We start from the raw sequence: 55,622 nt of genomic DNA on the forward strand, positions 1-55,622 counted from the left end.
AGCCGGGGGTGGAGGTGGGGACGACGAAGCCGCGGATGCCCCCGTCGGTCTGGGCCCAGACCACGGCGACGTCGGCGATGGAGCCGTTGGTGATCCACATCTTGGAGCCGTTCAGGATCCAGTCGGATCCGTCTTTCTTCGCGTACGTCCGCATGTTGGCGGGGTCCGAGCCGTGGTCAGGCTCCGTCAGGCCGAAGCAGCCGATCGCCTCACCTGCGGACATCCGGGGCAGCCACTCATCCTTCTGCTCATCCGAGCCGTACTTCCAGATAGGGAACATGGCCAGAGATCCCTGGACGGACACGAAGGATCGCAGGCCCGAATCGCCCGCTTCCAGCTCCCTGCACGCCACCCCGTACGAGATCGCGTCCGTGCCCGCGCAGCCGTACCCCGTCAGGTGCATCCCCAGCAGCCCGAGGGCGCCCAGCTCGGGCGCCAGCTCGCGGGCGGGGAAGACGCCCTGCTCGAACCAATCGCCCACGTCAGGCAGGATGCGGTCGGAGACGAAGGACTCGACCGTGTCGCGGATCAGCCGCTGGTCGGCGTCGAGTCGGTCGTCCAGGCGCAGCAGGTCGTCCATCGCGGGTCCTCTCACGTAAGGGGCTACCAGGGTTCTACCAGGGGGAATCCTGATGTGCGAACACCCTGCCCACGGGCAGTCTTGAGTCATGAGCGAATACAGTGAGTACAACGTCAAGAAGCTCCGCCGGACCCACAAGGGCAGGATCGTCGCGGGCGTCTGCTCCGGCATCGGCGAGTACGTCGGCATCGACGCCAACCTGGTCCGGATCGGGCTGGCGATCGCCACCCTGTTCGGCGGCGTGGGCGTCGGCGTGTACGCGATCGGCTGGCTTCTCATGCCGGACGAGGGCACCGACACCTCGATCGTCCAGGACCTGCTCAACAAGCAGCAGAACCGTACGGACTGGAGCGGCGAGCAGAAGCCCCAGCAGTGATCAGGCGGTGGCCTCGGCGCGCACCTGCGCAGGCTTGTCACCCCGGGACTCGGTCCAGACCAGGGCGAGCACGGCGGCGCTGATCACGCCGGTGATCCCCGCCAGCGCGACCACCGGCTCAGGGCCGAGTCTCTCCGCCGCGAACCCGCCCGCCAAGATCCCGATCCCCTGTACGGCCATCAACCCCGACTGTACGAGGCCGAACGCCTGGGCGCGTCGTTCGGCCGGGACGCACTGGACGAAGGCGGCATTGGCGGCAAGCTGGTACGCCCCACCGATCCCCGACAGAACCCAGGCCGCGAGCACCACGGCCAGCGGCGGCCGCAACGCCGTCACGACGAGCGGCGCGCAGCTCAGCATGGCCATCCACCCCATGAGCCGCAATCGGCGCGGTGGGGATACGAATCTGCTGAAAAGGAACGCACCCACCACCGTTCCCATCGGCATGGCCGCCATCAGCAACCCGGTGATCACGGGGACCGGCAGCGTCCCCGTGTAGAGCTTCGCCGCGTAGGGGACGGCGAGGCCCTCAGGCAGGATGTAGAAGCCGCACAACCACGCGAACAGAACCAGCGTCCGCAGCTTCCGCGACCCGAAGACGAGCCTGGCCCCGGCCCTGGTCATCGTCCACATGGACGGCTTGGCGCCGTCGTCGCCGCTCGCGGCCGGACGGGGACGTACGCCAGAAATCAGGATCAACGCGGATCCCAGGAACGTCGCGGCGTCGAGCGCCAGCGCCCGATACGGGCCCATGGTCGCGATCACCGCTCCGCCGGCCGCGAAACCGAGCATCTGCACGGCCTGGTTCGTCATGTTCTGCAACGCGGAGCCGATGACGTACCGGTCGCCGTCGAGCACCTCGGGCAGCAGCGCGGCCCTGGCGGCCGAGAACGGCGCGCTGAGCAGCACCACGAAGAACACCAGCGCGCACAGCGCCCAGAACGGCATCCCCGGCAGCGCCATCACGCCGACGAGCGCCGCTCTGAGGAGGTCGCAGGTCAGCATGACGCCCCTGCGCGCGAACCTGTCCGCCAGCCCCGCCAGCAGCGGCCCGCCGACGATCGACGGGAGGTAGGTCAGCGCGTACACCGCCGCTGTGGCCAGCGGCGAGCGCGTGCGGTCATAGACGAGTACGGCTAGTGCCACCTGCGCGAGCTGGTCACCGAGGAGCGACAGGCCCTGGCCGTACCAGAGCGCCCGGAACTCCTTGATGGCGATGACTTCGCGATATGTGGCTTGTGGTGCTTCGGCACGGCGATGCCGTCCCGGCGGCCGTCCTGCCCGCTTGGCCCCCATTGGACTCCGCTGTGCCTGACTAACGGTGTTCGGTATGTCACCTAAGGTGCCCGATCATTGTCGCACCTCGCAACCGAAAGCAGCCAACCAAAAGCAAAGGGTTACCAGCCGAGCTCGTGCAGCCGGGCGTCGTCGATGCCGAAGTGGTGCCCGACCTCGTGGATGACCGTGATGCGCACCTCGTCGACGACGTCCTCTTCTGTATCGCAAATCTGGCATATCGGATTGCGGTAGATCTCAATACGGTCGGGCAGAACACCTGCGTACCAGTCGCCGCGTTCGGTGAGGGGGACACCGGTGTACAGGCCGAGCAGGCGGGGCTCTGGCGGATCATCCACAACCGTGACGACGACGTTACTCATGGCGCGCGTGAGATCTGAGGGGATCGTGTCCAATGCCTCGGCCACGAGTTCCTCGAACTTTTCCCGCGATACCTCAATCACCCTTGCCATTCTGCACGGTCGGTCAGGTAAGCAAGAAACGGTATGAAGTTCGTCCACAGGTCAAAGACAGTCATCCGGTCACGGGCGTCAAGGGTCGTGGCAGTGCTCCTCGTGGCCGCTGCCGGCGCCTGGCTGGGCATCTTCCTCAGCGGCACCGTACGCACCCAGGTCGGTCCGGTGGAGACGGGGATGTCCCTCCGCCCGGCGTGGAGCGGCGAGACGGTGGTGGACGCGAGCCCGCTGGGCACGCTCACGTTCCGCACCCACGACGCCCCGCTCAGGCTCCGCATCACGCTCGAGAACATCGATCAGGAACGTGCCAAAGCCCTCATAGAGGACCCCCGGCTGGCCGACCGCCTGCCGGGTCTCATTGAGGGCGATCTGATGGACGGCGTACGCGACCTGATCATCCGCTCGTTGCTCTGTGCGGGCGCGGGAGCGTTGATCGCAGTCCTGATGGTCTTCAGGCGCCCCAGAACGGCTCTGCTGGGCCTTCTGGCGGCTTCCGTGGCCCTTGCCGGGACGGGGGCGCTCGCGGCCGTCACGTTCCGCCCCAACTCGCTCGTCGAGCCGCGCTACTCGGGCCTCATCGCCGCCGCGCCGTCGCTCGTGGGCAGCGCGGAGTCGATAGTGACGCGATTCGAGTCGTACCGCTCGCAGCTCACCAAACTCGTCACGAACGTCTCCAAGCTCTACGAAACCGTCTCAACCCTCCCCATGTACGACGCCGACCCCAAGTCCATCCGAGTCCTGCACATCTCGGATATCCACATCAACCCCATCGCCTGGAACGTCATCCGGTCCCTGAAGGACCAGTTCGCCGTAAACCTGATCATCGACACGGGCGACATTTCAGACCATGGCACCAAGGCGGAGAACAAGTTCGTCGACGAGATCGGCCGCCTCGGCGTCCCGTACGTGTACGTACGCGGCAACCACGACTCCATGGCCACCCAGAGAGCGGTCGAGAAGCAGAAGAACGCCATAGTCCTGGACAACAAGACCCGATCAGTGGCCGGCCTGGACATCTACGGCCTCGGCGACCCCCGGTTCACCCCGGACAAATCCGTAACCGTCGCCTCGGACCCGGACGCTCTTGGCCAGTTCGCCCGCTCGCATCTCGCCCAGGTCAACAAGCCGGACGTGATCGCCGTACACGACCCGGACATCGGCAGGGGCTTCACCGGGGCCGCCCCCATGATCCTGGCCGGCCACACCCATGAGCGGAAGACGACCATGCTCCCTTCGGGCACCCGCATGCTCGTCCAGGGCTCGACCGGCGGCGCGGGCCTGCGCGCACTCGAACACGCCCAGCCCACCCCGGTCCAGGCCTCGGTCCTGTACTTCGACAAGGAGACCAAGCGCCTGCGGGCCTGGGACGACATCACGCTGGGCGGGCTGGGGGAGCAGTCGGTCTACATCCAGCGTCACGTGGAGCCCAACCCGCAACGTATGATTTCTCCAGTGCCGAGGAACGCCCCGTCGCCAACGGGACCGGTCACTGGCACTCCCAAACCGACCGCCGGTCAGCCGCTTTGGCATCAAGGGCTCTCGTCCCCTATGCTTCAGAGGTCTCCGACGGAAGACGGCAGGGAATCCTAAGCCCCCATCGTCTAGCGGCCTAGGACACCGCCCTTTCAAGGCGGCGGCACGGGTTCGAATCCCGTTGGGGGCACCGCGAGCGCCTAGCGCACCCGCAAAACGGATGGTCGAAGACCACCGAAGAGCTGGTAAGCTAAGCGAGCGCAAACAGCAAGAACCAGCAAGAAAAGCAAGGTCCTGTAGAGCAGTTTGGAGTGCTCGCCACCCTGTCAAGGTGGAGGTCGCGGGTTCAAGTCCCGTCAGGACCGCTCTGGGTCAGGTAGCTCAGTTGGTACGAGCGTCCGCCTGAAAAGCGGAAGGTCGGCAGTTCGACCCTGCCCCTGACCACCAGCTTGAACAGCAAGAACGCCCCGAACGGGTCATCGTTCGGGGCTTTTTGATTTCCACTGACACCAGAGTCCTTCAGAGATCAGGCGTCCACCGAACGGAGCCAACTCCACTCACCCAACTATTCGTCGGCAGATGGTGGAGCTGGTGCGTGCGCGAGCTCATGGCTCTGAGTCCCGATGCAGGATGATCCGCATGAGGACGACCAGGAACGGGACGGCGGCAGGCGCGTTAGGTGCGTTGCTGGACCGTTCGCTCATGCAGATGGTGGAGGCTTCGGCGGACGCCAGGACCTACGATCGGGAAACCATTCACAGGGTTTCCGACGTTTGGGACAACAACGCCATCCCCTTGTTCCATGCACTGGGCGCCCGTACATCATGGGGCCGGGACCGGCGGGCGCGTGCCGCCTTGGCGTGGATGGCCGCTCTCGGTCTCGAACGGCGGAAGTGGATGGTGGAGCAATCGGCGATCGCCGGATACGCATTGGAGCCGTTGTTGCCACCGCCGGTGGAGGACGACCATCACGACCGCAATAAACGGGGAGTCGTGAGGGCGCCTATGGCGGTGCTGACGACGGACGTCGCCGTGGGAATCGGCATCGACTATGACCTGGCCACCGCCGAGGTTCGCTCGCTCCTGCTGGAACGGATCGGCGGCACCCGATGGGCGGGCACTCTGACGGTGGCCGCCCGACGGCGGTATGCCGCTGAACGGCCGGCTGACGAAGTCGTTGAGCTATTGCTGTGGCTTGACGGGGTCACCGAAGCAAACTTCGACTTCCGCGACTCATCCGGGATCACCCTGGGCTGCGGGACAGGGCAGGTAGCGATCGGCATGGGGAAACGTGGAATCCTCCGCGCGGCTGGTGCCACGATCCTTCCGGACGATTCGGTATGGCACCTGTCCGTGGCCAGTCGTGCTCTTGATGAGCGAGCATTGGGTCGCGTCGAGGATCCTGCACCAGGCGATGCTGGAGATCCGAATGGTGCGCTTCGCCGACTACGCCGATCAGATTCCCGTCCGGTTTTTGTGCCGGGCCCTTTCCGGCGCGGGGAGTCCATTCTCGGCGCAGGCGCGCATTGCCGGGCGAGCCGGCGGGAGGAGGCATTCCGTCGGCTGGTGCCTGCGGAGGCTGAGCTGCGGCTGGCCAAATACGTGGCCGCGCACACTCGGTACGAACATCCACGCGTCGGCTCCGTTCTGATCCAGTTGGCCGTGCCGCCTCGACCGCATAGAGAGCGGGACGAATGCTGGAGCTTGCGTGGGCTGGAGTTCAAGAGCCCTCGTCATTTCCGGGTGAGTGACACCGCCTTCCACGGCGCCACTGATCCACGATTGGTAGGAGCCCCTGAGGCGGTTCGCTCCCTCAGCCTGAGCGGCGGCAATCTCACTGTTTTCGCCGATGGAGCTGGGACGTGGGGGGAGGGAACTGGCGAGGGGCAAGTGGGGGTAGGCGGCGTGTAGGCGCATTGTCCCTGCGCCTCGTGCCGTACAGCATTACCGCCTTGCTGATCCCCGTGCCAGCCGATCGGAAGATCACAACCTCATGCGCTGATCGACGGTCAGGCCTTGATGCGGGTGGGGTTATTGGGCAGAGTCGGCTGGTGTCCGCAGGATGATTGTCACCGCGAACCGATGGGGAGAGCTCGTGGTCGCAGCAGGGTGGCGGATCAGGGGTTTGCTGGTGGCACTCCTTGCCATTGTCGCCCTGGCCGGATGCTCCACGGGCACGACACTTCCGCAGGTCCCACGGTCGCAGCCGTCATGGCATCCTCTGGCCGGGGACGACTCGCGGGCCGCGGCCGACGATGTTTGCCCTAAAGGCAAGGGCCCGAGAGGGCTGGATTGCCGGTCGGTGGCTCCAGGATATGACACCTGCACGAAGCGCCATCAGGTGAAAGGCTCGGCCACGCTGTGCCAACAAGCCTTGATCGTCGCAATCGAATGCAGGTATGGAGAGCAGGCCATTTTTCACAGCGGGGAGGACTGTGCCGCATCGGGTGAATCCTATTTGGCGTGCCGTACGGGCAGCCCTCGCAGGTCTGACGAGGTGTGTGCCGCCGCCGAAAAGGCATTCTCGCGGTGTCCTGGGGACTTCGATCCGGCCAGCGACTTTGACTGCCTGAAGGCACGGGAAGCCTACTACGAGTGCCGGGCCGACGCTCGGGGTGACGGTCAGTTTTGTTCAACATACATCGTGGTTCTCGGCTCGTGTCGCACGCTGAGGGTGGACTGCGCTGACCTTCTCGACAAGTACCTTGTCTGCGCGAGCGAAGGTCTTTCTCCGAATGAGTGCGCGTTCGGGCTCAATATGAGAACGAATTGTTTGCGGGATCTCAAGGACGGTGTCTTCCAGCAGATCGCCACCTGCGACTCTTTGTGGCGTAACGCCATCAGAGACTGTGATGGCATGCGGGGGCTTGACGTAGACGGTCCTACGCCTTGTACAGGTGGTGCGAATTGGGATGCGGCGAGCTACTCGATCTGTGAAAAACAGGGCCCATCTTCCGAAACGGTCGGCGTGGCCTATCTGATGGACGGAGGGAGCTACCGGATGCCTATCTGCTGGGTGCCGGAGAATGAGAAGCATTCGGTGTCCGCTGCGGCCATGGACGCCGCCGGCGTACGGGGTGTTCGCGTCGAATACCGCCATGGAGAGACTCGCTTTGAGCCTCTGTGATCACTGGGGTCGCTACCCCGGGGATGAAGCCGCTTGGTTGCCATCTGCTCGCTCCCCGTAGTTCAGGAGCCGTGCTGACGCGGCGGCTGGGGGCGTTCTCGATACTTTGCTCTTGAGCTAAGTGTTGCGGCGGGCCATACTTAGCCGCATGGCACAGTATTCGGCGGAGATCGACGGCGTGTTCGTCGCCCTAGCCGACCCCACCCGGCGTGGCGTCATCCGGCGTCTCGGTCGCGGCCCGACGAGCGTGGGCGATCTCGCCCGCGAGTTCCCGATGACCCTTCCCTCCTTCATGAAGCATGTGCGGACGCTGGAGTCGAACGGCCTGATCCGCACGGTCAAGGTCGGCCGGGTGCGCACCTGCGTGCTCAACCGCGACCGTCTCGCAGTCGTCGAACACTGGCTCGCGGAGCAGCGCCGGATCTGGGAGGAGCGAACCGACCGGCTCGAACACCTCGTCACCGATCTGAAGGAGCAGCAATGAACCCCGATCTCGACCTGACCCTGGAACGGGTCATCCGCGCCCCCCGCGCGGTCGTGTGGAACGCGTGGACCGATCCGTCCCTCCTGGCCAAGTGGTGGATCCCGGCGCCGGCCTTGTGCCGGGTCGACCGGCTGGACGTCCGGCCCGGCGGCGCGTTCGTGACGCTGATGAGCGAGGACGGGGTGGAGTTCGTCCCGCAGGTCAACGCGAGCTTCCTCGTCGTCGACGAGCTGGAGCGGATCGTGTTCACGAACGCGATCGACGGCGACTGGCGACCGGCGAATCCCGCGCCGGTCCCCATGACGGCGGAGATCACGCTGAACGATCACCCGGACGGCACGGACTACCGGATCATCGTCCGGCACGGTGATCCGGCCGCCTGCGCCCGCCACGCGGAGCTCGGCTTCGCCGACGGCTGGGGCACGGTCACCAAGCAGCTCGCCGGGGTCGCGGAGAGCCGGGCGGCGCGATGAAGCTCACGCTCATGGAGTTCGTCACCCTCGACGGGGTCAGCCAGGGGCCCGGCTCTGCGGCCGAGGACACCAGCGACGGTTTCACCCGGGGCGGATGGCTCGTGCCCCACCTGGACGAGCTCTTCGTCCGGCGTACCTCTGAATGGTTGGATCTCGCCGACGGCCTGCTGTTCGGGCGGCGCACCTACGAGGCGTTCGCCCGGGACTGGCCCCAGATCACCGACCCGGACGACCCGTACACCAAGCGGATGAGCTCACTGCCGAAGTACGTCGTGACCAGCACCCTCACCGAGGGGAGCTGGCACCCGACGACCGTGCTCCGCGGCGACCCGATCCGGACCGTCGGGGAGCTCAAGGCGCGGCCAGGACGGGAGCTCCAGATCCACGGCAGTGCGCGACTCGGCAACGCCCTGCTGGCGGCGGGCCTGGTCGACACGCTCCGGCTTGTCGTCGCTCCCACCGTGATCGGCTCCGGGAGGCGGCTGCTCGACCACCCGAGCGGGCCGGTCGGCCTCCGGCTCGTCCGCCACGAAGTGACGGTGAACGGTTTGCTGCTGCTCGAGTACGAGACGGTCGATGCCGCCGCCGTGGGGGAGTACGAGGGCGTCACGGCCTTCGTCTAACTAGCGAAACCTCGTCTAACTAGCGAAACGTCGATGGGCCGGCAGGGCCGGGTGTTCCGCTGCACGCCAGTGGATCATGGGCGCGGCGCCGTTCTACCGTGGCCGATGGAACTTCATCGGCCACGACGTGGTCTCGGAGGCGGTGATCACGCCGGAGATGCTGGATCACTACCTCGCGCCGTTCGAGGGCGTCCCGGTGCTGTTCGTCGGGATCCGGTGTCCCCTGGAGGAAGTGGAGCGTCGGTGCCCCCGCTCGACGAGCCGGTCCATGCGCACGGTGGACACTTCCGTCCTCGGGCCGGCCGAGGTGGCCGAGCTGATCGTCGCCGCTCTGACCGGCCCGCCCGTGCCCCCGGCTTTCGACCGGCTGCGTACGCGTTTCCCCGATCAAGGATGAGGACGGCCCGGCCGCAGCTCCCGCCGATCAGCGCGGAGGTGGCAGCTGTCCCACCGGGGCGACGGTGTGCGAGCCGGCGCCGACGCATCGCCAGACCGGCCTGTGGTGCTCGAACGCCGGATGCGCCCCCAGATCGTGTACGGGGCAGACCGGCCAGGCGGCCCAGATCGTCTCCATGATCACTTCTTGGCCGGCCTCGGCGACGCTGGCCAGGGCTCCCACCGGATCGCCGCCCTCGCTCGGCCAGATCCCGTTGCCCTGGCAGGAGCCCCGGAACTCCACCCACGCGTGTCCGATGCTGTCCCAATCCGGGCGGACCAGCCGGAGCTCTCCGGTGAGCCCGGTGGCGCGTACGTCGCGCTCCAGAACCTCAAGGGCCTGCTCCAGCGTCCGCCACAGGCTCGGGTCGAGGGCGAAGGTGGGCTGGAAGTTGATGCCTTTGAGCAGGCGGCCGCCGAGTGCCGTCAGGTCGGTCGAAGCCAGCTGGGCCAGGGGGCGTTCGAGGATTTCCCTGGTGGCGGGGGTGCTGACCTCCAGCTCCTCCAGCAGGCAGGCGAGCTCGACGAGCGGTTCGGCGTCGAGGTGGCCGGCGCGGAGAGCCGTGTAGATCCGGCCGCCCAGCTCGCCGGCGAGCTGAGCGGCGGCGGGATCACCGCCCGCGTGGCGGCGGTTCATCGAGCGGTGGCGTCTCTGGACATGCCGACAGTGAAGCAGCCGCGCCGGCGGATCTCACCGGATTTTCCGCCGGTGGCGTCAGGCGTCCGATGGGTGGTCGAAGTCGATCCGCATGACCACGCGACGGAGGGTGGGATGGCTGACCTCCTTGAAGCCGGCGTCCGCGAAGATCTGGCGAGCCCCGACGTGCAGCTCGCCCCAGGTGACGTCCTTGCCGGGCTCGGTGATCATGGGGTAGCCCTCGATGGCGCGGGCGCCGCGCTCGCGGGCGAAGCCGATCGTGGCGGCGGCCAGGTGGTACGTGAGCCCGCGGCCCCGAAAGCCCTTCCTGACCACGAAACAGGTCGCCGCCCAGACCCCCTCGTCGCCCTTGTCCTCGTTCCGGCCGCTCCACGGGATGCGGGAGGTGCGCAGCTTGGGATAGGCGGTGCGCGGCTCGACCGACACCCAGCCCGCCGGCTCCCCGTCCACGTAGGCCACCAGGCCGCCGGCGTCGTCCTCCAGCTGTGCCTGGAGCATCGCGGTGCGCCGCTCCTGCGTGGAGTCGCGCCAGAAGCAGCCCTCGACCTTGAACCGCTGGCACAGGCACCGGCGCGCGTCGCCGCTGCTGAGGATCGCGGCGAGGTCATCCCACGAGGACTCGCCGGCGGGGACGACGGTCAGCTGTTCCGCCCGGATCGGATCCTTCAGCGCGGGCCCGCCGAGCATGGTGTCCTCCTTCATGCCGTGCATGTTAGGTTCCATTCCGGACGTTCTGCTGCCGGAATGGGGAGAGGATGCTGTGAAGTCCGATACGAGCCCCATGTCACGGGCCCTGCTGACCCTGGAGCTCGTTCAGGGCAGCCCGGGCATCACCGCGGAACGCCTCGCCGGCAAGCTCGGCGTCTCCGAGCGCGCCGCCCGCCGGTACGTCGGCATCCTGCGCGAGGCGGGCATCCCGATCGAGTCCGTACGCGGGCCCTACGGCGGCTACCGGGTCGGCCGCGGTCTGCGGCTGCCGCCCCTGATGTTCGGCACCGCCGAGGCCCTCGGCCTGGTCATGGCGGTGCTCGACGGCCACCACGACGCGGGCGACTCCGCCGATCCGGTCGGCAGCGCGCTCGGGAAGATCGTGCGGGCGCTCCCGGAGTCGGTGGCCGCCCAGGTCGAGGCCGTACGCAAAACCACGGCGCCCGCCCCCGACCGCGCCGCCGCCCGGCCCGACCCCGAGACCACGATCGCCCTGGTCCAGGCGTGCTCGAACCGGCGGCGCATCCGGCTCGGCTATCGCTCCGAGGCCGGGTCGGAGTGGGACATGGAGGTCGATCCGTGGGCGGTCGTCGTCCGCCACGGCCGCTGGTACCTGCTGTGCCGCTCTCACCGGGCGGACGCGCGGCGGGCGTACCGGATCGATCGGGTCCGGGGCGTCGAGGTGCTCGACGAGACCTTCAGCCCGCCCGCCGACCTCGACCCGGTCGCCGTGCTGGAGCAGCATCTCGCGGTCGGCTGGGAGTACGACACCGAGGTCGTCATCGACGCGCCGCTCGACGCCGTGGCGCGGTGCCTGCCCCGCACCCTCGGGGTGCTGGAGCCGCTCGACGCCGGGACCACCCGCCTGACCGGCAGCACCAGCAACCCGATCTGGTACGCCGAGCAGCTCGTGCCGATCCCGGCGCCGTACCGGATCGCAGGTTGCCGGGAGCTCCGGGAAGCCGCGCGGATGCTCGGGCGGCGGCTGCTGGCGGCGGCCGGGAGCCTACCTCTCTGAGCTGCCGATGTGACGTATGAGGCTGAATGCCATCATGGGGGGATGTTGCAGGCTGCCGGGCTGAACGAGGTGGAGGAGCAGGCGTACCGGTTACTCGTGCGGGCGGGCGAGGCGGAGGTGGCGGACCTCGCCGAGGAGCTGGGAATCACGACGGAGGCGGCGGCCACCGCGCTGGCGTCCATGCGGGACGTGGGCCTCGCACGCGAGGTGGGGGACGGCGGGGGCCGCAGGTTCGCGCCGGTCGCGCCGGAGGTCGCGCTCGGGCCCACGCTGGTACGCCGCCAGGAGTCGATCGACCGGGCCCGGCAGGCGGTGGAGCAGCTCACCGAGGAATACCGCGCCAACCTGCGCCGCGGCAGCGCCGATCGGCTGATCGAGGTCCTGCCGAGCCGGGCCGCGCTGCGCGAGCAGGTACGCCACCTCCAGGACAGCGCCCGCGAGGAGGTCATGTACTTCTGCCGGGCCGGACACGTGGTGATGCCGTCCACGGACAACACCGAGGAGCTGGAGGCGCTCGGTCGCGGGGTGAGCTACCGGGTCATCTACGAGCGGGCCCTGCTGGAGGAGCCCGGCATGGTGGCCAACGTGGCGTACGGCATCAAGCTGGGCGAGCAGGCACGGGCCGTCCGGTCGCTGCCGGTGCGGATGATGATCGCGGACCGCGCCACCGCGCTGCTGCCGCTGGTGCAGCACGCGGGCGGGATGACCGAGCCCACGGCGGCGCTGGTGCGGGGGAGCAGCCTGCTGGAGGCGCTGATCGCGTTGTTCGAGGCGCAGTGGGAGCGGGCCACGCCGATCAGGTCCCTGGAGGACGGGCAGGTCATCGACGCCTCTCCCGCCTGCCCGCTGGACGCGGACGAGCTGTATCTGCTGTCGCTGCTGGTCGCCGGCGTGCCGGAGAAGTCGATCGCCAGCCAGCTCGGGCTCAGCCTGCGTACGGTGCAGCGGCGCGTCTACCACCTGATGCGGCTCGCGGGCGCGCAGACCAGGATGCAACTCGCCTGGCATGCGGCCCGCGAGCGCTGGCTGTAGCCACCGCCGCTGGTGTCGGGACGAGCGGCAGCCGCCGCCACGTGGCCCCGTCGTCGTAGGACAGCTCCGCGGTCATCGACTTCGCGCCCCGCGCGGTGAAGCCCAGCGCGACGGGGAGCGTCCTGCGCACCTTCCCCTCCAGGTCGGCGGGCACGTCGTAGTCCACGCCGAGCAGCGGCAGCGGCTCGGTGCCCGCGGGCCTGACGGATCTGAAGGTCCACGCGCTGCGGGTGGCCGTGGCGTACTGCCACTCCGCCGAGGTCCGGGTCGTGGACAGCTCCATGCGGTACTCGGCGTCCTCCTGGACGGCCGGGAAGTCGCCGCGCAGGCTCTTGCGCTCCTCCAGCTGCTGCCCGTTCCGGTAGAAGCGGGCGGCGCTGGTGTCCTTGTCGCCGCTGCCGCCCGCGTAGCCGTAGTGCCCGTCGGCGTCCACGAACTCGGGGACCTGGACGGACAGGACGTCGCCCGTACGGGAGGAGGCGAGCGCGGCCGGGCGCACGACGGGGGCGAACCACCGCTCCTTGACGACCTGGCCCGCCCGGTACGTCGCGGGCGCGCCGGTCAGGCCGCCGCGCAGCCGGTTCATGGACTCCCAGGTGAGCATGTGCTGGACCACGTGCTGCCACTGCGTGTCGCCCGAGCTGACGTACTCGGCCCTGCGTAGCGGCGTGCGCACCACGCGTTGGGTCTCCATCTGCAGATCCAGATCGTACGTCTGCCACGGCCGCCAGCCGTAGCGCTGGTCCTTGCCGTGGCCCGAGCCGCCGGACTCCTGGTACCCGGAGTCGACCAGCGCGGTGTTGCGCCAGCTCACGTCGTGCACGATCCGCTCGGGCACGCGTCCGGCCGAGACCTGCATGACCTCGTACAGGTAGGGGGTCGCCCAGGCGCCCGTCACGTCGAGCACGGCGCCGCCGGCCCGGGTCCGGTCGAGCAGCACCTGGCCACGGTCATGCGTGATCATCAGCGTGGGCAGCGGCTCCCGGGTGCCCACGGGCGACCACGGCTGCCACATGGCCCGGCCGTCGGGACCGACCACGATCATCGCCGCCGCGCCGGCCGCGGCGAGCGCCTTCTGCTTGGCCGTCCAGTCGCCGAACGTCTTGCTGGTGACGACCACGGCCTTGCCCGCCGGGTCGCCCGCGCCGTCCTCGGCCAGCGGCCACCGCTTCCGGCCCTCGAACTCGGGAGACCTGATCGTGGGGCGGACCACCAGCGCGTCCCGGCCCCGCCTGGCCGTCACCCGGGGCGCGGCGAGCTGCCAGCGCGAGGCGAACTCGAAGGTGCCGTCGCTGACCGGCTCCGTGGGGGTGACCGCGAGGCCCTCGACCGACGGGAAGTTCATGGCGCCGAGGGAGATCTTGCGGGAGCCATAGGTTCGGTGGGTGAAATAGGTGGAGATGCCCTCCTGGGCTACCGGCTGGGAGGTCCTGATCTCGACGGGTACGGCGGTCCTGGCGTCGAGCACGACCTCCGCGTCCGCCGTGACCCGCAGCTCCGGGATGACGACGAGGGTGTCGACGGGGAGCTCGTCCTGGGTCTCACCCATGATCGCCTGCGTGTGGTACGTGCCTTCCGGCACCTCCACCGTCCAGCCCTCGTTCTCCCTGTTGATGAAGCCGTACACGTCGTCCCTGGCGGCGGCGCCGTACATGGCGATGAGCGGCACGCGGGCGGCGCCGCCGTCCCGCTCCACAGCGGTGAAGTGGATCTTGTGCATCTTGCCGCGCCTGGTCAGCGCGAGCGTGGTGTGCGCGACCGCCGCGCCGTCGGCCGTGGTCGCGGTGACGTAGCCGGCGTGCCGGCCGTGCGCCGGCTTGGCGAGGTCCACGCTGACCTGGAGGGTCGCGGCGGCTCCCGCGTCCACCGTGAGCGTGGTCGCGGACAGGCCGACCGCGCCCCCCGCGGGGGCGGCGCCGTCCAGGTTGGCCAGGGTGGGCGTGAGCGTCAGGGAGACGGGCCGGTCACTCGTGTTGGTGTAGGTGAGGGTCCCGCCGGGGGCGTCGGTGGCGCCGTCCTCGTGGACGCCCATGCTGAGCGACGCCGTGGCGGTGACGCCCTGCCGTACGGCTCGCGCCACGTCCAGCCGGCCGCCGCCCTGCTCGTACGGCGTCTGGCCGCCGATCGTCTTCGCGGTCGAGACCAGGGCGTCCTTGAGCTGCCCGGCCTGCCACTCCGGATGGCGCTGGGCCAGGATCGCCGCCGCGCCCGCCACGTGCGGGGTGGCCATGGACGTGCCGGAGAGCTTGGTGTGCAGGTCGTCAACGGGCGTTCCGAGACCCGTGCCCGCCGCGCGGGCGGCCGTGATGCCGACGCCCGGCGCGGTGATGTCCGGCTTGATCGCCTCGTCGAGGCGCGGGCCGCGGCTGGAGAAGGGGGCGAGGGCGTCGTTCGCGTCCACCGCGCCGACGGTCAGCGCGGAGGTGGCGGCGCCCGGCGAGCCGACGGTGTAGTCGCCGCCCTCGTTGCCCGCGGCGATGACGAACAGGCTGCCGGTCTTCTCCGTCAGCACGTCCACGGCGACGCTGAGCGGGTCGGTGCCGTCGGTGGGCCCGCCGCCGAGGCTCAGGTTGACGACGTCGGCGCCGCTCTCCTGGGCCGCCCACTCCATGCCCGCGAGCACCTGCGACTCCGTGCCGCTGCCGGTGGCGTCGAGCACCTTGCCGATAGCCAGGTCCGCGCCCGGTGCGACGCCCTTGCGCAGGCCGTTCGACGCCGCGCCGGTGCCCGCCACGGTGGCGGCGACGTGGGTGCCGTGCCCGTGCTCGTCCTTGACCGAGGGGTCGTCGGTGAAGTTGCGGGTCTCGACGATCTTGCCGGCCACGTCGGGATGGGCCGGGTCGATCCCGGTGTCCAGGACGGCGACCTTCACGCCCTTGCCGTCGTAGCCGTCCTGCCACGCCTGCGGCGCGCCCACCTGCGGGACGCTGTGCTCCAGCGACGCGGTGATGACCGTCCTCCGGCCCCTCGGCAGAGCCGCCGAGCGCCGTGGGGTCGAGCCGCCGTGGGGCCGTGAGGCCGTGAGGCCGACGGCCGTGGGGCGTCTAGTGGTACTTGTACAGTCGCGTCCCGATCCGACGGTTGTGGTCGAACACCGACGCCCGGTACATGCTGATCGCCAGGTCGCCGTGCTCGGCCTTGCCGCAGGTGTTCGCCCCGGCGAGCTGGTGGATCTCGAAGCGCGCCGTCGGGTCGCCGGCGACGAAGTACTCGGCGCGGGCCTGATACTCGTCGGCGCTCGTGTCACAGGCGAAGACGAACGACTTGGACTCGCCGAAGCACGTGAGAGCCGCGCCCTTCGTCGAGGTGCAGACCTCGGACCTGGCCCGCGCGCCGGCCGGGGTGACGCGGGTCTCCCGCTTGACCGGGTACTTGGCGATGTTGCGCACGGTCTTCCACCGGCCGTACTTGACCCGGCGGTTCCCCCGGTACACCGCGGCCCGGAAGGTCACGATCTTGCCGATCTCGCGGCTGCCGCGCACCTCGCCTTCCCTGGCCAGGTTGTGGATGACGTACTGGGTGCCCAGATAGCCGTTCAGGTAGTACTCGACCGCGGGATGGAGCTTGTCGCTCGCGGTGTCCTCGATCGTGATCCCCGGCCGGTCGCTGCCGTCGGGGCCCACGCACGCCTCGGCGCCCCTGATCCGGACGCACTCGGGTTCGTCGGCCGCGCCTGCGGCAGCGGTCCCGGCCGTCGTCTCCGGCGTCGCGGCGGGGACGGTGACTGCGGCGGGGACGGTGACTGCGGCGGGAATGGTGACCGCGGCGGGGACGGGGAGGGCGGCTGGGCGGGTGTCGACCTTCGCCGCCGCGCCGTCAGCGTTGAACACGACGGCTGTCATCACGACCGCCGCCAATAGCTTGCGACCTAACGCCACGCGAACCTCACCAACTTCAGGAGTCACAGTGTTGTTGCCTGAGTGTGACGCGCAAAATAGGAGAGAAGTTCTGAATAGTACAGATCGCAGTCAGAAGCCGTTCATCACCTGACGGCTTAGGCTTTTTGCTCATGCAGGACAAGGCTCTACTGACCATCGCCGCCCGCCTGGCCGAGGTGCCGGGCGTGGTCGCGGTCGCGCTGGGCGGCAGCCGGGCCCGTGGCACCCACCGCCCCGACTCCGACATCGACCTCGGCCTCTACTACCGGGGCCCGCTCGCGGTGGCCGACCTGCGCGCGCTCGCGCACGAGCTCACCGGAGCCGACACCGAGGTGACCGAGCCGGGCGGCTGGGGTCCGTGGGTGGACGGCGGCGGCTGGCTCGACGTGGACGGGTGGCGGGTGGACTGGATCTACCGGGAGCTCGGCCGGGTGCAGGCGATCTGGCGGGAGTGCGTGGCCGGGCATTACGAGACCGGCATCCAGGCGGGGCATCCGCTGGGGTTCTACTCGCACGCCTACGCGGGCGAGGTCGCGATGTGCCGGATCCTGGCCGACCCCACCGGCGAGCTGACGGCGCTGCGGGCGCAGGTCGCCGCGTACCCGCCGGCGCTGCGTGCGGCGCTGGTGCGCGGGCTGTGGGAGGCCGGCTTCGCGCTGCAGATCGCCCGGTACGGCGCGGCCGGCCGCGACCCCGCGTACACGGCCGGCTGCCTGTTCCGTGCGATCGGCGTCGCGTGCCACGCGCTGCACGCCGCCGACGGCGCCTGGCTGATCAACGAGAAGGGCATGGTCGCGGCGGCCGGCCGGCTGCCGTCGGCGCCCGACGGCTTCGCCGACCGGGCTCAGGCGCTGCTCGCGTCCGTCGGGCAGACCCCTGAGGAGATGGAACGAGCCATCGCCGGCGCCGAGCGGCTCATCGCCGAGGTGCGGACCGCCTGCGACTCAGCGCTTCGGGGTGAGACCGGCCAGTAGGAGGAGGAGCGCGCTCTGGGCCAGCATGCCGGGCGCGAGCGGCGGGGCGTTGCCGACCGACTTGGTGAGCGCGTACCACCATTGGGTGAGCGGGGAGAGCGTGTCCCAGGCCGGGTCGAACCCGCCGGAGCCGTGGTTGACGGAGACGTGCGTGAAGACGCCGTACACCGAGGCGAGCAGCACGACCACCGCGAGCACGCGGGCGGTGGTCAGGGCGCCACCGGAGTCGCGCAGGGCGAGCAGCACCAGCGCGACCGCGAGGAGCGCCAGCGCGACCCAGGGGATCAGCTGCACCGGGCTCTGCCAGTGGCGTTCGAAGGCCAGCTCGGACGCCGCGCCCAGGATGCCGATCGCGACCAGCACGAGGAGTCCGAGGCGCAGCGTCAAGGGGCCGTTCCGGGCGAGCCGCCGCCGGCCGGTCGGCTGCTCAAGGGTTTCAGGGGGCGTTGAGGTCATGCGGGACCACCGTCCGATGCGAGCGTTCAGTCGACTCCAAGGTTTCCGGCGAGCTTCAGAGAAACCTCAGTGGATTCTGAAGATCTGGTGAGAATGCGCGCCGATCAGGTGGTCGCGCTCCGGTGGTCGAGCACGGCCTCGAAGACCTCCGCCAGCTCGGCGGCGTCCTCGCCGGCATGGTGTGTGTGGGGGACCCGCTCAAGCCCCAGCCGGTGCTTGATGATCCCCTTACGGGTCTCGGCCCACTCGCAGCCGGTCAGCCCCATCCAATAGCTGCGCAGGTCGACGCCCGAGCCCGTCGCCCCGAACGGGCTCTTGCCGGTGAAGCGCATGAAGTACCAGTGCACGAACATCCCGTCCCACACGGCGGGCGCGGCGAGGAAGACCGGGCGGCCGATCGTCCGCAGGTGGCCGATCCAGCGCGCGGCCGCCGCCATCGCCTGCTCGGGGGCGGGCGCCTCGCGGCGCAGCCGCTCGCGGTCGAGCCCCGAGACGGCCAGCGCCGCGGGCACGAAGTCGTCGGAGATCGGCCGCAGCTCCGTGTAGAACGTCAGGTCCGCCCGCCCCGCGACGGCCATGCCCAGGGAGATCATGCTGTACGGGCCGGGGATGGGCCCGTCTGCCTCCACGTCGACGGCGACGTACAGCTCGGGGAGTCGGGACACGGCCGCAAGGATAGGGGGAAGTCCCGCGCCGGCACCAGGCATTTCAGCCATGGGCCCGCCGGCCCGGGCGCGAGCCGGCGGGGTCACTCGCTGAGGTTCCTCATGCACCACATCTGCACGACATTCGCACACCACCCTGCTGGATCGGCGCGGTTGTGTGCGGTGTGCTCGAAGGGGCGGGGCAAAGGCCGCAAGGCGCCGATAACTGTCGAAAAGGTCTGGCGGGCTGGATCGCGCACGGTCAGGATGGCGATGAGACAGGGGCGGGAGGTGCCGCGCGTGGGGGACTGGATCAACGAGCCGATCGTGGACCCGGCGATTCCCGGCCGGGACCGGTGGCGCCTGTCCGGGGCGACGCCGCTGCTCGGCCGCCCGGACCCCGAGCCGTCGCGCTGGGTGCGGCTCCTGTTCGGGAGCTTCTCGGCCGTCGCCGCGGTGAGCGCGCCCGTGCTCGCCGTGCTGGCCTTCGAGAGTGGCCACGAGACGGCCGGGATCGCGGCCGTGTTCGTCTTCCTCCTCGCGGTCCTCTTCTCCGGCGTCGCGGGCAGCGGCAGGCACGAGCGGCTGACCCGCCGCTACGCCGGCCGCTACGTCGTCCCCGCGACCCTCGACCCCACCGGCCTCAGCCTGCTGACCAGGGCACGGCAGGCGATCGAGGACGTGTCCGCCTCCCGGGTGCACCGGCTGGGCCTGCTCGACGCCATCGCCAACGACGTGGTGCTGCCCGGCCGGCTGTGGGACGTCGCCCGCCTCCTGCGTACCCAGGCGGCGCTGCGCGCCGAGCAGGCCGAGGCGATGAAGGAGCTGATGACGCCCGAGCTCGCGGCCGTGCTCGAACCGCAGCGGCAGGCCCTGGAGCGCTCGGTGGCGGCCGTCACCGAGCGCGTGTGGGAGCTGGAGGTGTACGCGAGCCGGGTCCGGGCGGCCGACTCGGCGCTGCGCGCCCACGAGCTGCAGAAGAGCAACGATCGCTATCGGGACCTGCTGGCGCAGACCGGCGACGCCGAGGGGCTGCGGGAGCTGACCGACCAGGCCGACGTCCTCACCGAGAGCCTGCGCGAGGCCATCGAGGCGGGCCAGAGCCTGGAGTCGGCCCCGAAACCGGCACCGATACCGGCACCGAAACCGAGCGACTGAGCCGAGTGACTGAGCCGAATGACTGAGCCGAGCGACTGGGCCGAGCGACTGAGCCGCCGGCGTGATCGGCGCGGTCCGCCGCACCGATCATCCGGTCGTCACATGTTGATCATGTGTCCGGCGAGGCCGTGGACGGCTTCCTTGACCGCTTCGCCGAGCGTCGGGTGCGCGTGGACGTTGCGCGCCACCTCGTGCACGGTCAGGTCCCACTGCTGGGCCAGCGTCAGCTCGGGCAGCAGCTCGGTGACCTCGGGGCCGATCAGGTGGGCGCCGAGCAGCTCACCGTGCGTGTTGTCACTGATGATCTTGACGAACCCGGCGGTGTCGCCGAGGCCGTGGGCCTTGCCGTTGGCCGTGAAGGGGAACTTCGCCACCTTCACGTCATAGCCCAGGTCGCGCGCCTGCGCCTCGGTGTAGCCGAAGCTCGCCACCTGCGGCTGGCAGTAGGTGGCCCGGGGGATCATCACGTAGTCGAGCTCCATGGTCTCCGCGTCGCCGATCGTCTCGGCGGCGATGATCCCCATGGACTCCGCGGCGTGGGCCAGCATCAGCTTGGCGGTGACGTCGCCGATGGCGAAGATGTGCGGCACGTTCGTCCGGCAGCGGCCGTCGACCGCGATGGCGCCGCGGTCGGTCAGCGCCACGCCGGTCTTCTCCAGGCCGTAGCCGTCGACCCGCGGCTGGAAGCCGATCGCCTGCATGACCTTGTCGGCCTCGAGCACCTGCGTCTGGTCGCCCTTGGTGACCGTGACCTTGACGGAGGAGCCGGTGTCGTCGATGCCGTCCACGCGGGTCGAGGTCAGCACCTCGATGCCGAGGCGCTTGTAGCGCTTGGCCAGCTCGGCGGAGACCTCTTCGTCCTCCAGCGGCACGACCCGGTCGAGGAACTCGACGATCGTCACCTTGACGCCGTAGTTGTGCAGCACGTACGCGAACTCCACGCCGATCGCGCCCGCGCCCGCGATGATGATGCTCCGGGGCAGCTCCTCCGTCAGGATCTGCTCCTCGTACGTCACCACCCGCTCGGACAACTGCGTGCCGGGGATCAGCCGGGTGGTGGCCCCGGCGGCGATGATGCAGTGGGAGAACGTGATCGTCTCGTCGTTGACCTGGATCGTGTTCGCGTCCAGGAACGTCCCGCGGCCGTCGTACTCCGTGATGGCGTTCTTCTTCATCAGGTAGTGAACGCCCTTGACCCGCCCGTCGGCCACCTTGCGGCTGCGCGAGAAGGCCGCGCCGTAGTCGAAGCTCACCTCGCCGGTGATGCCGAAGGTCTTGGCCTCGTTGTGGAAGATGTGCGCCAGCTCGGCGTTGCGCAGCAGCGCCTTGGACGGGATGCAGCCCACGTTCAGGCAGACGCCACCCCAGTACTTCTCCTCGATGACCGCGGTGCGCAGCCCGAGCTGGGCGGCGCGGACCGCGGCCGTGTATCCTCCCGGACCCGCGCCGAGAACGACGACGTCATAGTGAGTGCTCATGAGTCGGACCATACCGTCCGGCCGCCGCTGCCCCCGAACCTACACCTCCACCTTGTACGGCAGGTCGAGCTCATCAGCGCAAACCCCGCGGATCCCCCAGTTGACCTTGGGCATCTCGATGATGGTGATCTCCACGTCTTGGGGGTCGTATCCGGATTTCCGGTAGATCTCCCGGATCAGGGCCCGCTTGGCGTCGTCGCTGCGGCCGGTGAAGCAGACGATCTCGATGATCAGGTAGCCCGGGCCCCGCTGCGGAGCCACGAAGTCGTCCTCGTCCAGGAGCAGGAACCGGTGGAACCGCTTGTCCTCCGGCAGCCCCCACGCCTCGACCAGGCAGGATTGGAGCAGGTCGGAGACCTCTTTCTGGCGCCCCGCCCACACGTCCCTGCGCCCGTACACCTTCACCTGTGCCATGCCCGCCAATATAGGACGTCAAGATAGAAGGCGTGATCCGCATACTTCTGGCCGACGACGAGGCCATGATCCGGGCCGGTGTCCGGGCGATCCTGGCCTCCGACCCGTCGCTGGAGGTGGTGGCCGAGGCGGGCGACGGCAGGCAGGCCGTCGACCTGGCCATCGGGCACCGGCCCGACGTGGCGCTGCTCGACATCCGCATGCCCAGGCTCGACGGCCTGGGGGCGGCGGCCGAGCTGCGCAGGGTCGCGCCGGACACGGCCGTGGTGATGCTGACCACATTCGGGGAGGACGACTACATCGCCAAGGCGCTCGACGTCGGGGCCAGCGGGTTCCTGCTCAAGTCCGGCGACCCGCGCGAGCTGATCGCGGGGATCCACGCGGTGGCCGGCGGGGCCGCCTACCTCTCGCCCACGGTCGCCCAGCGGGTCATCGCCCAGCTCTCCGGCGGCCGGATGGCCAAGGGCGCGCGGGCCCGCGACCGGATAGAGAGGCTCACCGAGCGCGAGCGGGAGGTCCTGGGCCTGGTCGGCGCCGGGATGTCCAACGCGGAGATCGCGCGGGAGATGCACATCGTGGAGGGCACGGTGAAGGCGTACGTGAGCGCCATCCTCACCCGGCTCGGCGTACGCAACCGCGTACAGGCCGCGATCATCGCCTACGAGGCCGGGTTGGTAGCCTGACCCGTGATGTATCGCCTCGTGTTCATGCAGGTCTTGCGACGTTTCGACGCCGAGGCCGTGCACCATCTGACCGTGAGCGCCCTCGCGCTCCTCTCGCGGCTGCCGCTGCTCAAGCGGCTGCTGCATCGGGCGCTCGCGCCGCACGACCCGGCGCTGCGGGTCAGCGCGTTCGGCGTGCACTTCCCAGGGCCGCTCGGGCTGGCCGCCGGCTTCGACAAGGACGCCGCCTGCGCCGAGGGCATCGCCGCGCTCGGCTTCGGCTTCGTCGAGGTCGGCACCATCACCGCGCACGCCCAGCCGGGCAACCCGCGCCCGCGCCTGTTCAGGCAGGTGGGGGAGCGGGCGGTGATCAACAGGATGGGCTTCAACAACGCCGGCGCCGTGGCCGCCGCCCGCAGGCTGCGCCGCACCCGCAGCCTGCCCGTCGTGGTCGGGGTGAACATCGGCAAGACCAAGGTCGTGCCCGAGTCCGAGGCCGTGGCCGACTACGTGGCCGGCGCCAGGACGCTCGCGCCGCTGGCCGACTACCTGGTGGTCAACGTCAGCTCGCCCAACACCCCCGGGCTGCGCAACCTCCAGGCGGTCTCACTCCTGCGGCCGCTGCTCACCGCGGTCAAGGAGGTCGCCGACGGCACGCCCCGGCGCACGCCGCTGCTGGTCAAGATCGCGCCCGACCTCGCGGACGAGGACGTGGACGCGGTCGCCGACCTCGCGGTCGAGCTGGGCCTCGACGGCATCATCGCCACCAACACCACGATCAGGCACAAGGGCGAGACCGGCGGGCTGTCGGGCCGGCCGCTCAAGTCCCGCTCGCTGGAGGTGCTGCGCCGCCTGCGGGCCAAGACCGGCGACCGGCTCACGCTGGTGTCGGCGGGCGGGGTGGAGGACGTCGACGACGTCTGGGAGCGCATCCTCGCGGGCGCGACGCTGGTGCAGGGCTACACCGGCTGGATCTACGGTGGCCCGCTGTGGGCCGCGCGCATCCACCGCCAGCTGGCCCGCCGCGTACGCCGCCACGGCCTCAAGTCGGTCGCCGAGGCCGTCGGCCGCACCGCCTGATCCAGGGCCCCGGCGCCGGGTCGCCGGCGAGCGGCCCGCCCGCTGACGCTCACACGCTCGGTCTGGTCGACTCCGCGCTGTGTGTCATGGCGTCGATGCGGTCCATGACGTCCCTGACCTGGACGCCGCTCGGCCGGTGCGGGCGCCGCCGCTGCCAGGGGTGGGGCCCGGCGAGCGGCCGATATTCCACGCCGATCGCGTCCAGCCGCCCCAGATGCTCCCGCAGCCGCCCGGTGAAGTCGGGGGCGGCCGCGCCGGACCAGGCCACCTCGGCGAGCGCGCAGGCCCGCGGCCACAGGCGGTAGTCCACCGTGCGCGCGTCCGGCACGCGTTCGGTCCAGAGCTGCGCCTGGACACCGATCACGCGCTCGCGCTCCTCCTCGGCCCAGTCCGCCGGCGCGGGCGCGAACGCGGCCACGTCCGCCACCGTGGTCGCGTCGCCGATGGCCATCGGCTCGTCGGCCGAGGCCGCCTCCGCGTAGTCGAAGTACAGCGGGAACACCGGCGTCGCGATCACGTCGTGCCCCGCGGCGGCGGCCCGGCGGCCCACGCCCATGCCGCGCCACGGCATCACCAGCGTGTCCTGCCGCAGCCCGCCGCTGACGAACGCCTCGTCCCACACCACGGCCCTGGAGCCGCGCTCGGCCAGCGCGTCCGCGAGCCGGCGCAGGAACCACGCCTGCAGGTCGTTCGTGGTGGCCAGGCCGAGCGAGTCACGGTAGGCGTTGATCTCCGCCGACTCCGCCCAGTGGTCGAGCACCACCTCGTCGCCGCCGATGTGCACGTACGGGGTCTCGCCCAGCGCCCCGATCACCTCGTCGAAGATCGTGGTCAGGAACTCGACGGTCGGCGGCAGCGGCGACAGGATCGCGGGGGAGATGCCCCACCGGTCCAGCACGTCGTAGCGCTCCCCGGTCGCCCCGAGCGCCGGGTAGGCGGCCAGGATCGCCGACGCGTGCCCGGGCACGTCGATCTCGGGGACGACCGTGACGCAGCGGGAGCGGGCGTAGGCGCCGATCTCCGCCAGGTCCGCGAGCGAGTAGTAGCCGCCGTGCGGCAGGTCGTCGTAGGCGTCCGGCTCCTTGTAGTAGTTGGTCGCCGTCCGCGGCCGGTGGGAGGAGACCTCGTGCAGCAGCGGATAGGCCCTGCTCTCCACCCGCCAGCCCTGGTCGTCCACCAGATGGAGGTGCAGGCGGTTTAGCTTGTGCATCGCCATGAGGTCGATCAGGCGCAGGACCTCCCGCTTGGGGAAGAAGTGCCGCGCCACGTCCAGGTGCAGCCCACGCCAGGCGAACCGGGGCGCGTCCTCGATCCGTACTCCGGGAAGGGGCCAGGCCGCGCCGGTGGAGAACCGGTAGGAGGCGTCGGGCAGCAACTGGTGCAGCGACTGCGCCGCGTAGAACGCCCCCGCCCGCCCGCCGGCCACGATCTCGGCGCCCCGCGAGCCGGTCGTCAAACGGTAGGCCTCAGGGCCGAGCGCGGGATCCCGGCGCACGTCGATGTCGCCGGAGTCGCCGGGACGCAGGTCGAGCGTGGGCAGCGCGAGGCGTACGGCGTCGGCCAGATCGCCGGACACCGTCGCGCCCGAGGTCAGCTCACAAGAGCCGGAAAGATCATTGAGCAGCGCAGGGCGAGGAATCATGGTTTGAGATAGTGCTGCAATCCGTTCGCCAGCGCCACCGCGATCTTCTGCCGGAACTTGGGGTCCTGGAACTTGGCCGCCTCTGCGGCGTTGCGCATGTTGCCGGACTCCAGGAACACCTTCGGCACCGTCGACAGGTTGAGCCCGCCGAGGTCGTTGCGGTAGTCGAGCGCCTTGGTGCCGATGTAGGTGGAGTAGGGCAGGCCCGTGCCCTTGGCGTAGGAGTCGCGGATGGCGATCCCCAGCTTGCTGGAGGCGCCCACGACCTTGTCGACCGGCCCGTTGATCTTCTTGGGCATGATCACGTGGAAGCCGTGGTTGGCCGGTGCGGAGCCGTCGGCGTGCACGGAGATGGCGGCGTCGGCGCGGGCCTTGTTGCCGATCGCGGCCCGCTGGGTGATGCAGGGCCCGACGCTGTCGTTGTCGGACCTGGTCAGCTTCACCTTGGCGCCGCGGCGTTCGAGGATCTTGACCAGGCGCTTGGAGACGTCCCAGGTGAAGGCGGCCTCGGTGTAGCCGTTGTTCGTGGACGTGCCGGTCGTGTCGCAGGCCTTCCACTGGGTCAGCACGTTGACCTTGCGGTTGATGGCCTTCGGGTTGCGGAAGTTGCCGCCGTTGTGGCCGGGGTCGATGACGATGACCTTGCCGTCGAGCGGCTTGGCCTCCGGCGGGGCCTGCTGCGCGGGTGTGCCGGCCGTAGAGGCCTGCGCCGCCGCGGTCGCGGGGGCGGCCTGACCTGCCGCGGCGCCACCGGAGCCGGCGCCGCCGCACGCGGAGGCGATCAGGCCGCAAACGGCGAGGACTGAGGCTGGTAGAGCACGCATGCCGTCCAACCTACGGCAAAGCAGGAGCTCAAGCCCGTCTTATGCCAAGTACGGCGCGTGCGCCGCGCCGTACGCCCTCACCTGGCTCGCGGGCCCCTCACCAGACGTGCTCGCCGACCTCCTGCCGTTCGAGCAGGGCGGCCAGCTCCCGCGCGTCCTCGGCGTCGAGCCCGAGAACGACGCGGGGGCGGCCCCATGGATGATCGAGCGAGTGGGCGACATAGCTGGCGACGGACTCCGCGCCGCCGTCGATGCCCCGTCCCCTGTTCGCTCGCCAGTGCCCCCAGGCGCGCTCTAGCTCGGCCGCGGCGCGCTGGGCGCAGGACACCAATTCCGGATCACGCATGACTGTTCCCCCCGGATCAGATCGTGACCGGACCGAACCGGCCACAATTAGCATGACCCTGACGAGTAAACCGCCGTGAGGCCGCGCCGCCTCACGGCTTGACTCAGGTTTGGCGCTCTCTTAGGCCGGACCCGTGCTCCGTCGCACGATCAGCTCCGGGCGGACCTCCCGCAGGCGCGCGACCTTGGCAGGATCCCCGATCCGGTCGCTGAGCAGCGCGGCGGCCGACCTGCCCATGGCGCGGCGAGGCTGGTCGACAGAGGTCAGCGAGATGTGGCGAGAGGCCGACAGATGCGTGTTGTCGTAGCCGATCACCGAGAGGTCCTCCGGCACGCGCAGGTCCAGCTCGGCGGCGGCGGACAGCACGCCCAGCGCCACCGCGTCGTTGGCCGCGAAGATCGCAGTCGGCCTCGGGTCGCGGGTCAGCAGCGCGAGCGCGGCCTCTCTGCCGCCGTCCTCTGTCGACTCGGCGGCCTCGACCATGATGTACGGCGCCAGCGAGTGCCTGCGCATCGCCACGAGGTAACCCTCGCAGCGTGAGGACCTGGCGCCCTCGATGTGCGCGATCCGCTTGTGGCCGAGCTCGACCAGATGGTCGATGGCCAGGCGGGCGCCGAGCTGGTCGTCGTCGACCACGATGTCGACTCCGTCGAGCTCGATGTCACGTTCCCCTACGACGACGGTCGGGGTGTAGGCGGTGGCCTCGATCAGCGTCTCGCTGGTCGGTGCGATGCCCAGCAGGACCAGCCCGTCGACTCTGAGCTCGAGGAAGGCCTCCACGGCCTCGTCCTCGAACGCCGGGTCCCACTGGCTGTTCCCGATCAGCATGCGCAGCCCGTCGCCGTGCAGGCTCTCCTGCAGACCGTCGAGGAACTCGGCGTAGAACGGATTGTGCAGGTCGGCGACGAGCGCGCCCACCAGGTGTGTACGACCTTCGACCAGGCTCCTCGCGACCGCGTTCGGCCGGTAGCCGAGCTCGCGGGCCGCCTGGAGCACGGCCTGGCGCCGGTGCTCACTCACGTGCGGGGAACCGCGTAGCACGAGTGAGACCAGCGATTTCGAGACGCCGGCTCGCTCGGCGACGTTGCGGATGGTGGGTCTGGGCCGAGGCAGTGCGTCTACCTCTCTGAGCTCAGCGATGGTTGAAGTGTTGACGGGCGGTCCTGACATGTGTCTCCCCCGCGATGCGGAAATGGGCACCTGTCTCACCAAACGATCGAGTCCGCCGCAGGGTACGGGTTACTAACTGATCAACTGAGTCCATCCCGCGATAAGGGGGATATTGACTGGATCGTCACACGTCAGCCCCGGGCACACCGTCGGATACTGTGCAGGTGTGACACCCGGGAAGTCAGCCGAGACGGCACGGCCGGCACGGCGCAGGCTCAGTGTGGACCGACGTCGCGAGGAGCTGATGGCAGCCGCTCTGGAGCTGTTCAGCACACGCGACGCGGAAGATGTCTCGATCGATGACGTGGCCTCGGCGGCCGGCGCCTCGCGGGCCCTGGTCTACCACTACTTCGGTGGCAAGCAGGAGCTCTACGTGGCCGCGCTGAGGAGCGCGGCGGAGCAGCTGGAGTCCCGGCTGCGGCCGCACGAGGGCGGCAGGCCGCTCGACGAGCTGGCCTCCGGGCTCAGGCGGTACTTCGACTTCGTCGAGGAGCACGCGGCCGGTTTCGCCGCATTACTGCGCGGCGGCCCGGCCAACAGGGCGGGCGAGGTCGGCGAGATCGTCGAAGGCGTCCGCCAGCGGCTCTTCCGCCTCATCCAGCGGCAGATGCGCGTGGAGGATCCGAGCCCGGTGCTGCGCACGACCCTGCGGTCGTGGATCGCCTCCGTGGAGACGGCGGGCCTCGACTGGCTGGAGCATCGAGACGTGGAACGATCGACGCTCGAGAAGATGCTCGTCGACCACATGGTGGCGCTGCTGGGCGTGGCCGCGTCCTATGACCCCGACGTGGCCAGGCTGCTGGAGCAGCTCGCGTAGCGAGGCTCAGCGAAGGGGAAGGATGGCGCCGGGCGGGCGGCGCCAACTTTCCCTCACGACATCACGTCGTCACAAGTGGTGGACCGGGCCCCAGTGCGCCTGGTCCACCCTTCAACCCCCCTGAGGTCGGTGACGACCCCTCCGACTACTCCGAGCGCTGCTGCGGAATCCCCGCGAGCAGTGCCCGGACCTCGGTCTCCCGGTAACGCCGATGACCGCCGAGGGTACGAATCGACGTCAACTTGCCCGCCTTGGCCCACCGCGTAACGGTCTTGGGGTCGACCCTGAACATGGTCGCGACCTCAGCGGGCGTGAGCAGTGGCTCGGCCTCGGGTGTACGAGCTGACATTTGTGCGGCCTCTCCTCCGTGTGGACCGGCTTAGCGATCCTGTGACTGCCTTTGCGCGTGTCACGGATGTCCCCCTATGGCGCAGAGCGTGCGGCTTTTCTGAGCCATATGCGGCATCACCCGATGTGACCATACCGCCACGCAGAGCGATTGGCGAGCCCTTCTTTGACCCAACTGCCCGCCCCCATGGCGATGTCACGCTCGGTGATTCTAGCGACACGGTTCGTGGTATCGCAGTGAAAACGGCAAACTACTCAGTTCGCAGAAGAGAGCAGCCGCGAGTCGTGACCTACTCATGCAGGTCAGACGGCCGTATTGGGGTTCAGTTGGCAGATTCCAACTGTTGCATTGACTTCCACCGGAGGATCACCCTCTGGTACATGGCGTAGGCAAGTTCTTCTTGACCCGTGTCCAGCCCCGTCAGAGAGGCCGCGAGCTCCGCCACGGACTGGTCCGCCTGCAACGCGTCGTCGTTCATGAGGTGCACGAGACCGCCGTAGTCGAGCTCCACCAGCGAGTGCGGGTGGAACTCCTCCAGCCACCTCGCGATGTCCTCCACGTCGAAGTTGGACGACACGTCGCCCAGGTGCCTGCGCAGGACGTTGAGCGCACGCGCCGCCCGCCTCCTGGCCTGGGCCATGGAGGTGACATAGATGAGGTTGCGCCCGGTAGCCGTCGTCACGTCCTGTCCTGGGGCGGAGGAGCCGAGCACCAGCCAGCGCTCGTTCCCATCAAACGGCACGAACCACGATGGCGGCACATGCCACGCCGTGGTGCGAATGTGCGTACGCAACGCGGACGAACCGGCCTTCCGCTTGAACTTGTCGAAGTCGTCGGCGGTCTGCTCCGCGATGGCCTTGGGCACGAGGTGGTCCATCACCTTCACGGGAGTGGTGCCACGCAGCCTTGAGAAGGCCAGCCACGAGCGAAGACGGCTCTGCCAGGGACACACGTACAACCGGTCCTCAACACGCCGGAGATAGGCGTTGGGGCTCTCCTGGGCGGGAACGGGTTGAGGGGGCATGCCGAGCAGGCGCATGACGGACTCGCCGTGCTCCGCATTGAGCGCGTTCGCGCGGCGCGGGCGGTCACGGGAGTCGGCGTAGTCGGCCCACACCTTGCGCTCGGACTCGGCGAACGCGGTCAGTGGCTCATAGACGCGGAGGTAGGCGGCATAGGGCAGCACGGAGGCATCGTGTCACGAAGAGCACCTGCATGCACCGTTGTGGCTTACTACGCTGTGAGGTGATCTCCGCCGCAATGGAGCGGTGGACCGGACAGGGAGTCACTACCGTGACCGACGTCTTCGGAGCGTCCCACAAGGACGTCCACGAGCAGGTCGTGTTCTGCGCCGACGAGCAGAGCGGCCTGCGTGCCATCATCGCCATCCACAACACGGCGCTGGGGCCGGCCCTCGGAGGGACCCGGTTCTATCCGTACGAGAGCGAGCAGGCGGCCCTGGCCGACGTGCTCAACCTGGCCAAGGGCATGGCCTACAAGAACGCGCTGGCCGGACTCGACCTGGGCGGCGGCAAGGCCGTCATCCTCGGCGACCCGGCGCGTGACAAGAGCGAGGCGCTGCTGCGCGCCTACGGCAGGTTCGTGCAGTCGCTGGGCGGGCGCTACATCACCGCCTGCGACGTGGGCACCTACAGCGAGGACATGGACATCGTCGGCCGCGAGTCACGCTTCGTGACGGGCCGCACGCTGGCCAACGGCGGGGCGGGCGACTCGTCCATCCTGACGGCCTTCGGGGTGTTCCAGGGCATGCGCGCCTCGGCCGAGCGCGTCTTCGGCACGCCGTCGCTGCACGGCAGGAGAGTCGGCGTCGAAGGCGTCGGCAAGGTGGGCCACCGCCTGGTCGGCCTCCTGCGCGAAGACGGCGCCGAGGTCGTGATCTGCGACGTCGACCCCCGGGCGGTTGAACGCGTACGCGTGCGCCATCCGGAGGTGGACGTGGTGGCCGACGCCCGGGCGCTGGCTTCGGCCGACATCGACGTGTTCGCCCCCTGTGCCCTGGGCGGGGCCCTGGACGACACGGCGGCGGCCACGCTCAAGGCGAAGATCGTCTGCGGCGCGGCCAACAACCAGCTCGCCCACACCGGGGTGGAGAAGCAGCTCGCCGAGCGCGGGATCCTGTACGCGCCCGACTACGTGGTCAATTCGGGAGGTGTGATCCAGGTGGCCGATGAGATCGGCGGTTTCGACATGGAACGAGCCAGATCCAAGGCGGCCCAGATCTACGACACGACTCTGAAGATCTTCGCGATCGCCGCCGACGAGGGCGTTCCTCCGGCGGTCGCAGCGGATAGGCTGGCCGAGCGCAGAATGTCGGAAGTCGGGCGGATTCGGGCCATTTGGCTAGGCCACTGACGCCCCACGCCCATACGACGTACCGAGCTGGGCACAAAACAGGTACGGTAATAGGCGAACGATAGGCTGACGCCCAAAAATCAGGCGGCGTCAGTGTGTGGTGCGTTAGCGACGAGGGGTCGGGGACGACCCCACACGAGGGGGTCGAGCCAATGGGGCGCGGCCGAGCAAAGGCCAAGCAGGTCAAGGTTGCTCGCCAGCTGAAGTACAACAGCGGTGGCACGGATCTTGAACGTCTTCGCGACGAACTCGGGGTCGGAGACCCCAGCCGCAGTGACGACGACGCCGACGACCTCAACGATGAGCTGGCGGATCGCTATGCGGATTACGCCGATGACTATGGCACGGGAGACGACGACGACGGCCGCACTGGCGGCGGTCGCTAGCCGCTCTCCTGGTTGATGTGGCCGAGGGCCCGGTGCCTGCGCCGGATCCTCGCTCACGTTCGTCGGGCCCCACGGGCGACCGTGGGGCTTTCGTCACGTGGCGGCCCTTTTCAGGACGTCACGCGACGGCTTCTCCTGGTGCGTCACGTGGCAGCCGTTCCAGGAAGGCCGAGATGACCGGCGCGATCTCGGGCAGTTTCTCCTCCAGCGCGAAGTGTCCCGTGTCCCACACGTGCACCTCCGCCTCCGGCACGTCCCGCGTGTAGGCGTGCGCGCCGGGCTCCAGGAAGATCGCATCCCCTCGCCCCCACAGCACCAGCGTGGGCGGCCGGTGCTCGCGCAGCCACTCCTGCCAGGCGGGATAGAGCTCCAGGTTGGACCTGTAGTCCAGGGCGAGTGCGAGCTGCGCCTCCTTGCGGCCGGGCAGGTCGAGGAAGTGCTGGTCGAGCGTCCAGCCGTCGGGCGCGATCAGCGACGGGTCGGTGGCGCCCGTCTCGTACTGGCCGCGCGTGACCGGCAGCGTGAACAGGTCGTGCAGGTCCTCGGCCCGCGCGTGGACGGTCTGCCAGGCGGTCTCGGAGAGCCCTTCGGTGTAGGCGTTGGCGTTCTGGACGATCAGCGCGGAGATCCACTCGGGGTGCCGCCGCGCCAGCCGGAACCCGACCGGGCCGCCGAAGTCGAAGGCGTACAGCACGAACCGCCCGAGCCCGGCCCGCTCCACGAATCCCCCGATGACGTCGGCGAGCCGCTCGAAGGAGTAGCGGAAGCCGTCGGGCGTCCGCGTGTGCCCGAACCCTGGATAGTCCGGCGCGATCAGCCGGTGGCGGTCGCCCAGGGTCTCCATGAGCCGCCGGTACTGGTGCGAGGCCGACGGGAACCCGTGCAGCAGCAGCACCGGCACCCCGTCCGCCGGCCCGGTCTCCCGGTAGAAGACCTGCACCCCCTCGACGTCCATGAACCCGTGCCTGATCTCCATCGCCACATCCCTTTCAGCGGAAAAGATGCATTAGTTATAGCGAAACGCACCTAATGCGTCAACAACTGGATGTACCGTTAGGTCCATGGAGTTACTGACGGGAGAGCCCCTCGCGCTGGATCTGGTCAACACGCGCGCCAACACCCCTTCGGGGGCCGAATACGACGCGCTCGCCACGTCCGGCACGTTCCAATCCTGGCTGGCGAAGCAGTCGGGCCGCCTCGCCGCGCCCGGGCGCCCGCTCACCCGCGCCGACCTGGCGGCGCTCCGCGAGCTGCGCGGCCACGTGGAGTCGGCCCTGGACGCGGTACGCCAGGCCGTGCCCGCGCCCGCTGAGGCGATCGCCGCGCTCAACGAGGCGCTGAAAGCCGCGCCGTCCTACTCCTACCTGGAGGCCAGGGGCGCGGTCCTGGCCGGCGGCACCCGCAGGGACGGCAGCGATCTGGACCGCCTGCGCACCCAGCTCGCCGAAGCAGCCCTGGCCCTGCTCACGGACCCGGGCGTGGGCAAGGTGCGCCAGTGCGAGGCGCCGCAGTGCCGGATGCTCTTCCTGCCGGCGCACCCGAGGCGCCGCTGGTGCTCACCCGAGCTCTGCGGCAACCGGATCCGCGTGGCGCGCTACTACCAGCGCCACAAGCCGACCGCCTGACCGCCCGGGGTCACCGGTAGCGGGCCTCGCCGTCACCCGGGACGACCTCGCCCAGCACCCACGCGTCCAGCCCCCGGCCGGCCAGCAGCCGGATCGCCTCGTCGGCCGACTCGGGCGCCACCAGGGCCACCATCCCGACCCCGAGGTTGAACGTGCGGTCCATGTCCCGCTGGGCGATCTCGCCGTGGCCCGCCAGCACCCCGAAGATCGCGGGCGGGGTCCAGGACGAGCGGTCCAGCAGCGCGTCCAGGTGGCCGGGCAGCGACCTGGACAGGTTGCCCTCCAGCCCGCCGCCGGTGACGTGCGCGTAGGCGTGCACCTCGACCTTGCGGGCCAGCTCCAGGCAGTCGAGCGAGTAGATGCGCGTGGGCTCCAGCAGCTCCTCGCCCAGCGGCCGCCCCAGCTCGGGCAGCACGGCGTCGAGGGACAGCGAGGACTCGCGCAGCACGTGCCGCACCAGCGAGTAGCCGTTGGAGTGGATCCCCGAGGACGCCAGGCCCAGCACCACGTCACCGGCCGCCACCTTGGACGGCCCGAGCATGTCGGCGGCCTCCACGACGCCCGTGCCGGCGCCGGCCAGATCGTATTCGTCCGGCCCCATGGCCCCGGGGTGCTCGGCAGTCTCGCCGCCCACCAGCGCGGCCCCGGCCAGGCGGCAGCCCTCGGCGACCCCGCCGACGATCTCGGCGATGCGCTCGGGGACGACCTTGCCGCAGGCGATGTAGTCGGTCATGAACAGCGGCTCGGCGCCGCACACCACGAGGTCGTCGAGGACCATGCCGACCAGGTCGATGCCGATCGTGTCGTGCTTGCCGTACTGCTGGGCGATCATGACCTTGGTGCCGACGCCGTCGGTGGAGGAGGCGAGCAGCGGCCGCTGGTAGCGCAGCAGGGCCGAGGCGTCGAACAGGCCGGCGAACCCGCTGACGTCGTCCACCACCTCGGGCCTGCGGGAGCGCGCCACCTTGTCCTTCATCAGGGCGACGGCGCGTTCGCCGGCCTCGATGTCCACACCGGCGGCCTCGTAGGTGTTGCGATTGCTCACGCCTTGGTCTCCAACACGAACTTGCCGACGTTGTCCTGGTCGATCGGGATGGGGTAGGTGCCGGTGAAACAGGCCCTGCAGAGCTTGTCGCCCGGGATGGTGGTGGCCTTGGTGAGGCCCTCCAGGGAGATGTAGCCGAGCGAGTCGGCGCCCAGCGAGGCCCTGATCTCCTCGACCGTCAGCGAGCCCGCGATCAGCTCCGCCCTGGTGGCGAAGTCGATGCCGTAGAAGCACGGCCAGGCCACGGGCGGCGAGGAGATGCGTACGTGCACCTCGCGCGCTCCCGCCTCGCGCAGCATCTTGACGATGGCGCGCTGCGTGTTGCCGCGCACGATCGAGTCGTCCACCACGACCAGGCGCTTGCCCTGCACGACCTCCCGCAGGGGGTTGAGCTTGAGCCGGATGCCGAGCTGGCGGATCGTCTGCGAGGGCTGGATGAACGTGCGGCCCACGTAGGAGTTCTTCACCAGGCCCTGGCCGTAGGGGATCCCGCTCTCCTCGGCGTAGCCGACGGCGGCGGGGGTGCCCGACTCGGGCGTCGGGATGACCAGGTCGGCCTCCACGGGGTGCTCGCGGGCCAGCACCCGGCCGACCTCGACCCTGGTGACCTGCACGCCGCGCCCCGCGATGGTGGTGTCGGGGCGGGCGAGGTAGACGTACTCGAACAGGCAGCCCTTCGGCTCCGCCAGCGCGAACCTGCGCGACCTGACGCCGCGCTCGTCGATGGTGAGCAGCTCGCCCGGCTCGATCTCGCGGACGAACGTGGCGCCCACGATGTCGAGCGCGGCCGTCTCCGAGGCCACCACCCAGCCGCGCTCCAGGCGGCCGAGGACCATCGGGCGGATGCCCTGCGGGTCACGGGCGGCGTAGAGCGTCTTCTCGTCCATGAAGACCAGCGAATAGGCGCCCTTGACCTGCGGCAGCAGCTCCGCGGCCGAGTCTTCGATGGAGCGGGTGCGGTCCTGGGCGAGGAGCGTGGTGAGCACCTCGGTGTCGGTGGTCGCCCTGGTGGAGCCCGGAGCCAGGCGCTGGGCCAGCTCCGGAGTGTTGATCAGATTGCCGTTGTGGGCCAGTGCGAGACCGCCGACGTCGGTGGAGCTGAGCGTCGGCTGAGCGTTCTCCCACACACTCGACCCGGTCGTGGAGTAGCGGCAGTGCCCGACGGCCAGGTGGCCGCGCAGGGTGCCGAGCACGGACTCGTCGAAGACCTGGGCGACCAGACCCATGTCCTTGTAGACGAGGATGCGGCTCCCCTCGCTGACCGCGATGCCCGCGGACTCCTGGCCGCGGTGCTGCAACGCGTACAGCCCGTAGTAGGTGAGTTTGGAAACTTCCTCGCCTGGGGCCCAGACGCCGAAGACGCCACAGGCGTCTTTAGGTGCGCGGTCGTGGGGGTCCAGATCATGGCCGAGCCGGCCGTCGCCCTTCAGCACATGCCTCAGTCTAGGTCGAGGGCTTCCGTGCTCGCGCACCCGGGTGCGAGATCAGAGGGCGTGGGCTGACCTGCCCGCATTGGAGCCGTCGCGGATGATCTCTCCGGTGAGGTTGCGGTTGGCCCCCGAACCGAGGAAGACGATCAGCGCCGCCATGTCGTCCGCCGTCGAGAGCCGGCGGGTGGGCGTGCGGGCGGCGAGCCCGTCCAGGACCTCCTGCGGGATCGGGCGTTGCGCGCCCGTGATGGTGAGCCCGGCCACCGCCACGTTGACCAGGATGCCGTCCTTGCCCGCCTCCCACGCCAGGGCGCGGGCCATCCCGTGCAGGGCCATCTTGGCGGTCCCGTACGGCCCGGGCCCCGGCACGCCCTCCTCGGCGATCCCCGAGGAGACGAACACGATCCGCCCCCATCCCGCGCGCCGCATCCCGGGCAGCACGGCCTGGACCAGCAGGGCGTTGCCGACCACGTTGGCGTGCATGGCGGCCGACCACTCGGCGGCCGGCACCTCCTCGAACGCGACGCTGCCCGGCATGACCTCCCCCCAGCGCACGGCGTTGGCCACGAGCGCGTCCACCGGCCCCGCCTGGGCCGCGGCGGGCGCGATGGTCGAGTGGTCCGACAGATCCAGGTGCACGGCCGCCGCCTCGCCGCCCGCCTCCTCGATCCGCTTGACGATCTCGGCCGCGCGGTCCGCGCCCGTGTTGTAGGTGATCGTGACGCGGGCGCCGGTGGCGGCGTACGCGAGCGCGGTCGCGGCGCCTATGCCCGACGAGCCGCCGGTGATCAGCACGTGCATGGGTTTCACTCCTTGATTAGCCGACTAATTAGCCAGCTAACTTGAGGGGCGGCCTTGAGCGCAAGCCGTTTTCGCTTGTAGTGAAAAGGGGCGGCTCAGCGGGGGATGGCCCGCACCAGGCGGGCGAGCAGGTCGCGTTCGGCGGCGTCGAAGCCGCTCACGAGGTCCTCGTCCATCTTGGCCCAGATCGCCTCGACCGGCTCGCGCAGCGCCTTGCCGGTCTCGGTGAGGTGGACGCGGCCCACGCGCGGCCGGTCGGGGTCGGGGGCGCGGTAGACGATGCCCGCCCGTTCCAGGCGCTGCAGCGTCTTGGTGACGGTCGGCGGCTCCACGCCCAGCCTGGCGATGAGCTCGCCCTGGGTGAGGCCGTCCTCCTTCCAGAGCTGGTTGAGCAGCAGCTCCTGCCCGACGTGCAGGCCGAGCGGGACCAGCGCCGCGGCCAGCTGGTTGCGGTGCGTCTTGACCACCTTGATCAGCGCGTACGTCAGGGTCTCGTCCAGCATGCACTCATCTTGCCCGCCGCCTGCCGCTTTGGCGCATGGTGACCCAAGGATGGAGCCGCTCTTACCGTGTCGCGTGGTTTGGCCGACGGCTTCCGCGAAAGGGTGAAGTATCCGGCATGCCGACCCATCGGGAGACGCAGACGTGACCACACCTGGGAACCCGGACGAGCCCCGATCGGGGCAGGATCCGCGCCGGGGCCGTCCAGAAGAGGGCGAGCCCGGCCCCACGCCACCGCAGCACACGCCCGAATGGTGGAGCGAGGGCATGCTGGAGGAGGACCCGCTAGAGGGCCGTGAGGGCCGCGAGGGCCGGCCGCCCGGGTCGGGCGGCGAGGGCCCGCCGCCCGACGAGTCCGAGTCCCGCTGGGAGTCGCAGGGCGGATCCTCGGGCGGGCCGCGGGGCGGGTCCTCGGGCGAGCCGCAGGGCGGGCCCCAGGAAGAGCCGCGGAGGGACGGGGAGGAGCCGATCGAGCCCGCCCCGCCCGTGGTGCCGCGTCCCGACGTGCCGCCGATCCACGAGCCCAGGCCGACCGGCAAGCCCACCCATCCGGACCTGCCCAGCTCACCGGAGACCCCACAGCCGACAGGTGGCGACGCGGAGGCGACCCAGGTGTTCCCGATTCCCGGCGCCACCCCGTCGTACCCCGGCTGGGAGGGCACGCCGTCCGAGGACGAGCCGCCGGCCCGGCCGACCCCGTCCCGCTACGAGCAGGGCGACCAGCCCAGCTTCGCGCCGCCGGGAGCGAGCGCCCCAGGGGGGACGCCGCCTCCGGAGCGGGGCCCCGGCGTCCCGCCCGCAGAAGAGACCCGGCCCATGGAACGACCCGCGGAACAACCCGGCGAGCGGACCCTGCCGGGCCCGGGAGCACCGCCTCCGAGCGGCTGGGGCTCGCGGACGCCCCAGGGCGGCGAGGGGGAGCCGGCCACGCCGCACCGGGGCGAACCCGCGCCGCCGTACCCGGGCGGCCCCAGCACGCCGTACCACGGCACGCCCCCGTCCCCGCAGGACCAGGAGCCGGCCGTCCCGGGCACGACGCCCTCCAGCCCGTATGGCGGCCCGCCCGGATACAGCCCGCCGCCGCACACCGGCGGCCCCTACGGAGGCCCGTACCAGCCCGCCGCCGCGCCGGGCAGCGGCCTGGCCACGGCCTCACTGGTCCTCGGCGTGGCCAGCCCCTTCCTGGTCTTCGTCTGCTTCACCGGCGTGATCACCGCCATCCTGTCGATCGTCTTCGGCTGCGTCGCGCTCGCCAAGCACGTGGGCAAGGGCCGCGCCATAGCCGGCATCGTGATCAGCGCGCTCGCGCTGATCCTCTTCGCGATCGTGGCCATCTGGTTCTGGAACGTGGTCCAGGAATGCGCCCACCTGCCCGGCCAGCTCGCCGACCGCTGCTTCGAGTCGAAGTTCCCCTGGATGGGCCGCCGCGGCTAGAGCGGCAGGTGATCTGACAGATCGGCACGGGCGCCGCTCGCGTGGACGGCGCCCTTCGCCATGGCCTCGCCCCAGGTCAACCGGCCGAGCGCCAGCTCGATCCAGGTGCGCCCGTCCATCTCGACCACGTTCGGCGGGGTGCCGCGGGTGTGGCGGGGCCCGGCGACGGCCTGTACGGCCGCGTAAGGCGGCACCCGCACCTCCACCGTACGGCCGGGCGCCGCGGTGGCGAGCCGGTCGAGCAGGTGGCGCACGGCCTGCCTGGCCGCGTCGCGCTCCGGCTTGAGCCCGCGGTCGTACGCGGACAGCACGGCCGCCACGAGCGCGTCGGGCAGGGCCGAGTCAGGTCCGTCGTAAGAGGGCTCGTCGAGCGCGACGAGCTGGCCGTCGAGCGCCGACCTCAGTTTTTCCCGGTCCATCTTGCGTGCTGCCACCTCACCATTGTCTCCCGGGAAGCGTTCATCGAGACGGAGGTCGTCGTTCACCTTTCGTTTCGACGGCGACCGTAGCGTCCCCGCCGTACAACCGCGCACATTTATGGAGGACCTGTGGCGAACCCCAACGCGGGACGGCGGCTGCTTCCGCTGCTTTCCACCCCGCACAAAGGTGGCCGATCCGCGCTGACCTGTCAGTTCCGCTGCGGCAACGCGTGCGCGCATGACGTGGCCAACACCACCGGCAACGCCTACTTCGGCGACGTGGTGAAGGAGGCGGTCTCCCGCCGCGGCGTGCTGCGCGCGGGCGCGCTCGGCGCTCTGGTGGCGGGTGCCGGCGTGGCGGGGGCGATGCCGGCACTGGCGGACGAGCCGGCGGCCGCGGGCGCCGAGGCCAGGAACGGCGGCGGCGACATCCGGTTCACCGCGGTGCCGCCGAACAAGGACGACGCGTTGCGCATCCCCGACGGCTACAGCTCCTCTGTGGTCGTGCGCTGGGGCGACCCGGTGCTGCCCGACGCGCCGGCGTTCGACTTCGACAACCAAAGCGCCGACGCCCAGAACAAGCAGTTCGGCTACAACTGCGACTACGTCACGGTCCTCCCGCTGGGCCGCGACCGGGCCCTGATGTGGGTGAACCACGAGTACACCGACGAGAGCCTGATGTTCCGCGGCTACACCGGTGGCGCGGCGGCCACCGAGGAGCAGATCAAGATCGCGCTGGCCGCGCACGGCGGCTCGGTCGTGGAGATCGAGCGGGCCGGCCGCACCGGCGAGTGGAAGCTGGTCACCAAGGGACGCCGCCGCTACAACCGGCGCGTCACCGCTCAGACCACCATGAAGTTCAGCGGGCCCGCCGCGGGCCACGACCTGCTCAAGACGGCGGCCGACCCGCAGGGCCGCACGCCCGTCGGCATGCTGAACAACTGCTCCGGCGGCACCACCCCGTGGGCGACCGTGCTGACCGCCGAGGAGAACTTCGACCAGTACTTCGTCAACGGCGACAAGGTGCCGGACGCGCAGAAGCCGTACATCTCCCGCTACACGATCACGACCGGCACCCCGTCGAGCAGCCGCAGGTTCGACCGCGTCGAGGAGCGCTTCGACCTGGCCAAGCACCCGAACGAGGCCAACAGGTTCGGGTGGATCGTGGAGATCGACCCGTTCGACCCCGACGGCACGCCGATCAAGCGCACCGCGCTCGGCCGCTTCAAGCACGAGGCCGCCACCACGACGCTGGCGCGCGACGGCCGCCTGGTCGTGTACATGGGTGACGACTCGCGCTTCGAGTACATCTACAAGTTCGTCTCGAAGAACCGCTACATCCCCGGATTCGACCGGCACAACCGGGCGCTGCTCGACGAGGGCACCCTGTACGTGGCCAAGTTCACCGGCGACAGCCCGGCCGCCGAGATCGACGGGTCGGGCAAGCTGCCCTCCGACGGCCTGTTCGACGGCTCCGGCGAGTGGATCCCGCTGGTCTCGGGCGACAAGTCGTACGTGGACGGCATGACCGCCGCCGAGGTCCTCGTCTACACCCGCACGGCCGCCGACAAGGTGGGCGCCACCAAGATGGACCGCCCCGAGGACATGGAGCGCAACCCGGTCACCGGCGGCGTGTACGTGGCCCTGACCAACAACACCAACCGCACCGCGGCCCAGGTGGACGAGGCCAACCCGCGCCCGTCGAACAAGCACGGCCACGTCCTGGAGATCGTCGAGCGGCGCGACGACGCGGGCGAGAGGACGTTCGCCTGGTCGCTCCCGCTGGTCTGCGGCGACCCGGCCGACCCCGGCACCTACTTCGCCGGTTACGACAAGACCAAGGTCTCGCCGATCTCGTGCCCGGACAACGTGACGTTCGACCGTGACGGCAACCTGTGGATCTCCACCGACGGCAACCAGCTCGGCAGCAACGACGGCATGTTCGTGATGCCCGTACGCGGCAAGGAGCGCGGCCACCTGCGCCAGTTCCTCACGGTCCCGGTCGGGGCCGAGACCTGCGGCCCGCTGGTCAGCCAGGACCAGCTCAGCGTGTTCGTCGCGGTGCAGCACCCGGGCGAGACCGACGGCGCCACTCCTGACAACCCCTCCAGCCACTGGCCCGACGGCGACCAGCCGCGCCCGTCGGTCGCGGTGGTCTGGCACGGCAAGGGCAAGAAGGTCGGCGCTTGACCTCAAGTTAACTTGAGGCAATAGCGTTCCGTGCCATGAGCATGGAAATGACCGCCTGGCACCAGCTGTACTCGATGAACAACCGGCCGGAGCGTCGCCCGCTGTCCAGGGTGACGCTCCGGCGCATCGGCGCCTTCGCCCGGCCGCACCGCCGCAGGCTGGCGTTCTTCATGCTGCTCAGCGTGGTGCTGGCGGGCCTGGCGGTGGCCTCTCCGCTGCTCGCCGGCCGGGTGGTCGACGCCATCTTCAAGGCGGAGCCGCTGGACGTGGTGGTCGGGGTGGCGGTGCTGATCGCGGGCCTGGCGATCGCCGAGGCGGGGATCGGGCTGCTGAACCGCTGGCTGTCGGCGGGGCTCGGCGAGAGCCTGATCCTCGACCTGCGCACGGCCGTCTTCGACCACGTGCAGAAGATGCCGATCGCGTTCTTCACCAGGACCCGCACGGGCGCGCTGGTCAGCCGGCTCAACAACGACGTGATCGGGGCGCAGCGGGCGTTCACCGACACCCTGTCGGGCGTGGTCGGGAACGTCGTGACGCTCGTGCTCACGCTCATCGCGATGATCAGCATCTCCTGGCCGATCACGCTGCTCGCGCTGCTGCTGCTGCCGGTGTTCGTGCTGCCGGCCCGCCGGATGGGCACGCGGATCGCCAGGCTGCGGCGCGAGGCGGCCGACCACAACGCGGCCATGGGCACCCAGATGACCGAGCGCTTCTCCGCGCCCGGCGCGACGCTGGTGAAGCTGTTCGGCCGGCCCGCGCACGAGTCGGCCGAGTTCGCGAGCAGGGCCCGGCGGGTGCGTGACATCGGGGTGCGCTCCGCCATGACCCAGTCGGCCTTCGTCACCGCCCTGACCCTGGTCTCGGCGCTGGCCCTGGCCCTCGTGTACGGGCTCGGCGGCTTCTACGCGCTGCGCGCCGAGCTCGCGCCCGGCTCGCTGGTCGCCATGGCCATGCTGCTCACCCGCCTGTACGCCCCCCTCACCGCCCTGGCCAGCGCCAGGATGGACGTGATGAGCGCGATCGTCAGCTTCGAGCGCGTCTTCGAGGTGCTCGACCTGGAGCCGCTCATCAAGGAGCGCCCCGGCGCCCGCGAGGTCCCCGACGGCCCGGTGTCGGTCGAGTTCGACGACGTGCGCTTCGCCTACCCCTCGGCCGACAAGGTCTCGCTCGCCTCGCTGGAGGAGGTCGCCACCCTCGACTCGCGCGGCGGCGAAGAGGTGCTGCACGGCGTCTCGTTCACCGCCGAGCCAGGCCAGATGGTGGCGCTGGTCGGCTCGTCGGGCGCGGGCAAGTCCACGATCGCCCAGCTCCTGCCGCGGCTGTACGACGCCGACTCGGGCGCCGTCCGGATCGGTGGCGTGGACGTGCGCGACCTGACCGCCGACTCGATCCGCGACACGCTCGGCATGGTCACCCAGGACGGCCACCTGTTCCACGAGTCGATCCGGGCGAACCTGCTGCTGGCCAGGCCGGAGGCGAGCGAGGCGGAGATCTGGGACGCGCTCACCAGGGCCCGGCTGGCCAACCTGATCGAGTCGCTGCCCGACGGGCTCGACACCGTGGTGGGCGAGCGGGGCTACCGGCTGTCCGGCGGCGAGCGCCAGCGGCTGACGATCGCCAGGCTGCTGCTGGCCAGGCCGCGCGTGGTGATCCTGGACGAGGCCACCGCCGCACTCGACTCCACCTCCGAGGCGGCGGTCCAGGCGGCGCTCGGCGAGGCGCTGGAAGGCCGGACCGCCGTGGTGATCGCCCACCGGCTGTCCACGATCCGCGCCGCCGACCTCATCCTCGTGATCGAGGACGGGCAGGTGGCCGAGCGCGGGACGCACGCCGACCTGCTCGCCGCGGGCGGGCGCTACGAGGAGCTGTACCGCACTCAGTTCGAGGACCCCACGGTCTCGGGCGTGGCCGCCTGAACCTCTTCGGGGGCGCGGCTCGTCCGCAGCGAGTAGAGCGCGACCGGGATCGCCGCGACCACCACGACCGCCGCGATGACCAGCGTGAACTGGTAGGCGTCGAGGAAGGCGAGCAGCGGCGCCCGGTCGCTGCCGCTCTGCCTGGAGCTCAGGATCGCCCCGAGCACCGTGATGCCGAGCAGCCCGAACACCTCGCGTGACACGTTCAGCATGCCCGAGGCCACGCCCGTCCGGCCCTTGGGCATCCCGCTGAGCACCGCGGCCGTCAGCGGCACGAGCAGGCCGCCGCCCAGGCCGTACAGCAGGAACCAGGGGGCCACGTCCGCGTAGTCGCCGTCGGCGCCCACGCCGGAGATCAGGTAGATCGCCGTCCCCATGAGCGCCATCCCGAGCGCGACCGTGCGGCCGATGCCGATCGCCGCGCTGACCCGCTGGGACAGGATGGCGATCACGCCCATGACCAGCGCCATCGGCACGAACGCCGCGCCCGCCTCGGTGGGGGAGAAGCCGAGCACGTTCTGCAGCCAGAGCGCGCTGAAGAAGTAGATGCCGAACACGCCGAACGACCAGATCCCGCTGGTGAGCAGCCCGCCGGTGAAGACCCTGGACCTGAACAGCGACACCACGATCATCGGCTCCGCGGCCCGCGACTCGACCAGCACGAACGCCACGCCGGCCGCCGCGAACACGCCGAACGCGGTCAGGATCTCCGGCGAGGTCCACCCCGCGGTGCCGCCTTCGATGAGCGCGTAGGTCAGGGCGAACAGGGCCACCGCCGAGGTCGCCAGGCCGGGCAGGTCGAGGCTGCGCCGTACCCGGGTGAGGTCGGGCCTGATCGCCCAGAGCGCGAGGCCGACGGTCACCACCCCGAGCGGGACGTTGATCAGGTAGATCCAGCCCCAGTGCAGGTTCTCGCTGATGAAGCCCCCCGCGAAGGGCCCGAGCGCCATGGACAGCGCCCCCGCGGCGCTCCAGATGCCGACGGCCCTGCCGCGTTCACCGGGCTCGGGGAAGATCTGGCTGATCAGCGCCAGCGCGGTCGGCGTGAGCAGGGCCGCGCCGACCCCCTGCACGGCTCGCGCCGCGATCAGCATCGTGCCGCTGGTGGCCAGCCCCGCGGCCAGCGAGGACACCGTGAAGACGGCCAGCCCGCCGAGAAAGACCCGCCGCGCCCCGAACACGTCCGCCAGCCGGCCGCCGGCCAGCATGAGCCCGGCGAAGACCAGGATGTACGAGCTCACGATCCACTCCAGGCCGGAGATCGTCAGCCCGAGCTCCCGCTGGATCGTCGGCAACGCGACGTTGCCCACGTTGTTGTCGAGATACGTCATGAAGGTGCCCAACGTCACCGCACCCAGTGCCCACCACCGCACGATGTTCCTCCTATACGCCGTACTTGTACGACGTATAGTGGAACTTGTACGGCGTATAGTTGTCAACTGTGATGGGAAAACTGACCGCGCAGGCGATCGCGGAGCGGGCCCTGGAGATCGGCGACGCCGAAGGGCTCGACGCCGTGACGATCCGCCGCCTGGCCACGGACCTCGGCGTGACCCCGATGGCCCTCTACTGGCACTACAAGAACAAGGAGCAGCTGCTGCTCGGCATGGCGGACCACCTGATCGGCGGCTTCGCGCCGGGGCCCGCCGACGAGCGCCCCTGGCTGGAGCAGCTGCGCGACCTCACCGAGGGCCTGATCAGGACGCTGCGCACGCACCCCTGCGCGAAGAACGTGATCGAGCAGATCGACCCGGTCGCGGTGCCGAACTTCCTGGACGTCTGGGACCGCGCGCTCGGCCTGGCCCGCTCCGGCGGGTTCACCCCCGAGGAGAGCTGCCTGCTGACCAAATACCTGCTGCAGAGCGCGATCGCCATCGCCGACGCGCCGGTGCACTTCGAGGCCGGCAAGTCCACCGAGGAGGTCGCCCAGCGGGTCAGGAGCAAGCAGTTCGGCCTGCAGTCGCTGCCCGTCGAGAAGTATCCCCACCTCGTGGAGATGGCCGGCCCGATGGCGGGCGGGCTGGCCCCGGACGTGTACGACACGTTCGGCGTCGATCTCGTCCTCAGCGGCATAGAGGCGCTGGCGGCCAGGCGATAAAGTGCCGATCATGCCTTTCGAGCTGATCTGCGAGATCGAACCTCCGACCAAGCCCGATCTGAAGCACGTCAGGCACCAGATCGGCACCATGAGCAAGATCGCCCACTCGTTCCTCATCCCCGACAACCACATCGGCCGCGCGACGGTGTCGAGCGTGGCCGTGGCGCACGAGGTCGAGGCCATGGGCGGGCGCGGCATCGCCTGCCTCAACTCCCGCGACCGCAACCTGCTCGGCTTCCGCCGCGACCTGCTGACGGCCGCCGCGTATGGGGTGGACCAGTTCCTGTTCGTCTACGGCGACAAGCCCACGGTCGGCAGCAGGACGAGCGAGCTCACCGTCCGCTCGATGATCGAGGAGGCCAGGGCGTTCTCGCCGGACCTCCGCCTCGGCGCCGCCGCCGGCCTGCGCGCGCTGCCGGCCTGGAAGCGTACCGCCGACTTCCTGTTCGCCCAGGTCAGCTTCTCGGTGGAGGCCCAGCTCCGCTGGCGCGAGTCCCACCCGGTGGACCTGCCCGTCTACGCGGGCGTCATGGTGCTGGCCAGCGAGCGTCACGCGCGCACCCTGGCGGCCTCGATCCCGGACATCGACCTGCCGGAGGACCTGATCGACCGGGTCGCCACGGACCGCATGGCGGGCGTCGAGGCGGCCTGCGAGCAGGTGCTCGCCCTGCGGGACTCGGGCGCCTTCGCCGGCGTCCACCTGGTCCCGGTCTCCCGCTACCGCGACGTGGAGTCCAGGCTGGCCGCCGCGCTCGGATGAGACCCCGTCACCGAGGTCGTGGGCGGGCGAGCGCGGCCAGGAGGGCGCCGGTCAGGGCGACCGCGAAGAGCACCGCGTACGCCCGCTCGAACCCGGCCATCAGCTGCCCCACCGCCACCGGCGACAGCGTGGACAGCGTGCCCGCGTACACCTGGGCCCGCAGCTGAGGCCCGACCGAGCTGGTCAGGACGCTGAGCGACAGGCCGACGCTGATCACGATGCCGACGTTCATGATCATGACGCGGAAGCCGTTGACCACCCCCAGGCTCCCGGCCGGCAGCGCCCGCATGACCTGCGTGGTGTTGCCCGTCAGGAACGTGCCGCTGCCGCAGCCCGCCACGAACAGGCCGATCCCGATCACCCAGTACGGCGTCGCGGGATCGGCCGTCAGCATCAGCGTCCCGAGCCCCGCCGCGCTCATCGCCGCGCCCCCGATCGACAGCGCGTACGGCGACACCCTGCGCCCCAGCAGCCCCGTGATCGGCGAGGCCAGCCCGATCCCGACGGGCACCGGCAGCACGCTCAGCCCCGCCTCGAACGCGTCCACCCCCCGGGCGGCCTGGAAGTAGAGCGCCACCACCAGGATCAGCGCCGAGCGCGCCAGCGCGTTGCAGAAGGAGGCCGCGTTCGCGTACGCCAGCAGCCGCCCCCCGAACAGCCGCAGGTCCAGGACCGGATTGGCGGATCGCCGCTCGGCCAGCACGATCAGCGGCAGCAGCACCACGAAGACGGCCGTCCCCGTGAGCACGACCGGGCTCGACAGCCCGCCGGAGCCCGCCTCCGACAGCGCCAGGAGCGCCGCCGACAGCGCCGCGAACACCAGCACGTTGCCCAGCGCGTCCACCGGCTCCTTCGGCCGCCTGGGCATCTTGCGTAAGATCGCCGCGCCCACGCCGAGCGCGAGCAGGCCGGCGGGCACGTTCACCCAGAAGATCCACTGCCAGCCGGCGGTCTCCGCGATCAGGCCGCCCAGCGTCGGCCCGGCCAGCTGCGCCACCGACAGGGTGCCGATGTAGACGCCCATGCCCTGGCTGAGCCGCTCGGGCGGGAACGCGTCCGTGATGATCACCGTGCCGTTCGCCAGGATCATCGCCGCGCCGATCGCCTGCATCACGCGCATCGCGATCAGGAACCACACGTCCGGCGACAGCCCGGCCAGCAGCGAGGCCGCCGTGAACAGGGCGAACCCCGTCAGATACACTTCCCGCCGGCCCAGCAGGTCGGCCATCCGGCCGAAGAACACCAGGCTCGCGGTGTTGACCAGCAGGAACGACAGCAGGATCCAGCCCGACTCCAGCGCGCCGGCGTGGAAGTGGCGCACGACCGTGGGCAGCGCGACGTTGAGCGTGCTGCCCGCGATGCCGATGAGGACGAGACCGAGGCTGGTGACCGCGCACACCTGCCAGGCGTAGCGCAGGCGGCTGTCGTCAGGGGAGGTGACCGCGACCATGCCTCCCACTATGACGTACGACGTACGTCCGTTTTGTCCCAGGGGTCACCTGGCTCTCTTGCGTAACCCCTCGATGTCATGGATCACCACGCGGCGCCTGCCGGTCTCGATGAGGCCGCGGTCGCGCAGCGTGCGCAACGCCTTGCTGACGGCCTCGCGGGAGGCCCCCGTCCATCCCGCCAGCTCGTCCTGCGACAGGGGCAGCGCGACGCGTACGCCGCTGTTGGTCTTCTCGCCGTACCGTTCGGCCAGCTCCAGCAGCCGGGTCGCCACCCTGCCCGTGGTGTCGAACGCGCCGTACTCGATCCGCTTGCGGTCGGAGTCGCGCAGCCGCAGGCTGACGAGCTGCATGAGCAGCACGGCGATGCGCCCGTGATTCTCCAGGAACGTGGGGAAGTCCCGCACCACGATGCCCGAGATCGGCTCCAGGGCGGTCACGGTGGCCGAGCGCGGGGACCCGTCGATGGCCGACAGCTCGCCGAGCAGCCCGCCGGGGCCGCGGACGGCCAGCACCACCTCGGTGCCGCCGCTCGTGTGCGAGGAGACCTTGACCCGGCCCTCCATCAGCACGAGCACCCAGTCGGACGTGTCGCCCTCGCTTATTACGGTCGTGCCGCGATCCCAGCGCCGCGGCCGCCCGGCCGCGCGCAGCGCCGCGGCGTCCTCTTCGGTGAGCATGGACAGGAACTCACCTGGGTCTGGATCCATGCGCCCGATTATGTCGGTACGGGCATCCGTCATCTATGGCATTTCGGTCAGAACATAGGCCGCCACGAGCTCTTCCTTGCCCTTGAGGCTCAACCGGCCCAGAGGATTCACCGTCACGCCCTGCCCCAGCTGCTTGAGCGTCGTCTCGCCGATCACCACCGTGCCCGGCTCGGCGACGCCCTGGAGCCGCGCGGCCACGTTCACGCAGTCGCCCATCGCGTTGAAGCCGCGCAACTCGGGGCTGCCGATGTTGCCGACCAGGGCGGGACCCGTGTTGACGCCCACTCTGAACGTCGGCCACTCGACGTCGTCCACCCGCTTCCAGGCCATCTCCTCGGCCACCTCGGAGGCGGCCCGCTGCATGTCGAGCGCGGCCCGGCAGGCGGCCTTGGCGTGCCCGGCCTGCGCGGCGGGCGCGTTGAACAGCGCCAGCAGCGCGTCGCCGACGAACTGCACGATCGTGCCGCCGTTGTTCAGGATGCAGGGAACGGCGGCCGTGTGATAGCGGTTGAGCATCTCGACGATCTCGCCGGGCGTGACCCGCTCCGAGAACGTCGTGAAGCCCTTGAGGTCGGCGAAGAGCGCGGTCAGCTCCCTGAGCTCGCCGCCGAGCGCCGCCTGCCCCGGGTCGGCGAGCAGGGCGTGCGCCACGTCGGGCGACATGTACTGGTGGAACAGGGTGTGCAGCTCCTGGTAGAGGCGGGCGTTCTCCAGCGAGATGGACAGCTGGCCGGCCAGCGTGGCGGCGAGGGCCTCGTCCTGGTTCGTCCGGCCGACGGGCACTTCCAGGACGCCCGCGAGCCGGCCCTTGACGGTCAGGGGGAAGGCGAGCAGGTGGTCGCGCCGGACCGGGTTGCCGTCGGGGAACTCGTACTCGCGGGAGCCGATCTCCGTCCGGCCGTCGGCGACCAGGCCGATCTTGACGTCGCCGTACGCCTGCCGGACCCGCTCCAGCGAGGTGGCCAGCAGCTCGTTCTCGGGCAGGCCGATCCTGGTCTGCGCGCTCACCGCCACCAGGGCGCCGAGACGCTCGGACAGCTCCCGTTCGTTGGCCAGCGCCTCGCCCGCCCGGTCGAGCACCGCCGCCTGGCCCTCGTTGAGCCGGAACTTGCCCGACAGCCGGGTCGCGGCCAGCGGCTCGCCGCGCCTAACGTGCTCGACCATCTCCTCCAGCGCCTGGTCGTAGTCCCGCTGGATCCTGGCCACGGTGGCCGCCAGTGTCACCGAGTCGAACAGGCCCGCGCTCGACCCCTCCCGCCTGAACTGCAGGTAGGCGCTGTAGGCCACGAACACGAAGGCCAGGGTGAGCAGCAGGTGCCATTCCCACCATGACAGGTGCCAGTTGTGCTGCGACATCCCCGCGATCATGGCCTCGGCCAGCAGCGCGTAGGCCGTGATCAGGCTGATCAGCATGGCCGACGGCCGCTTGCGGTGCAGCAGGAACATCATCACGCTGGCCGCGCCGTACAGCAGGACGCCGGGGACGGAGGCCCATGCCAGCCAGTTGACCGGGGTGACCAGGGGCGGCTCGCTGAGTGGCGTCAGCCCGGGGATCAGCGAGACGAACCCCCACAGGATCATGAAGCCGAACAGCGCGCCGCGGACGAAGTGCTGCGAGCCCAGCACGGACTTCGCCGCCCGCTCGCCCAGCGGCAGCGCGGAGGCGAACGCGAAGGCGGCCGCGATCGAGAGCCCCACCTGCTGGCCCAGGTCGAAGCCCAGGGAGCCGAGCGGCAGGATGACCTGCGGCGTGGCCAGCCCGTGCAGGAAGAAGAAGCCGGCGCTGCTCAGGAAGACCATGGAGACCAGGAACAGCCGCGCGTCCTGGCGCCGCCGTGAGGCGTCGCTGATCAGCACGCTGAGCGCCACGTTGACGGCGGCGACCGTGATGATCAGAACCGCGTGGCTCGGGTTGTCATGCCACTCGACGTTGAATTTCGGCTCGGCGAGCAGCACCCACAGGCCGAGCAGCGGCAGGGCCAGGTGGATGCCCCAGACCACCCCTCGGACGGGTTGCGTGGCCGGAGGGAGGTAGGAGGGAGCGGAACCCTGGGTTGGCACAGACCGATTATCCCCGGGAGATCGCTGTCGCCAATGCGTCGTTTTACTCACCTAAGTCGCCGACAATCGGTCAATCTGGTCAGTAACCCTCCGTTTTGTGATCGATACGTTATGTAGTTTCTGTCATCCCTTGGAACGTTTGAAACGTGAATCTCATGCACAACATGAGCATCACTCGTTCGTTGGAAGGAAAACCGTGGCTATCAAGGTTCGCGCCGGGCGCACGCTCACTCTCGCGGCTGTCGGAGCGCTGGCCGCCTCGCTTCTCACCGTCGGCGGCGTCGCCACTGCCTCGTCGGCCGCCGCGGAGGTGCACGCCTGCGTCCACAAGAAGACGCGGTACGCCCGCATCGTCAACCCGGCGACGAAGTGCAGGAAGACGGAGGAGCGCATCCTGATCGGCGGCGGTGGCACGTCCACCACGACCGTGCAGACCGGCCAGCAGGGCGCGCAGGGCCCGCAGGGCAAGCCGGGCCCGCAGGGTCCGAAGGGCGACACGGGCGCCACCGGCCCGCAGGGCAAGGACGGCCTGCCCGGTAAGCCCGGTCAGGACGGCAAGGACGGCCTCCCGGGCAAGCCCGGCCAGGACGGCAAGGACGGCCTCCCGGGCAAGCCCGGCCAGGACGGCAAGAACGGCCTGCCCGGCAAGGACGGCGAGGACGGCCGCCCCGGCCGGCCCGGTCAGGACGGCAAGCCGGGCCTGCCCGGCCCCAAGGGCGACACCGGTCCCGCCGGCCCGCAGGGCAAGCAGGGCGTGACGGGTCCGCAGGGCCCCAAGGGCGAGGACGGCAAGGACGGCAAGGACGGCAAGGACGGCACGGGCGCGACGTACACGACCTACACCAGGCAGGAGTCCATCAGCTCGACCGGCTCGAAGTCGGTCTCCTGCGGCCAGGGCGGCATGGTGACCGGCGGCGGCTTCTCCTTCGGCACGCTCAAGAACGCCGTCGTCATGGGCAGCGCTCCTGACGGAAACGGCTGGACCGTCTCCGTGGCCAAGGACGACAACGGCTACAACACCTACTCCTCCACCGACACGTCGAAGACCGAGGAGTCGAAGACCACGACCACCACCAGCGGCAACCACGCGAGCGTCAGTGGCACCGTCTACGTGGTCTGCATGAAGAAGGCCTGACGAGGAAAGGGCCGGCACGGGCATCCGTACCGGCCCTGACCAGGGAACCTCAGCCGAACAGGGCGGGAAGCGCAGCCGAGTGCGTTTCCCGCAGCTCCTCCACGGAGACCTCGAACACGTCCTCGACCACGAGCGAGGCGCCGCCCGTCACCCCGAGCCCGTAGCACGGCACCTCGTGCCGCCCGCACAGCGAGGCGAACTCCTCGTAAGCCTCCGGCCGGACGGCGACCAGCGCCCGCGAGGCCGACTCGGCGAACAGGTCCGTGAACGGCTCACCGCTGAGCGCCACCGACGCCCCGACGCCCCGCGCCAGGCAGGACTCGGCCAGCGCGACGGCCAGCCCGCCGTCCGACAGGTCGTGGGAGCCTTCGAGCAGCCCCCGGCGCGCCGCCTCCACCAGCACGGTGGCCAGCGCCCGCTCCGCCTCCAGGTCCGCCTGCGGCGGCAGCCCGCCCAGGTGGCGGTGCGCGACGTGCGCCCACTCAGAGCCGCCGAACTCCTCGCGCGTGTCGCCGAGCAGCACGACCCGCAGCCCCTCCGCCACGAACCCGGTCGGCACCCGCTTGGCCACGTCCTCGATGACGCCGAGCACGCCTATGACCGGCGTGGGGTGGATGGCCGTCGATCCGGTCTGGTTGTAGAAGGAGACGTTGCCGCCGGTCACCGGCACGCCCAGCGTCTTGCAGGCGTCGGCCAGGCCGCGCACGGCCTCGGCGAACTGCCACATGACCTCGGGGTCCTCGGGCGAGCCGAAGTTGAGGCAGTTGGTCACGGCCAGCGGTTCGGCGCCGGTCACGGCCACGTTCCGGTACGCCTCGGCCAGCGCGAGCTGCGCCCCCGCGTACGGGTCGAGCTTGGCGTAGCGGCCGTTGCCGTCGGTGGCCAGCGCGATGCCCCGGGTCGTCGGCTCGGCGTTCGCGCCGTCAGCGCCCGCTTCGGCACTGGCCGGCATGACCTCGGAGATGCGCAGCATGCCCGCGTCGGCCGGCTGGGCCAGCACGGTGTTGGAGCGCACGTAACGGTCGTACTGGGAGGTCACCCACTCCTTGGAGGCCAGGTTGGGCGAGCCGAGCAGCTTGAGCAGGGTCTCGCGCAGGTCCGTGGGGCGTTCGAGCCGGTCGGGGGTGTCGGCGTTGAGCGCGGCCTGCCCCGAGGGCTCGTGGAAGGGACGCTCGTAGACGGGCCCGTCGTCGGCGGCGGTGCCCGGCGGGATGTCCACGATGACCTGGCCGTCCCAGGTCATGACCAGGCGGCCGGTGTCGGTGACCTCGCCGATGACCGTGGCGGGCACGTCCCACTTCTCGCAGATCGCCATGAAGGCGGCGATGTCGTCGGGGCGGACGACGGCCATCATCCGCTCCTGCGACTCGCTCATGAGGATCTCCTCGGGCCTGAGCGAGGGGTCGCGGAGCGGGACCAGGTTGAGGTCGACGCTCATGCCGCCGGTGCCCTTGGCGGCCAGCTCGGTCGTGGCGCACGAGACGCCGGCCGCGCCGAGGTCCTGGATGCCGACGACCACGTCGGCCGCGTACAGCTCCAGGCAGCACTCGATGAGCAGCTTCTCCATGAACGGGTCGCCCACCTGCACGGCGGGCCGCTTGGCCTGCGACTCGTCCTCGAACGTGGCGCTGGCCAGCACCGACGCGCCGCCGATGCCGTCGGGCCCGGTGGACGCGCCGAACAGCACGACCTTGTTGCCGGGGCCGGGCGCGGTGGCCAGCTTGATCTGGTCCTTGCGCAGCAGGCCGACGCACAGGGCGTTGACCAGAGGGTTGCCGATGTAGCAGGGGTCGAAGACGACCTCGCCGCCGATGTTCGGCAGGCCCAGGCAGTTTCCGTAGTGGCTGATGCCCTCGACCACGCCGGGCAGCACCCTGCGGGTGTCGACGGCGTCGGCGCCGCCGAAGCGCAGCGCGTCCATGACCGCGATCGGGCGCGCGCCCATCGACATGATGTCGCGGACGATCCCGCCGACGCCGGTGGCGGCGCCCTGGTGCGGCTCGACGTAGGACGGGTGGTTGTGCGACTCGATCTTGAACGTGGCCGCCCAGCCGTCGCCGATGTCCACCACGCCGGCGTTCTCGCCCATGCCCACCAGCAGCGCCTCCGACTTGGGAGCCTTGGTGGCGAACTGTTTGAGATGCACCTTGGACGACTTGTACGAGCAGTGCTCCGACCACATGACGCTGTAGATGGCCAGCTCGGAGCCGGTGGGACGGCGGCCGAGGATCTCCTTGACCCGGTCGTACTCGTCCTGCTTCATCCCCAGCTCGGCGAAGGGCATCGGCTCCTCGGGAGTCTCGGCCGCCCGCTTCACACTGTCGGTCATGCGTTCACCAGCTTCTTGAGAACGGAGGTGAAGAAGCCGAGGCCGTCGGTGCTCGGCGCGCCGACCAGCTCCTCGACCGCGTGCTCGGGGTGCGGCATGAGACCGACCACGTTGCCCGCCTCGTTGCGGATGCCCGCGATGTCGTTGAGCGAGCCGTTGGGGTTGCCGAGGTAGCGCACGACCACCTGGCCGTTGGCCTCAAGGGCGGCCAGGGTGTCCTCGGCGGCGACGTAGCGTCCCTCACCGTGCTTGATGGGCAGCACGATCTCCTGGCCGGCCGTGAAGGAGCCGGTCCAGGCGGTGTCCGTCTGCTCGATCCGGACCCGCTGATCGCGGCAGACGTAGTGGAGCGAGCCGTTGCGGGTCAGCGCGCCCGGCAGCAGGTGCGCCTCGCACAGGATCTGGAAGCCGTTGCACGTGCCGAGCACGGGCAGCCCCGCCCTGGCGGCCGGGATGAGCTCCTCCATCAGCGGCGCGAACCGCGAGATGGCACCGCAGCGCAGGTAGTCGCCGTAGGAGAAGCCGCCGGGCAGGAACACGGCGTCGACCCCCTTCAGGTCGTGGTCGGCGTGCCACAGCGGAACCGCCTGTGCGCCCACGAGGCCCACGGCTCTGGCGGCGTCCTGGTCGTCGAGAGTTCCTGGAAACGTGACTACGCCCACACGGGCAGCGCTCATGACAGTCGTCCCCTCCGGAGAATGCGCGCGCACGCGCCACCGTCTCTTCGGGGCGGACGGCGGTCTGCGGCGGTCACTTCAGGTTATCGGGTGCGGCCACATGTTCCGCATCGGCTCGCGTGTGAGCCGTAAGCCCAGGTCAGACGGTGGCGAGCTGGCGGGGACGGGCCTCGGCCTCGTCGTCCCAGGCGAGCAGCTTGCGCAGGTGGACCGTGGTGCCGCGGCCGGGCGTGATGCCGAAGGAGATCTCGTCGACCACGGAACGCATGATCAGCAGGCCGCGGCCGTTCTCGGTGTCGGGCGGAGGAAAGCAGGGTGGCATCGTCGGCGGGCCGTCGCCGTTGTCGGCGACGCGTACGTCGCAGTGGCCGTAGCCGATCGCCGCCATCACTTCGTAGCGGTTGGCGGGTCCGCCGTGACGCACCGCGTTGGAGCACGCCTCGGAGACAGCGAGCAGCATGTCGGCGATGCACGCCTCGCTCACGTTGAGCGAACGCATGGCGTCGCCTAGCACCCGCCTGACCATCGGTATGCCGATCGCATCCCGAGGCAGCGCCAACGAGAACTCAATATCCACCGGACTCCTCCGGGCTCCGGAATGTCACCTGGAGTAGGTTTCCCTGTGAAATCGGGGCTAACCGCAAAATCACGTTGTTGTTATTTAGTGTTGGCAAGCCCGTGGCATTGTGGCACGTCGGAACCCCGCTTTAACCGGTCAGGGGTAAATCGGGGGAGCAAATGTGCCTTCTACCCCTCAACCCGGACGCTGTAGTTCTCGATCACCGTGTTGGCCAGCAGCGTCTCGGCCATCTTGCGTACCTCTTCCAGCGCCGCTTCGTCGGCCGGTCCATCGAGCTCGACCTCGAAACGCTTGCCCTGCCGTACGGCCGAGACGCCGGAGAAACCGAGCCTGGGCAGCGCCCTGGCTATCGCCTGACCCTGGGGGTCGAGGATCTCGGGCTTCAGCATGACGTCTACGATGACGCGCGCCACTGCATTCCTCCTGGGAGCGGTGGGTGATTGGGAAGGACAGCCTACCGGCGTGTGTGGCTGCCGACACAACGGGAACGGGGAGGGCATGGGGCTTGCGCGGAGGGCTGTGACGTCTGCCACCATGGCCTCAAATGCGTACGAACCACCATCACATGGTTTGTCGCACCCAAGGCCGGCCAGAGTGGCAACCCCATCGACACGCCGGCCCCGATCGCACAGGAGTGGCACGTGACAGTCGACGCCTCTCGTGGTGCAGACGCACCCCCGGAGCTCGTTCAGTTGCTCACCCCCGAGGGAGAGCGGGTCGAGCACCCCGACTACGACATCGACCTGACCCCGGAGGAGATCCGGTCGCTCTATCGCGACCTGGTGCTCGTCCGGCGCATCGACCTGGAGGCCGTGGCGCTGCAGCGCCAGGGCGAGCTGGGCATCTGGGCCTCGCTGCTCGGCCAGGAGGCCGCGCAGATCGGCTCGGGCCGCGCGCTGACCGACTCGGACATGGCCTTCCCCACCTACCGCGAGCACGGCGTGGCGTGGTGCCGTGACGTGGACCCGGTGAAGCTGCTCGGCCTGTTCAGAGGCGTCAACCACGGCGGGTGGGACCCTCAGGAGCACAATTTCCACCTCTACACGATCGTGATCGGCAGCCAGACGCTCCACG

The 55,622-nt window shown here is 70.1% G+C and carries 56 protein-coding genes and 3 tRNA genes (1 of these 59 running past the window's edge); 28 read left to right on the plus strand and 31 right to left on the minus strand.

What is annotated here, in order from left to right; translation table 11 throughout:
* On the minus strand, positions 1 to 580 hold a 580-nt coding region (locus tag ETD85_RS16005; protein WP_206058338.1), incomplete at its 3' end, for an acyl-CoA dehydrogenase family protein.
* A gap of 88 nt (positions 581 to 668) precedes the next feature.
* Between ETD85_RS16005 and ETD85_RS16010 the strand changes: the two genes are divergently transcribed.
* Positions 669 to 956 (plus strand): PspC domain-containing protein, encoded by a 288-nt coding sequence (locus tag ETD85_RS16010; protein WP_138690501.1) that lies wholly within the window; start codon positions 669 to 671, stop codon positions 954 to 956.
* Here ETD85_RS16010 and ETD85_RS16015 read toward each other — a convergent pair whose 3' ends face one another.
* Both ETD85_RS16015 and ETD85_RS16020 read right to left on the minus strand, forming a co-directional pair.
* On the minus strand, positions 957 to 2,252 hold the full coding sequence (locus ETD85_RS16015) for an MFS transporter (protein WP_138690502.1): 1,296 nt from the start codon (positions 2,250 to 2,252) through the stop codon (positions 957 to 959).
* A 101-nt stretch (positions 2,253 to 2,353) separates the two neighbouring features.
* On the minus strand, positions 2,354 to 2,704 hold the full coding sequence (locus ETD85_RS16020; RefSeq protein WP_206058339.1) for a metallopeptidase family protein: 351 nt from the start codon (positions 2,702 to 2,704) through the stop codon (positions 2,354 to 2,356).
* An 87-nt stretch (positions 2,705 to 2,791) separates the two neighbouring features.
* On the opposite strand from ETD85_RS16020, the gene ETD85_RS16025 reads away from it, so the two are divergent.
* The 10 genes from ETD85_RS16025 to ETD85_RS16070 all read left to right on the plus strand — a co-directional run bounded on the left by ETD85_RS16025 (position 2,792) and on the right by ETD85_RS16070 (position 9,284).
* Complete coding sequence (locus tag ETD85_RS16025) at positions 2,792 to 4,297, plus strand: metallophosphoesterase family protein (RefSeq protein ID WP_240779173.1); 1,506 nt, start codon at positions 2,792 to 2,794, stop codon at positions 4,295 to 4,297.
* Positions 4,298 to 4,370, plus strand: a tRNA-Glu gene (locus ETD85_RS16030).
* A 100-nt stretch (positions 4,371 to 4,470) separates the two neighbouring features.
* Positions 4,471 to 4,545: transfer RNA gene (locus tag ETD85_RS16035), tRNA-Asp, on the plus strand.
* A 5-nt stretch (positions 4,546 to 4,550) separates the two neighbouring features.
* Positions 4,551 to 4,627: transfer RNA gene (locus ETD85_RS16040), tRNA-Phe, on the plus strand.
* Between the two features lie 255 nt (positions 4,628 to 4,882).
* Complete coding sequence (locus ETD85_RS16045; RefSeq protein ID WP_206058340.1) at positions 4,883 to 6,091, plus strand: hypothetical protein; 1,209 nt, start codon at positions 4,883 to 4,885, stop codon at positions 6,089 to 6,091.
* Positions 6,092 to 6,242: 151 nt separating this feature from the next.
* Positions 6,243 to 7,307, plus strand: a complete 1,065-nt coding sequence (locus ETD85_RS16050) for a hypothetical protein (RefSeq protein WP_138690506.1) — start codon at positions 6,243 to 6,245, stop codon at positions 7,305 to 7,307.
* A gap of 148 nt (positions 7,308 to 7,455) precedes the next feature.
* Complete coding sequence (locus ETD85_RS16055; RefSeq protein WP_138690507.1) at positions 7,456 to 7,791, plus strand: ArsR/SmtB family transcription factor; 336 nt, start codon at positions 7,456 to 7,458, stop codon at positions 7,789 to 7,791.
* Positions 7,788 to 8,264 (plus strand): SRPBCC domain-containing protein, encoded by a 477-nt coding sequence (locus ETD85_RS16060; protein WP_138690508.1) that lies wholly within the window; start codon positions 7,788 to 7,790, stop codon positions 8,262 to 8,264. Before ETD85_RS16055 ends, ETD85_RS16060 begins: the two co-directional genes overlap by 4 nt.
* A complete protein-coding gene (locus ETD85_RS16065) occupies positions 8,261 to 8,887 on the plus strand; it encodes a dihydrofolate reductase family protein (protein WP_138690509.1) in 627 nt (208 codons plus the stop codon). The genes ETD85_RS16060 and ETD85_RS16065 overlap by 4 nt, the downstream gene beginning before the upstream one ends.
* 76 nt (positions 8,888 to 8,963) lie before the next feature.
* Positions 8,964 to 9,284: a phosphotransferase-like protein gene (locus ETD85_RS16070; protein WP_138690510.1), complete on the plus strand. Its 321-nt coding sequence runs from the start codon at positions 8,964 to 8,966 to the stop codon at positions 9,282 to 9,284.
* A 27-nt stretch (positions 9,285 to 9,311) separates the two neighbouring features.
* Here ETD85_RS16070 and ETD85_RS16075 read toward each other — a convergent pair whose 3' ends face one another.
* Together ETD85_RS16075 and ETD85_RS16080 are read right to left on the minus strand one after the other, a co-directional pair.
* Positions 9,312 to 9,959 (minus strand): hypothetical protein, encoded by a 648-nt coding sequence (locus tag ETD85_RS16075; RefSeq protein ID WP_138690511.1) that lies wholly within the window; start codon positions 9,957 to 9,959, stop codon positions 9,312 to 9,314.
* 78 nt (positions 9,960 to 10,037) lie between these two features.
* A complete protein-coding gene (locus ETD85_RS16080) occupies positions 10,038 to 10,682 on the minus strand; it encodes a GNAT family N-acetyltransferase (protein ID WP_206058341.1) in 645 nt (214 codons plus the stop codon).
* 58 nt (positions 10,683 to 10,740) lie between these two features.
* On the opposite strand from ETD85_RS16080, the gene ETD85_RS16085 reads away from it, so the two are divergent.
* Positions 10,741 to 11,706, plus strand: a complete 966-nt coding sequence (locus ETD85_RS16085) for a helix-turn-helix transcriptional regulator (RefSeq protein ID WP_138690512.1) — start codon at positions 10,741 to 10,743, stop codon at positions 11,704 to 11,706.
* A 42-nt stretch (positions 11,707 to 11,748) separates the two neighbouring features.
* The gene (locus ETD85_RS16090; protein ID WP_138690513.1) at positions 11,749 to 12,738 is read left to right on the plus strand and encodes a helix-turn-helix transcriptional regulator; all 990 of its coding nucleotides are present in this window, start codon (positions 11,749 to 11,751) and stop codon (positions 12,736 to 12,738) included.
* On the opposite strand, the gene ETD85_RS16095 is transcribed toward ETD85_RS16090, so the two are convergent.
* Positions 12,632 to 15,655 carry a S8 family serine peptidase gene (locus ETD85_RS16095; RefSeq protein ID WP_170246706.1) on the minus strand — a complete coding sequence of 1,008 codons (3,024 nt, stop codon included), beginning with the start codon at positions 15,653 to 15,655 and terminating at the stop codon, positions 12,632 to 12,634. The genes ETD85_RS16090 and ETD85_RS16095 overlap by 107 nt on opposite strands.
* Positions 15,656 to 15,782: 127 nt before the next feature.
* Positions 15,783 to 16,568, minus strand: coding sequence for a hypothetical protein (locus ETD85_RS63135; protein WP_170246705.1), 786 nt, complete (start codon positions 16,566 to 16,568; stop codon positions 15,783 to 15,785).
* Positions 16,569 to 16,747: 179 nt separating this feature from the next.
* Here ETD85_RS63135 and ETD85_RS16100 point away from each other — a divergent pair, with 179 nt between their 5' ends.
* Positions 16,748 to 17,590 (plus strand): nucleotidyltransferase domain-containing protein, encoded by an 843-nt coding sequence (locus ETD85_RS16100; protein WP_138690515.1) that lies wholly within the window; start codon positions 16,748 to 16,750, stop codon positions 17,588 to 17,590.
* Here ETD85_RS16100 and ETD85_RS16105 read toward each other — a convergent pair.
* Positions 17,561 to 18,046 carry a hypothetical protein gene (locus ETD85_RS16105; protein WP_240779174.1) on the minus strand — a complete coding sequence of 162 codons (486 nt, stop codon included), beginning with the start codon at positions 18,044 to 18,046 and terminating at the stop codon, positions 17,561 to 17,563. The two genes, ETD85_RS16100 and ETD85_RS16105, sit on opposite strands and share 30 nt — an antisense overlap.
* A 104-nt stretch (positions 18,047 to 18,150) precedes the next feature.
* Positions 18,151 to 18,711 (minus strand): exonuclease, encoded by a 561-nt coding sequence (locus ETD85_RS16110; RefSeq protein ID WP_240779175.1) that lies wholly within the window; start codon positions 18,709 to 18,711, stop codon positions 18,151 to 18,153.
* A gap of 279 nt (positions 18,712 to 18,990) precedes the next feature.
* On the opposite strand from ETD85_RS16110, the gene ETD85_RS16115 reads away from it, so the two are divergent.
* Complete coding sequence (locus ETD85_RS16115) at positions 18,991 to 19,848, plus strand: hypothetical protein (protein ID WP_138690516.1); 858 nt, start codon at positions 18,991 to 18,993, stop codon at positions 19,846 to 19,848.
* Positions 19,849 to 19,946: 98 nt separating this feature from the next.
* Here ETD85_RS16115 and lpdA read toward each other — a convergent pair whose 3' ends face one another.
* Together lpdA and ETD85_RS16125 are read right to left on the minus strand one after the other, a co-directional pair.
* Complete coding sequence (lpdA, locus tag ETD85_RS16120; protein ID WP_138690517.1) at positions 19,947 to 21,326, minus strand: dihydrolipoyl dehydrogenase; 1,380 nt, start codon at positions 21,324 to 21,326, stop codon at positions 19,947 to 19,949.
* A 39-nt stretch (positions 21,327 to 21,365) separates the two neighbouring features.
* The gene (locus ETD85_RS16125; RefSeq protein ID WP_138690518.1) at positions 21,366 to 21,740 is read right to left on the minus strand and encodes a tautomerase family protein; all 375 of its coding nucleotides are present in this window, start codon (positions 21,738 to 21,740) and stop codon (positions 21,366 to 21,368) included.
* Between the two features lie 32 nt (positions 21,741 to 21,772).
* On the opposite strand from ETD85_RS16125, the gene ETD85_RS16130 reads away from it, so the two are divergent.
* Positions 21,773 to 22,423: a response regulator gene (locus ETD85_RS16130; RefSeq protein ID WP_138690519.1), complete on the plus strand. Its 651-nt coding sequence runs from the start codon at positions 21,773 to 21,775 to the stop codon at positions 22,421 to 22,423.
* Positions 22,424 to 22,429: 6 nt separating this feature from the next.
* On the plus strand, positions 22,430 to 23,482 hold the full coding sequence (locus tag ETD85_RS16135) for a quinone-dependent dihydroorotate dehydrogenase (RefSeq protein ID WP_206058342.1): 1,053 nt from the start codon (positions 22,430 to 22,432) through the stop codon (positions 23,480 to 23,482).
* Positions 23,483 to 23,531: 49 nt separating this feature from the next.
* Here the strand turns inward: ETD85_RS16135 and ETD85_RS16140 are convergent, their stop codons facing one another.
* From ETD85_RS16140 to ETD85_RS16155, 4 genes are all read right to left on the minus strand, one after another.
* Entirely contained in the window at positions 23,532 to 25,124 is a 1,593-nt protein-coding gene (locus tag ETD85_RS16140; protein WP_138690521.1) for a beta-N-acetylhexosaminidase, read from the minus strand.
* Positions 25,121 to 25,948, minus strand: coding sequence for an N-acetylmuramoyl-L-alanine amidase (locus ETD85_RS16145; RefSeq protein ID WP_138690522.1), 828 nt, complete (start codon positions 25,946 to 25,948; stop codon positions 25,121 to 25,123). Before ETD85_RS16145 ends, ETD85_RS16140 begins: the two co-directional genes overlap by 4 nt.
* A 97-nt stretch (positions 25,949 to 26,045) precedes the next feature.
* Positions 26,046 to 26,294: a hypothetical protein gene (locus ETD85_RS16150; RefSeq protein WP_138690523.1), complete on the minus strand. Its 249-nt coding sequence runs from the start codon at positions 26,292 to 26,294 to the stop codon at positions 26,046 to 26,048.
* A 120-nt stretch (positions 26,295 to 26,414) separates the two neighbouring features.
* Positions 26,415 to 27,464: a LacI family DNA-binding transcriptional regulator gene (locus tag ETD85_RS16155; protein WP_379507122.1), complete on the minus strand. Its 1,050-nt coding sequence runs from the start codon at positions 27,462 to 27,464 to the stop codon at positions 26,415 to 26,417.
* A gap of 244 nt (positions 27,465 to 27,708) precedes the next feature.
* Between ETD85_RS16155 and ETD85_RS16160 the strand changes: the two genes are divergently transcribed.
* Positions 27,709 to 28,281 (plus strand): TetR/AcrR family transcriptional regulator, encoded by a 573-nt coding sequence (locus tag ETD85_RS16160; protein ID WP_138690524.1) that lies wholly within the window; start codon positions 27,709 to 27,711, stop codon positions 28,279 to 28,281.
* 145 nt (positions 28,282 to 28,426) lie between these two features.
* On the opposite strand, the gene bldC is transcribed toward ETD85_RS16160, so the two are convergent.
* Positions 28,427 to 28,630 carry a developmental transcriptional regulator BldC gene (bldC, locus tag ETD85_RS16165; RefSeq protein WP_013133571.1) on the minus strand — a complete coding sequence of 68 codons (204 nt, stop codon included), beginning with the start codon at positions 28,628 to 28,630 and terminating at the stop codon, positions 28,427 to 28,429.
* A gap of 322 nt (positions 28,631 to 28,952) precedes the next feature.
* Complete coding sequence (locus ETD85_RS16170) at positions 28,953 to 29,816, minus strand: DUF8083 family protein (protein WP_138690525.1); 864 nt, start codon at positions 29,814 to 29,816, stop codon at positions 28,953 to 28,955.
* A 107-nt stretch (positions 29,817 to 29,923) separates the two neighbouring features.
* On the opposite strand from ETD85_RS16170, the gene ETD85_RS16175 reads away from it, so the two are divergent.
* A complete protein-coding gene (locus tag ETD85_RS16175) occupies positions 29,924 to 31,003 on the plus strand; it encodes a Glu/Leu/Phe/Val family dehydrogenase (RefSeq protein WP_138690526.1) in 1,080 nt (359 codons plus the stop codon).
* Positions 31,004 to 31,155: 152 nt separating this feature from the next.
* Positions 31,156 to 31,389, plus strand: coding sequence for a DUF3073 domain-containing protein (locus tag ETD85_RS16180; RefSeq protein ID WP_138690527.1), 234 nt, complete (start codon positions 31,156 to 31,158; stop codon positions 31,387 to 31,389).
* Positions 31,390 to 31,507: 118 nt separating this feature from the next.
* On the opposite strand, the gene ETD85_RS16185 is transcribed toward ETD85_RS16180, so the two are convergent.
* Entirely contained in the window at positions 31,508 to 32,365 is an 858-nt protein-coding gene (locus ETD85_RS16185) for an alpha/beta fold hydrolase (RefSeq protein WP_138690528.1), read from the minus strand.
* Positions 32,366 to 32,450: 85 nt separating this feature from the next.
* Between ETD85_RS16185 and ETD85_RS16190 the strand changes: the two genes are divergently transcribed.
* On the plus strand, positions 32,451 to 33,014 hold the full coding sequence (locus tag ETD85_RS16190; protein WP_138690529.1) for a CGNR zinc finger domain-containing protein: 564 nt from the start codon (positions 32,451 to 32,453) through the stop codon (positions 33,012 to 33,014).
* Positions 33,015 to 33,024: 10 nt separating this feature from the next.
* Here ETD85_RS16190 and purM read toward each other — a convergent pair whose 3' ends face one another.
* The 4 genes from purM to ETD85_RS63140 all read right to left on the minus strand — a co-directional run bounded on the left by purM (position 33,025) and on the right by ETD85_RS63140 (position 36,793).
* Positions 33,025 to 34,059, minus strand: coding sequence for a phosphoribosylformylglycinamidine cyclo-ligase (gene purM, locus ETD85_RS16195; RefSeq protein ID WP_138690530.1), 1,035 nt, complete (start codon positions 34,057 to 34,059; stop codon positions 33,025 to 33,027).
* The gene (gene purF, locus ETD85_RS16200) at positions 34,056 to 35,492 is read right to left on the minus strand and encodes an amidophosphoribosyltransferase (RefSeq protein WP_138690531.1); all 1,437 of its coding nucleotides are present in this window, start codon (positions 35,490 to 35,492) and stop codon (positions 34,056 to 34,058) included. Before purF ends, purM begins: the two co-directional genes overlap by 4 nt.
* A 51-nt stretch (positions 35,493 to 35,543) precedes the next feature.
* A complete protein-coding gene (locus tag ETD85_RS16205) occupies positions 35,544 to 36,290 on the minus strand; it encodes an SDR family NAD(P)-dependent oxidoreductase (protein ID WP_138690532.1) in 747 nt (248 codons plus the stop codon).
* 95 nt (positions 36,291 to 36,385) lie between these two features.
* Positions 36,386 to 36,793: a MarR family winged helix-turn-helix transcriptional regulator gene (locus ETD85_RS63140; RefSeq protein WP_170246707.1), complete on the minus strand. Its 408-nt coding sequence runs from the start codon at positions 36,791 to 36,793 to the stop codon at positions 36,386 to 36,388.
* A gap of 142 nt (positions 36,794 to 36,935) precedes the next feature.
* Here ETD85_RS63140 and ETD85_RS16215 point away from each other — a divergent pair, with 142 nt between their 5' ends.
* Positions 36,936 to 38,225: a DUF4190 domain-containing protein gene (locus ETD85_RS16215; RefSeq protein ID WP_170246708.1), complete on the plus strand. Its 1,290-nt coding sequence runs from the start codon at positions 36,936 to 36,938 to the stop codon at positions 38,223 to 38,225.
* Here the strand turns inward: ETD85_RS16215 and ETD85_RS16220 are convergent.
* Entirely contained in the window at positions 38,222 to 38,644 is a 423-nt protein-coding gene (locus ETD85_RS16220) for a sterol carrier family protein (protein WP_138690551.1), read from the minus strand. The genes ETD85_RS16215 and ETD85_RS16220 overlap by 4 nt on opposite strands.
* Before the next feature lie 129 nt (positions 38,645 to 38,773).
* Here ETD85_RS16220 and ETD85_RS16225 point away from each other — a divergent pair, with 129 nt between their 5' ends.
* Complete coding sequence (locus tag ETD85_RS16225) at positions 38,774 to 40,834, plus strand: PhoX family protein (protein ID WP_138690535.1); 2,061 nt, start codon at positions 38,774 to 38,776, stop codon at positions 40,832 to 40,834.
* A gap of 35 nt (positions 40,835 to 40,869) precedes the next feature.
* Entirely contained in the window at positions 40,870 to 42,750 is a 1,881-nt protein-coding gene (locus ETD85_RS16230) for an ABC transporter ATP-binding protein (protein WP_138690536.1), read from the plus strand.
* Here ETD85_RS16230 and ETD85_RS16235 read toward each other — a convergent pair.
* Positions 42,711 to 44,123 carry a DHA2 family efflux MFS transporter permease subunit gene (locus tag ETD85_RS16235; RefSeq protein WP_240779177.1) on the minus strand — a complete coding sequence of 471 codons (1,413 nt, stop codon included), beginning with the start codon at positions 44,121 to 44,123 and terminating at the stop codon, positions 42,711 to 42,713. The genes ETD85_RS16230 and ETD85_RS16235 overlap by 40 nt on opposite strands.
* Before the next feature lie 71 nt (positions 44,124 to 44,194).
* Here ETD85_RS16235 and ETD85_RS16240 point away from each other — a divergent pair, with 71 nt between their 5' ends.
* Together ETD85_RS16240 and ETD85_RS16245 are read left to right on the plus strand one after the other, a co-directional pair.
* Positions 44,195 to 44,848 (plus strand): TetR/AcrR family transcriptional regulator, encoded by a 654-nt coding sequence (locus ETD85_RS16240; RefSeq protein WP_240779180.1) that lies wholly within the window; start codon positions 44,195 to 44,197, stop codon positions 44,846 to 44,848.
* Positions 44,849 to 44,858: 10 nt separating this feature from the next.
* Entirely contained in the window at positions 44,859 to 45,608 is a 750-nt protein-coding gene (locus ETD85_RS16245) for a methylenetetrahydrofolate reductase (RefSeq protein ID WP_138690538.1), read from the plus strand.
* A 7-nt stretch (positions 45,609 to 45,615) separates the two neighbouring features.
* On the opposite strand, the gene ETD85_RS16250 is transcribed toward ETD85_RS16245, so the two are convergent.
* Genes ETD85_RS16250 through ETD85_RS16260 form a run of 3 tightly spaced genes read right to left on the minus strand, consistent with a single transcriptional unit; the run spans position 45,616 to position 49,827 of the window.
* Positions 45,616 to 47,058: an MFS transporter gene (locus ETD85_RS16250; RefSeq protein ID WP_138690539.1), complete on the minus strand. Its 1,443-nt coding sequence runs from the start codon at positions 47,056 to 47,058 to the stop codon at positions 45,616 to 45,618.
* Between the two features lie 45 nt (positions 47,059 to 47,103).
* Complete coding sequence (locus ETD85_RS16255) at positions 47,104 to 47,766, minus strand: Crp/Fnr family transcriptional regulator (RefSeq protein WP_138690540.1); 663 nt, start codon at positions 47,764 to 47,766, stop codon at positions 47,104 to 47,106.
* A 33-nt stretch (positions 47,767 to 47,799) separates the two neighbouring features.
* Complete coding sequence (locus ETD85_RS16260; RefSeq protein ID WP_206058343.1) at positions 47,800 to 49,827, minus strand: adenylate/guanylate cyclase domain-containing protein; 2,028 nt, start codon at positions 49,825 to 49,827, stop codon at positions 47,800 to 47,802.
* Between the two features lie 196 nt (positions 49,828 to 50,023).
* Here ETD85_RS16260 and ETD85_RS16265 point away from each other — a divergent pair, with 196 nt between their 5' ends.
* Entirely contained in the window at positions 50,024 to 50,962 is a 939-nt protein-coding gene (locus tag ETD85_RS16265) for a collagen-like domain-containing protein (RefSeq protein WP_138690541.1), read from the plus strand.
* 49 nt (positions 50,963 to 51,011) lie between these two features.
* Here the strand turns inward: ETD85_RS16265 and purL are convergent, their stop codons facing one another.
* The 4 genes from purL to purS form a co-directional block, all read right to left on the minus strand.
* Positions 51,012 to 53,291, minus strand: a complete 2,280-nt coding sequence (gene purL / locus ETD85_RS16270) for a phosphoribosylformylglycinamidine synthase subunit PurL (RefSeq protein ID WP_138690542.1) — start codon at positions 53,289 to 53,291, stop codon at positions 51,012 to 51,014.
* Positions 53,288 to 53,968, minus strand: coding sequence for a phosphoribosylformylglycinamidine synthase subunit PurQ (gene purQ, locus ETD85_RS16275; protein WP_138690543.1), 681 nt, complete (start codon positions 53,966 to 53,968; stop codon positions 53,288 to 53,290). The genes purL and purQ overlap by 4 nt, the downstream gene beginning before the upstream one ends.
* Positions 53,969 to 54,107: 139 nt before the next feature.
* Positions 54,108 to 54,494 carry an ATP-binding protein gene (locus ETD85_RS16280; RefSeq protein WP_138690554.1) on the minus strand — a complete coding sequence of 129 codons (387 nt, stop codon included), beginning with the start codon at positions 54,492 to 54,494 and terminating at the stop codon, positions 54,108 to 54,110.
* 221 nt (positions 54,495 to 54,715) lie between these two features.
* Positions 54,716 to 54,961: a phosphoribosylformylglycinamidine synthase subunit PurS gene (gene purS / locus ETD85_RS16285; protein WP_138690544.1), complete on the minus strand. Its 246-nt coding sequence runs from the start codon at positions 54,959 to 54,961 to the stop codon at positions 54,716 to 54,718.
* A gap of 228 nt (positions 54,962 to 55,189) precedes the next feature.
* Between purS and pdhA the strand changes: the two genes are divergently transcribed.
* On the plus strand, positions 55,190 to 55,622 hold the 5' portion of the coding sequence (gene pdhA / locus ETD85_RS16290; RefSeq protein WP_138690545.1) for a pyruvate dehydrogenase (acetyl-transferring) E1 component subunit alpha. Its footprint extends 659 nt past the window's final position; only the first 433 of its 1,092 coding nucleotides appear in the window; the start codon lies at positions 55,190 to 55,192; its stop codon lies beyond the right edge, outside the window.

This window comes from Nonomuraea zeae (assembly GCF_005889725.1).
GTDB lineage: Bacteria > Actinomycetota > Actinomycetes > Streptosporangiales > Streptosporangiaceae > Nonomuraea > Nonomuraea zeae.

Coding starts and splice junctions, on each gene's coding strand:
- ETD85_RS16010 (WP_138690501.1), top strand. CDS start 669: ATGAGCGAATACAGTGAGTACAACGTCAAGAAGCTCCGCCGGACCCAC.
- ETD85_RS16075 (WP_138690511.1), bottom strand. CDS start 9,959: ATGAACCGCCGCCACGCGGGCGGTGATCCCGCCGCCGCTCAGCTCGCC.
- ETD85_RS16020 (WP_206058339.1), bottom strand. CDS start 2,704: ATGGCAAGGGTGATTGAGGTATCGCGGGAAAAGTTCGAGGAACTCGTG.
- ETD85_RS16180 (WP_138690527.1), top strand. CDS start 31,156: ATGGGGCGCGGCCGAGCAAAGGCCAAGCAGGTCAAGGTTGCTCGCCAG.
- ETD85_RS16145 (WP_138690522.1), bottom strand. CDS start 25,948: ATGCGTGCTCTACCAGCCTCAGTCCTCGCCGTTTGCGGCCTGATCGCC.
- ETD85_RS16015 (WP_138690502.1), bottom strand. CDS start 2,252: ATGGGGGCCAAGCGGGCAGGACGGCCGCCGGGACGGCATCGCCGTGCC.
- ETD85_RS16150 (WP_138690523.1), bottom strand. CDS start 26,294: ATGCGTGATCCGGAATTGGTGTCCTGCGCCCAGCGCGCCGCGGCCGAG.
- ETD85_RS16135 (WP_206058342.1), top strand. CDS start 22,430: ATGTATCGCCTCGTGTTCATGCAGGTCTTGCGACGTTTCGACGCCGAG.
- ETD85_RS63140 (WP_170246707.1), bottom strand. CDS start 36,793: ATGCTGGACGAGACCCTGACGTACGCGCTGATCAAGGTGGTCAAGACG.
- ETD85_RS16245 (WP_138690538.1), top strand. CDS start 44,859: ATGCCTTTCGAGCTGATCTGCGAGATCGAACCTCCGACCAAGCCCGAT.
- ETD85_RS16280 (WP_138690554.1), bottom strand. CDS start 54,494: ATGGTCAGGCGGGTGCTAGGCGACGCCATGCGTTCGCTCAACGTGAGC.
- ETD85_RS16140 (WP_138690521.1), bottom strand. CDS start 25,124: ATGATTCCTCGCCCTGCGCTGCTCAATGATCTTTCCGGCTCTTGTGAG.
- ETD85_RS16155 (WP_379507122.1), bottom strand. CDS start 27,464: ATGTCAGGACCGCCCGTCAACACTTCAACCATCGCTGAGCTCAGAGAG.
- purQ (WP_138690543.1), bottom strand. CDS start 53,968: ATGAGCGCTGCCCGTGTGGGCGTAGTCACGTTTCCAGGAACTCTCGAC.
- ETD85_RS16065 (WP_138690509.1), top strand. CDS start 8,261: ATGAAGCTCACGCTCATGGAGTTCGTCACCCTCGACGGGGTCAGCCAG.
- ETD85_RS16250 (WP_138690539.1), bottom strand. CDS start 47,058: ATGGTCGCGGTCACCTCCCCTGACGACAGCCGCCTGCGCTACGCCTGG.
- ETD85_RS16240 (WP_240779180.1), top strand. CDS start 44,195: ATGGGAAAACTGACCGCGCAGGCGATCGCGGAGCGGGCCCTGGAGATC.
- ETD85_RS16160 (WP_138690524.1), top strand. CDS start 27,709: ATGGCAGCCGCTCTGGAGCTGTTCAGCACACGCGACGCGGAAGATGTC.
- ETD85_RS16060 (WP_138690508.1), top strand. CDS start 7,788: ATGAACCCCGATCTCGACCTGACCCTGGAACGGGTCATCCGCGCCCCC.
- ETD85_RS16100 (WP_138690515.1), top strand. CDS start 16,748: ATGCAGGACAAGGCTCTACTGACCATCGCCGCCCGCCTGGCCGAGGTG.
- ETD85_RS16230 (WP_138690536.1), top strand. CDS start 40,870: ATGAGCATGGAAATGACCGCCTGGCACCAGCTGTACTCGATGAACAAC.
- ETD85_RS16070 (WP_138690510.1), top strand. CDS start 8,964: ATGGGCGCGGCGCCGTTCTACCGTGGCCGATGGAACTTCATCGGCCAC.
- bldC (WP_013133571.1), bottom strand. CDS start 28,630: ATGTCAGCTCGTACACCCGAGGCCGAGCCACTGCTCACGCCCGCTGAG.
- ETD85_RS16105 (WP_240779174.1), bottom strand. CDS start 18,046: ATGACCTCAACGCCCCCTGAAACCCTTGAGCAGCCGACCGGCCGGCGG.
- ETD85_RS16045 (WP_206058340.1), top strand. CDS start 4,883: ATGCAGATGGTGGAGGCTTCGGCGGACGCCAGGACCTACGATCGGGAA.
- ETD85_RS16090 (WP_138690513.1), top strand. CDS start 11,749: ATGTTGCAGGCTGCCGGGCTGAACGAGGTGGAGGAGCAGGCGTACCGG.
- ETD85_RS16125 (WP_138690518.1), bottom strand. CDS start 21,740: ATGGCACAGGTGAAGGTGTACGGGCGCAGGGACGTGTGGGCGGGGCGC.
- ETD85_RS16185 (WP_138690528.1), bottom strand. CDS start 32,365: ATGGAGATCAGGCACGGGTTCATGGACGTCGAGGGGGTGCAGGTCTTC.
- ETD85_RS16220 (WP_138690551.1), bottom strand. CDS start 38,644: ATGGACCGGGAAAAACTGAGGTCGGCGCTCGACGGCCAGCTCGTCGCG.
- ETD85_RS16080 (WP_206058341.1), bottom strand. CDS start 10,682: ATGAAGGAGGACACCATGCTCGGCGGGCCCGCGCTGAAGGATCCGATC.
- ETD85_RS16055 (WP_138690507.1), top strand. CDS start 7,456: ATGGCACAGTATTCGGCGGAGATCGACGGCGTGTTCGTCGCCCTAGCC.
- ETD85_RS16255 (WP_138690540.1), bottom strand. CDS start 47,766: ATGGATCCAGACCCAGGTGAGTTCCTGTCCATGCTCACCGAAGAGGAC.
- lpdA (WP_138690517.1), bottom strand. CDS start 21,326: ATGAGCACTCACTATGACGTCGTCGTTCTCGGCGCGGGTCCGGGAGGA.
- ETD85_RS16190 (WP_138690529.1), top strand. CDS start 32,451: ATGGAGTTACTGACGGGAGAGCCCCTCGCGCTGGATCTGGTCAACACG.
- ETD85_RS16205 (WP_138690532.1), bottom strand. CDS start 36,290: ATGCACGTGCTGATCACCGGCGGCTCGTCGGGCATAGGCGCCGCGACC.
- ETD85_RS16050 (WP_138690506.1), top strand. CDS start 6,243: ATGATTGTCACCGCGAACCGATGGGGAGAGCTCGTGGTCGCAGCAGGG.
- purL (WP_138690542.1), bottom strand. CDS start 53,291: ATGACCGACAGTGTGAAGCGGGCGGCCGAGACTCCCGAGGAGCCGATG.